This window comes from Paenibacillus sp. MAHUQ-45 (assembly GCF_058133325.1).
In genome coordinates this window covers 19,660-77,330 of sequence record NZ_JBYUPV010000011.1, presented here as the reverse complement: position 1 = coordinate 77,330, position 57,671 = coordinate 19,660, and the positions used below count along the sequence as shown (strand labels likewise).

At 50.5% G+C, this 57,671-nt stretch carries 53 protein-coding genes and 2 riboswitches (1 of these 55 running past the window's edge); of the genes, 25 read left to right on the top strand and 28 right to left on the bottom strand.

Annotated elements, in window-relative coordinates; genetic code table 11:
- The 3 genes from AC3Y23_RS21835 to AC3Y23_RS21825 all read left to right on the top strand — a co-directional run.
- Positions 1-1,462 carry the 3' portion of a LytS/YhcK type 5TM receptor domain-containing protein gene (locus AC3Y23_RS21835; protein WP_379202969.1) on the top strand. The gene continues 203 nt to the left of window position 1, outside the view, so only the last 1,462 of its 1,665 coding nucleotides appear in the window; its start codon lies beyond the left edge, outside the window; it ends in the stop codon at positions 1,460-1,462.
- Positions 1,459-2,190 carry a LytR/AlgR family response regulator transcription factor gene (locus AC3Y23_RS21830; protein WP_379202967.1) on the top strand — a complete coding sequence of 244 codons (732 nt, stop codon included), beginning with the start codon at positions 1,459-1,461 and terminating at the stop codon, positions 2,188-2,190. The genes AC3Y23_RS21835 and AC3Y23_RS21830 overlap by 4 nt, the downstream gene beginning before the upstream one ends.
- Positions 2,191-2,314: 124 nt before the next feature.
- On the top strand, positions 2,315-3,619 hold the full coding sequence (locus AC3Y23_RS21825) for an L-lactate MFS transporter (protein ID WP_379202965.1): 1,305 nt from the start codon (positions 2,315-2,317) through the stop codon (positions 3,617-3,619).
- Between the two features lie 662 nt (positions 3,620-4,281).
- On the opposite strand, the gene AC3Y23_RS21820 is transcribed toward AC3Y23_RS21825, so the two are convergent.
- Positions 4,282-4,641 (bottom strand): MerR family transcriptional regulator, encoded by a 360-nt coding sequence (locus AC3Y23_RS21820; protein ID WP_379202963.1) that lies wholly within the window; start codon positions 4,639-4,641, stop codon positions 4,282-4,284.
- 120 nt (positions 4,642-4,761) lie between these two features.
- Between AC3Y23_RS21820 and AC3Y23_RS21815 the strand changes: the two genes are divergently transcribed.
- Complete coding sequence (locus AC3Y23_RS21815) at positions 4,762-5,400, top strand: nitroreductase family protein (RefSeq protein WP_379202961.1); 639 nt, start codon at positions 4,762-4,764, stop codon at positions 5,398-5,400.
- 228 nt (positions 5,401-5,628) lie between these two features.
- Here the strand turns inward: AC3Y23_RS21815 and odhB are convergent, their stop codons facing one another.
- Together odhB and AC3Y23_RS21805 are read right to left on the bottom strand one after the other, a co-directional pair.
- Positions 5,629-6,942 (bottom strand): 2-oxoglutarate dehydrogenase complex dihydrolipoyllysine-residue succinyltransferase, encoded by a 1,314-nt coding sequence (gene odhB / locus AC3Y23_RS21810; protein ID WP_379202959.1) that lies wholly within the window; start codon positions 6,940-6,942, stop codon positions 5,629-5,631.
- A 52-nt stretch (positions 6,943-6,994) separates the two neighbouring features.
- Complete coding sequence (locus AC3Y23_RS21805; RefSeq protein WP_379202957.1) at positions 6,995-9,868, bottom strand: 2-oxoglutarate dehydrogenase E1 component; 2,874 nt, start codon at positions 9,866-9,868, stop codon at positions 6,995-6,997.
- 520 nt (positions 9,869-10,388) lie between these two features.
- Positions 10,389-10,473: riboswitch (cyclic di-GMP riboswitch) on the top strand.
- 27 nt (positions 10,474-10,500) lie between these two features.
- Between AC3Y23_RS21805 and AC3Y23_RS21800 the strand changes: the two genes are divergently transcribed.
- Positions 10,501-10,653, top strand: coding sequence for an anti-repressor SinI family protein (locus tag AC3Y23_RS21800; protein WP_246316984.1), 153 nt, complete (start codon positions 10,501-10,503; stop codon positions 10,651-10,653).
- 105 nt (positions 10,654-10,758) lie between these two features.
- Here the strand turns inward: AC3Y23_RS21800 and AC3Y23_RS21795 are convergent, their stop codons facing one another.
- From AC3Y23_RS21795 to AC3Y23_RS21755, 9 genes are all read right to left on the bottom strand, one after another.
- Positions 10,759-11,088 (bottom strand): helix-turn-helix domain-containing protein, encoded by a 330-nt coding sequence (locus tag AC3Y23_RS21795; RefSeq protein WP_217622300.1) that lies wholly within the window; start codon positions 11,086-11,088, stop codon positions 10,759-10,761.
- Between the two features lie 181 nt (positions 11,089-11,269).
- Entirely contained in the window at positions 11,270-11,857 is a 588-nt protein-coding gene (locus tag AC3Y23_RS21790) for a TasA family protein (protein ID WP_379202955.1), read from the bottom strand.
- A 71-nt stretch (positions 11,858-11,928) separates the two neighbouring features.
- A complete protein-coding gene (locus AC3Y23_RS21785; protein ID WP_379202952.1) occupies positions 11,929-12,522 on the bottom strand; it encodes a TasA family protein in 594 nt (197 codons plus the stop codon).
- A gap of 91 nt (positions 12,523-12,613) precedes the next feature.
- The gene (gene sipW / locus AC3Y23_RS21780; protein ID WP_379202949.1) at positions 12,614-13,201 is read right to left on the bottom strand and encodes a signal peptidase I SipW; all 588 of its coding nucleotides are present in this window, start codon (positions 13,199-13,201) and stop codon (positions 12,614-12,616) included.
- A gap of 3 nt (positions 13,202-13,204) precedes the next feature.
- Positions 13,205-14,512 carry a hypothetical protein gene (locus AC3Y23_RS21775; RefSeq protein ID WP_379202947.1) on the bottom strand — a complete coding sequence of 436 codons (1,308 nt, stop codon included), beginning with the start codon at positions 14,510-14,512 and terminating at the stop codon, positions 13,205-13,207.
- A 317-nt stretch (positions 14,513-14,829) separates the two neighbouring features.
- The gene (locus AC3Y23_RS21770) at positions 14,830-15,048 is read right to left on the bottom strand and encodes a hypothetical protein (RefSeq protein ID WP_379202945.1); all 219 of its coding nucleotides are present in this window, start codon (positions 15,046-15,048) and stop codon (positions 14,830-14,832) included.
- Positions 15,049-15,315: 267 nt separating this feature from the next.
- The gene (locus tag AC3Y23_RS21765) at positions 15,316-15,882 is read right to left on the bottom strand and encodes a PadR family transcriptional regulator (protein WP_379202943.1); all 567 of its coding nucleotides are present in this window, start codon (positions 15,880-15,882) and stop codon (positions 15,316-15,318) included.
- A gap of 3 nt (positions 15,883-15,885) precedes the next feature.
- Entirely contained in the window at positions 15,886-17,409 is a 1,524-nt protein-coding gene (locus AC3Y23_RS21760) for an MDR family MFS transporter (RefSeq protein ID WP_379202941.1), read from the bottom strand.
- A 197-nt stretch (positions 17,410-17,606) separates the two neighbouring features.
- Positions 17,607-19,403: a bifunctional diguanylate cyclase/phosphohydrolase gene (locus AC3Y23_RS21755; protein ID WP_379203192.1), complete on the bottom strand. Its 1,797-nt coding sequence runs from the start codon at positions 19,401-19,403 to the stop codon at positions 17,607-17,609.
- Positions 19,404-19,827: 424 nt separating this feature from the next.
- Between AC3Y23_RS21755 and AC3Y23_RS21750 the strand changes: the two genes are divergently transcribed.
- The 3 genes from AC3Y23_RS21750 to AC3Y23_RS21740 all read left to right on the top strand — a co-directional run bounded on the left by AC3Y23_RS21750 (position 19,828) and on the right by AC3Y23_RS21740 (position 23,117).
- Positions 19,828-20,106 (top strand): metal-sensitive transcriptional regulator, encoded by a 279-nt coding sequence (locus AC3Y23_RS21750; RefSeq protein ID WP_379203189.1) that lies wholly within the window; start codon positions 19,828-19,830, stop codon positions 20,104-20,106.
- Positions 20,107-20,342: 236 nt separating this feature from the next.
- Positions 20,343-20,543, top strand: a complete 201-nt coding sequence (gene copZ, locus AC3Y23_RS21745; RefSeq protein WP_379202939.1) for a copper chaperone CopZ — start codon at positions 20,343-20,345, stop codon at positions 20,541-20,543.
- A 117-nt stretch (positions 20,544-20,660) separates the two neighbouring features.
- A complete protein-coding gene (locus AC3Y23_RS21740) occupies positions 20,661-23,117 on the top strand; it encodes a heavy metal translocating P-type ATPase (protein WP_379202937.1) in 2,457 nt (818 codons plus the stop codon).
- Positions 23,118-23,263: 146 nt separating this feature from the next.
- Here AC3Y23_RS21740 and AC3Y23_RS21735 read toward each other — a convergent pair whose 3' ends face one another.
- On the bottom strand, positions 23,264-24,220 hold the full coding sequence (locus AC3Y23_RS21735) for a DMT family transporter (RefSeq protein WP_379202935.1): 957 nt from the start codon (positions 24,218-24,220) through the stop codon (positions 23,264-23,266).
- A gap of 249 nt (positions 24,221-24,469) precedes the next feature.
- Here AC3Y23_RS21735 and AC3Y23_RS21730 point away from each other — a divergent pair, with 249 nt between their 5' ends.
- The 6 genes from AC3Y23_RS21730 (at position 24,470) to AC3Y23_RS21705 (ending at position 30,369) form a co-directional block, all read left to right on the top strand.
- Positions 24,470-25,813: an aminotransferase-like domain-containing protein gene (locus AC3Y23_RS21730; protein ID WP_379202933.1), complete on the top strand. Its 1,344-nt coding sequence runs from the start codon at positions 24,470-24,472 to the stop codon at positions 25,811-25,813.
- 105 nt (positions 25,814-25,918) lie between these two features.
- The gene (gene nfsA, locus AC3Y23_RS21725) at positions 25,919-26,671 is read left to right on the top strand and encodes an oxygen-insensitive NADPH nitroreductase (RefSeq protein ID WP_379202931.1); all 753 of its coding nucleotides are present in this window, start codon (positions 25,919-25,921) and stop codon (positions 26,669-26,671) included.
- Positions 26,672-26,966: 295 nt separating this feature from the next.
- Complete coding sequence (locus AC3Y23_RS21720; protein ID WP_379202929.1) at positions 26,967-27,875, top strand: ABC transporter ATP-binding protein; 909 nt, start codon at positions 26,967-26,969, stop codon at positions 27,873-27,875.
- 2 nt (positions 27,876-27,877) lie between these two features.
- Positions 27,878-28,612 (top strand): ABC transporter permease, encoded by a 735-nt coding sequence (locus tag AC3Y23_RS21715; protein WP_379202927.1) that lies wholly within the window; start codon positions 27,878-27,880, stop codon positions 28,610-28,612.
- A gap of 6 nt (positions 28,613-28,618) precedes the next feature.
- The gene (locus tag AC3Y23_RS21710; RefSeq protein WP_379202925.1) at positions 28,619-29,770 is read left to right on the top strand and encodes a sensor histidine kinase; all 1,152 of its coding nucleotides are present in this window, start codon (positions 28,619-28,621) and stop codon (positions 29,768-29,770) included.
- A complete protein-coding gene (locus AC3Y23_RS21705; protein ID WP_379202923.1) occupies positions 29,767-30,369 on the top strand; it encodes a response regulator transcription factor in 603 nt (200 codons plus the stop codon). The genes AC3Y23_RS21710 and AC3Y23_RS21705 overlap by 4 nt, the downstream gene beginning before the upstream one ends.
- Positions 30,370-30,391: 22 nt before the next feature.
- Here the strand turns inward: AC3Y23_RS21705 and AC3Y23_RS21700 are convergent, their stop codons facing one another.
- The 7 genes from AC3Y23_RS21700 to AC3Y23_RS21670 all read right to left on the bottom strand — a co-directional run bounded on the left by AC3Y23_RS21700 (position 30,392) and on the right by AC3Y23_RS21670 (position 37,630).
- Entirely contained in the window at positions 30,392-31,015 is a 624-nt protein-coding gene (locus AC3Y23_RS21700) for a hypothetical protein (RefSeq protein WP_379202921.1), read from the bottom strand.
- A gap of 389 nt (positions 31,016-31,404) precedes the next feature.
- Positions 31,405-32,271, bottom strand: coding sequence for an ABC transporter ATP-binding protein (locus tag AC3Y23_RS21695; RefSeq protein WP_379202919.1), 867 nt, complete (start codon positions 32,269-32,271; stop codon positions 31,405-31,407).
- An 18-nt stretch (positions 32,272-32,289) separates the two neighbouring features.
- On the bottom strand, positions 32,290-33,051 hold the full coding sequence (locus AC3Y23_RS21690) for an ABC transporter permease (protein WP_379202917.1): 762 nt from the start codon (positions 33,049-33,051) through the stop codon (positions 32,290-32,292).
- Positions 33,048-33,341: an MTH1187 family thiamine-binding protein gene (locus tag AC3Y23_RS21685; protein WP_066374901.1), complete on the bottom strand. Its 294-nt coding sequence runs from the start codon at positions 33,339-33,341 to the stop codon at positions 33,048-33,050. The genes AC3Y23_RS21690 and AC3Y23_RS21685 overlap by 4 nt, the downstream gene beginning before the upstream one ends.
- Before the next feature lie 50 nt (positions 33,342-33,391).
- Positions 33,392-34,459 (bottom strand): ABC transporter substrate-binding protein, encoded by a 1,068-nt coding sequence (locus tag AC3Y23_RS21680; protein ID WP_379202915.1) that lies wholly within the window; start codon positions 34,457-34,459, stop codon positions 33,392-33,394.
- A 216-nt stretch (positions 34,460-34,675) separates the two neighbouring features.
- A riboswitch (TPP riboswitch) is annotated at positions 34,676-34,787 on the bottom strand.
- Positions 34,788-34,888: 101 nt separating this feature from the next.
- Positions 34,889-36,340, bottom strand: coding sequence for a hypothetical protein (locus AC3Y23_RS21675; protein WP_379202913.1), 1,452 nt, complete (start codon positions 36,338-36,340; stop codon positions 34,889-34,891).
- Positions 36,341-36,415: 75 nt separating this feature from the next.
- Positions 36,416-37,630: an MFS transporter gene (locus AC3Y23_RS21670; protein ID WP_379202911.1), complete on the bottom strand. Its 1,215-nt coding sequence runs from the start codon at positions 37,628-37,630 to the stop codon at positions 36,416-36,418.
- A gap of 163 nt (positions 37,631-37,793) precedes the next feature.
- Here AC3Y23_RS21670 and AC3Y23_RS21665 point away from each other — a divergent pair, with 163 nt between their 5' ends.
- Together AC3Y23_RS21665 and AC3Y23_RS21660 are read left to right on the top strand one after the other, a co-directional pair.
- Positions 37,794-38,234, top strand: a complete 441-nt coding sequence (locus tag AC3Y23_RS21665; protein ID WP_379202909.1) for a pyridoxamine 5'-phosphate oxidase family protein — start codon at positions 37,794-37,796, stop codon at positions 38,232-38,234.
- 225 nt (positions 38,235-38,459) lie between these two features.
- Positions 38,460-38,825 carry an ArsR/SmtB family transcription factor gene (locus tag AC3Y23_RS21660; RefSeq protein WP_379202907.1) on the top strand — a complete coding sequence of 122 codons (366 nt, stop codon included), beginning with the start codon at positions 38,460-38,462 and terminating at the stop codon, positions 38,823-38,825.
- Between the two features lie 57 nt (positions 38,826-38,882).
- On the opposite strand, the gene AC3Y23_RS21655 is transcribed toward AC3Y23_RS21660, so the two are convergent.
- The 3 genes from AC3Y23_RS21655 to AC3Y23_RS21645 form a co-directional block, all read right to left on the bottom strand.
- Complete coding sequence (locus tag AC3Y23_RS21655; RefSeq protein WP_379202905.1) at positions 38,883-39,644, bottom strand: CPBP family intramembrane glutamic endopeptidase; 762 nt, start codon at positions 39,642-39,644, stop codon at positions 38,883-38,885.
- Entirely contained in the window at positions 39,637-40,173 is a 537-nt protein-coding gene (locus tag AC3Y23_RS21650; RefSeq protein ID WP_379202903.1) for a helix-turn-helix transcriptional regulator, read from the bottom strand. The genes AC3Y23_RS21655 and AC3Y23_RS21650 overlap by 8 nt, the downstream gene beginning before the upstream one ends.
- A 157-nt stretch (positions 40,174-40,330) precedes the next feature.
- On the bottom strand, positions 40,331-41,296 hold the full coding sequence (locus tag AC3Y23_RS21645) for a cation diffusion facilitator family transporter (protein WP_379202901.1): 966 nt from the start codon (positions 41,294-41,296) through the stop codon (positions 40,331-40,333).
- 236 nt (positions 41,297-41,532) lie between these two features.
- Between AC3Y23_RS21645 and AC3Y23_RS21640 the strand changes: the two genes are divergently transcribed.
- Positions 41,533-43,797, top strand: coding sequence for a heavy metal translocating P-type ATPase (locus AC3Y23_RS21640; protein WP_379202899.1), 2,265 nt, complete (start codon positions 41,533-41,535; stop codon positions 43,795-43,797).
- Positions 43,798-43,867: 70 nt separating this feature from the next.
- Here the strand turns inward: AC3Y23_RS21640 and AC3Y23_RS21635 are convergent, their stop codons facing one another.
- The 3 genes from AC3Y23_RS21635 to AC3Y23_RS21625 all read right to left on the bottom strand — a co-directional run bounded on the left by AC3Y23_RS21635 (position 43,868) and on the right by AC3Y23_RS21625 (position 46,084).
- Complete coding sequence (locus tag AC3Y23_RS21635) at positions 43,868-44,830, bottom strand: L-lactate dehydrogenase (protein WP_379202897.1); 963 nt, start codon at positions 44,828-44,830, stop codon at positions 43,868-43,870.
- A gap of 279 nt (positions 44,831-45,109) precedes the next feature.
- A complete protein-coding gene (locus AC3Y23_RS21630; RefSeq protein WP_379202895.1) occupies positions 45,110-45,610 on the bottom strand; it encodes a CcdC family protein in 501 nt (166 codons plus the stop codon).
- Between the two features lie 213 nt (positions 45,611-45,823).
- Positions 45,824-46,084 carry a GlsB/YeaQ/YmgE family stress response membrane protein gene (locus AC3Y23_RS21625; protein ID WP_379202893.1) on the bottom strand — a complete coding sequence of 87 codons (261 nt, stop codon included), beginning with the start codon at positions 46,082-46,084 and terminating at the stop codon, positions 45,824-45,826.
- A 190-nt stretch (positions 46,085-46,274) separates the two neighbouring features.
- Between AC3Y23_RS21625 and AC3Y23_RS21620 the strand changes: the two genes are divergently transcribed.
- Positions 46,275-47,336, top strand: coding sequence for a lactonase family protein (locus AC3Y23_RS21620; RefSeq protein WP_379202891.1), 1,062 nt, complete (start codon positions 46,275-46,277; stop codon positions 47,334-47,336).
- Between the two features lie 99 nt (positions 47,337-47,435).
- Here AC3Y23_RS21620 and AC3Y23_RS21615 read toward each other — a convergent pair whose 3' ends face one another.
- Positions 47,436-49,718, bottom strand: coding sequence for an alpha/beta hydrolase family protein (locus AC3Y23_RS21615; RefSeq protein WP_379202889.1), 2,283 nt, complete (start codon positions 49,716-49,718; stop codon positions 47,436-47,438).
- Positions 49,719-50,068: 350 nt separating this feature from the next.
- Here AC3Y23_RS21615 and AC3Y23_RS21610 point away from each other — a divergent pair, with 350 nt between their 5' ends.
- The 4 genes from AC3Y23_RS21610 (at position 50,069) to AC3Y23_RS21595 (ending at position 53,374) form a co-directional block, all read left to right on the top strand.
- Positions 50,069-51,178, top strand: coding sequence for a sulfate ABC transporter substrate-binding protein (locus AC3Y23_RS21610; protein ID WP_379202887.1), 1,110 nt, complete (start codon positions 50,069-50,071; stop codon positions 51,176-51,178).
- 97 nt (positions 51,179-51,275) lie between these two features.
- The gene (gene cysT / locus AC3Y23_RS21605) at positions 51,276-52,130 is read left to right on the top strand and encodes a sulfate ABC transporter permease subunit CysT (protein ID WP_379202885.1); all 855 of its coding nucleotides are present in this window, start codon (positions 51,276-51,278) and stop codon (positions 52,128-52,130) included.
- Positions 52,131-52,192: 62 nt separating this feature from the next.
- The gene (cysW, locus tag AC3Y23_RS21600; RefSeq protein ID WP_379202883.1) at positions 52,193-53,056 is read left to right on the top strand and encodes a sulfate ABC transporter permease subunit CysW; all 864 of its coding nucleotides are present in this window, start codon (positions 52,193-52,195) and stop codon (positions 53,054-53,056) included.
- Between the two features lie 102 nt (positions 53,057-53,158).
- Positions 53,159-53,374 carry a YezD family protein gene (locus AC3Y23_RS21595; RefSeq protein WP_379202881.1) on the top strand — a complete coding sequence of 72 codons (216 nt, stop codon included), beginning with the start codon at positions 53,159-53,161 and terminating at the stop codon, positions 53,372-53,374.
- Between the two features lie 125 nt (positions 53,375-53,499).
- On the opposite strand, the gene AC3Y23_RS21590 is transcribed toward AC3Y23_RS21595, so the two are convergent.
- Positions 53,500-53,808, bottom strand: a complete 309-nt coding sequence (locus AC3Y23_RS21590) for a hypothetical protein (protein WP_379202879.1) — start codon at positions 53,806-53,808, stop codon at positions 53,500-53,502.
- A gap of 194 nt (positions 53,809-54,002) precedes the next feature.
- Between AC3Y23_RS21590 and AC3Y23_RS21585 the strand changes: the two genes are divergently transcribed.
- The 3 genes from AC3Y23_RS21585 to AC3Y23_RS21575 all read left to right on the top strand — a co-directional run bounded on the left by AC3Y23_RS21585 (position 54,003) and on the right by AC3Y23_RS21575 (position 57,283).
- Complete coding sequence (locus AC3Y23_RS21585; protein ID WP_379202877.1) at positions 54,003-54,416, top strand: GNAT family N-acetyltransferase; 414 nt, start codon at positions 54,003-54,005, stop codon at positions 54,414-54,416.
- 295 nt (positions 54,417-54,711) lie between these two features.
- Positions 54,712-55,344, top strand: a complete 633-nt coding sequence (locus AC3Y23_RS21580; RefSeq protein WP_379202875.1) for an NAD(P)-dependent oxidoreductase — start codon at positions 54,712-54,714, stop codon at positions 55,342-55,344.
- A gap of 301 nt (positions 55,345-55,645) precedes the next feature.
- A complete protein-coding gene (locus AC3Y23_RS21575) occupies positions 55,646-57,283 on the top strand; it encodes an NAD(P)H-hydrate dehydratase (RefSeq protein WP_379202873.1) in 1,638 nt (545 codons plus the stop codon).
- The last annotated feature ends 388 nt before the right edge of the window (positions 57,284-57,671 follow it).

Sequence of the window (57,671 nt, the reverse complement as noted above, 5' to 3'; positions counted from 1 at the left end):
CTCGCTTGTGAATGTGCGGATCATTGCCATTATGGCCGGAGGGATACTGTTTGGTCCATGGGTAGGGCTGATCACCGGGGTGATCTCAGGCGTACACCGTTTTCTAATCGATATCGGCGGGGTAACCTCGGTCCCCTGTCTTATCACGAGCGTGATTGCGGGGGTAGTGTCTGGTGTGATTTACCGTCGCAGCTCTGTTGAACGGCGCTGGATCGCCGGCATTCTTGCCGGGATGGCCTGTGAGGCGCTAACGATGGTGCTTATTCTAGGAATGGCACATCCAACTTCGCTTGGGGTGGACATCGTGTCCAAGATTGCTTTTCCGATGATTATCGGCCAGGTCAGTGTAGGCCTGATCGTAATGCTGGTTCAGAGTGTGGAGGGAGAAAAGGAGCGGATCGCCGCCAAGCAATCCAAGCTTGCACTCGATATCGCCAACAAGACGCTGCCGTATTTTCGCAACATCAATCCCGAATCCTTGCATACCATCTGTCAGATCATCAAGGAGGATATTGGAGCGGACGCTGTAGCCATCACAGATACCAGGCTGATCCGCGCATACGTTGGTATAGGGGAAGAGCATTATGCCGAGACCAGCGAGATTATTAGCGATGAGACCAAGCAGACGCTGTCCAGCGGCGAGATTACGATCCGGAACAATGATACCGACCATACCAACCCCCTGATCAAATCGTTGATTATTATCCCGCTTAAGGAGAAGGGCGAGGTGACGGGGGCGCTCAAAATTTACTACACCAAAGCCCATAAGATTACGTATTCCCTTCAGGCTATGGCGGTGGGGCTGTCGCAGATGATTTCTACACTGATGGAAGTATCGCGGGTGGAGGGCATCAAGGAGATGGCGAACAAGGCGGAGCTGAAGGCATTACAGACAAGCATCAACCCCCACTTTCTGTTCAATGCGCTGAATGCGATCATTTCCTCGATTCGGATCAATCCAGATAAAGCACGGGAGCTGATTGTGAATCTGTCCGGGTATATGCGGTATAATCTGGAGCTGACGGATGAAATCATTGATATTAACAAGGAGCTGCAGCAGGTTCAGCAATATGTGGAGATTGAAAAAGCGCGCTTCGGCAGCCGTCTAACGGTGCTTTATGATATCGATGATGAGGTGGAGGTACGCATCCCCAGCCTCATTATTCAGCCGCTTGTGGAGAATGCCATTGTACACGGGATTTTGAAGGAAAAAGGGAAGGGTACCGTGACCATTTCGGTAAAAGATCAGGGTGATACGGTGCGAATCGGTATCCGCGACACTGGAGTTGGCATTTCTGAAGAGACGATCGAGAAAGTCTACAGCGGCGATATGCCGGAGAACAAGATCGGACTATACAATGTACACCAGCGGGTGAAGCTGATCTATGGGAACGGACTGACGATTCACCGACTGGACAAAGGAACGGACATCTATTTTGATGTCAAAAAGGAGAGCCGATGAGAGCGATAATTGTAGAGGATGAGGAGCTGGCCAGACAAGAGCTGGCCTTCTTGATTGAGGCCCACAGCGGAATCGAGATTGCTGCCCAATTTGAGGACGGGCTGGATGCGCTAAAATATTTGCAGAGCCAGGAGGCAGATGTGCTTTTTCTGGATATCAACATTCCTTCCATCGACGGGGTGCTGCTCGCACAGAATATCAGCAAGTTCTCGGTGAAACCCTATATTGTGTTCATCACTGCGTACAAAGAGCATGCCGCTGAGGCGTTCGAGATAGAGGCGTTCGATTATATTCTGAAGCCGTACAGCGAGGTGCGGATCAAAGCGATGCTGCACAAGCTAGAGACAGCCTATGCCGCTCGTGGTCGGCAGGACGAAGAGGGTGAACGTAATCCGCTCAGCGATAAGGTGAATTTATGGAAAAACGAGAAGATCATCGTGGTGGATGCGGACGATATTTATTACGCATCAGCACAGGAGAAGACCACCAGTGTGATGACCAAAAGCGAAGAGTATAGTATGGCGCTCAGCATCAGTGATTTTCATGCCCGGCTGCCGCAGGACAGATTTTTCCGATGCCACCGTTCCTACTTAGTTAATTTGTCGAAGATCAAGGAAATCATTCCTTGGTTCAACAATACGTATCTGCTGCGTCTGCGTGATCTGGAGTTTGAAGTGCCGGTTAGCCGCAGTCGGGTCAAGGAATTCAGGCAGATTATGCGATTGTAAGCGCATTTCATTCCTCATTTCAGTCATCTCATTCCGTATTTCCCTCAAGCGGTGTTGCTTTCGCTACAATGAAGAGGCAATAGAGACTCTTGCAGCGACCAACGAGAGAAAGAAGGAAATGGCTATGACTACAACTACGGATAGTAAAAGTGCCAAACGATGGCTTATTGTACTAGGTACCGTCATAATGCAAATGGGTCTGGGTACGATCTATACCTGGAGCTTGTTCAACGCACAACTGGTCTCCAAATTCGGATGGGAGCTAAGCTCCGTCGCAATAACTTTTTCCATTACCAGCTTCGCGCTGGCTTTCGCAACGCTGTTCGCGGGTAAGCTGCAGGACCGGTTCGGTCTCCGTAGACTAACTGGAACCGCAGGGATCGTGCTAGGACTGGGGCTAATGCTCAGTTCACAGGCCAGTTCTCTCCCGATGTTCTATCTACTGGCAGGATTGATTGTCGGCTATGCGGACGGAACGGCTTATATTACTTCGTTATCTAACCTGATCAAATGGTTTCCCAAAAATAAAGGCTTAATCTCCGGCGTATCTGTTGGTGCTTATGGGACAGGAAGCCTGGTATTCAAATATATTAATGGCAGTCTGATCGATTCGGTGGGTGTATCTAACGCATTCCTTTATTGGGGAATGATGGTGATGGTGATGGTCGTTATTGGTTCGCTTCTGGTTAGAGAAGCTGCGGCGCCAGTCGCTGTGCCAGTTGCTAAGCAGCCTTCATCTGGTGGGGCTCCTGCGAGAACGCGGACAGGTGCAACTGCAACCGCCTCCGGTATTTCCACCGCTGCCAAGGACTATACCGTTAAAGAAATGCTTCGCACCAAAGAAGCGTATCTGCTGTTCATCGTTTTTTTCACCGCTTGTATGAGCGGCCTGTACCTGATAGGCATTGTTAAGGATATCGGCGTGAAGCTGGCTGGACTTGATGTGCAGACGGCAGCCAATGCGGTGGCGATGATCGCGATTTTTAACACAAGCGGACGTCTGATCCTTGGGGCATTATCTGATAAAATGAGCCGCTTGAAGCTGGTGGGTGCATCACTCGTAGTAACCGCTGTGGCGATGCTGACGCTTAGCTTGGCTGATCTGAGCTTTGGTCTGTTCTTCGCCTGTGTGGCGGCAATTGCCTTCTGCTTCGGCGGTAACATTACGGTATTCCCGGCTATTGTCGGTGATTTCTTCGGTCTGAAGAATCACAGCAAGAACTATGGCATCGTCTATCAGGGCTTCGGTATCGGTGCTTTATCAGGATCATTTATTGCCGCTTTACTGGGTGGATTCAAGCCTACCTTTATCGTGATTGGTCTCTTGTGTCTGCTGGCTTCGATCATTGCGATCTCCCTGAAGCCGCCAGTGCAGAAAGAGAAAACAGAAAAGGGATTGAGTCTGAAACCTTACGGGGGGACAGCTTAACCATATATAGATTGTGATGTTGGCCTAAATAAAGAGACAGACAGAGCAAAAGGTAACACCTAAGTAGAGGATGGTTAGTTCATTATGTGGGCTAATCTCCTCTATTTTTGCTTTGCGTTCACTTGATCGCCTATGCTGCTACAGTTGCCATCCCGCCATGTTCCTTCAAGTAACGTTTCTTTTTCCAAAGTCGACTCAGCGTTTAAATAGCGGCATTTTTGTACCTTATATTGATGATTTTAGCGTGAAAAAGGGAATTAAGAGCATTATTGCACCTTATTTTCCTACATATCCCTAAAAAGTTGATATACCTGAAGAATTAACATACAAAAATGCCCTTAATGAATGTTCCCGCTTCGTTGCCGCCGAATTAAGGTACAAAAATGCTCTTATTTATATATTCGTGAGGCTGGTTCTGCTGACGATGGACAAGTTATTGCACATGCTTGGGGGAAAGCACTGTCAGGGAGTGGGTTAGCCCCTATTGATCTTCCCATTGATCTTCATACCCCCTATGGTTATGGAGCCGCGCAGGCTTCCCTTCACTAAAGCTAAGCGGAATGTTAGTTGAATAAATAACTATATAAAGTGAACTTAAGAATAACACCTTACTGATTGATGATATCCGTATATTCACAGGGCATTCTCCAGTCAGTTTAGTTCTAACATTTTGTTTGGAAATTCGCTTTTCCTTCTAAGACTGTATGCAAGAATTTTTTCGATTTTTTCAATCGTTTCTGGACATCTTCAATTTCTTTAATTTTTTGTTCAACAACCTGCTTCTTTACCTCGTATGATAAATTAAGCTCTTGGCTGACTAACAGACTTATTTCCTCTATGGAAAAGCCTACGGATAAAAGTGCCTTTACATCTTCCAGGAACTCAACAATCTCCTTAGAATAAATACGATAATTATTGGCATCTCTTTGCAGAAAGATGTCCGGAATTAGATTTTTACGTTCATAGAATCTCAACGTTGAGATAGGCAGACCCGTTAATTTCGAAACCTCATTTATTTTCATAATCTATGACCTCTTTTACTTGTTGCTATAAACTTAGGTTTATAGTTCATAATGCGAATATGATAACGAACGACATACACAATGTCAAAAAACTACCGTTATCAAGAGGAGAGAAATTCTATGTTTAATAATACTCTAAATAATGATTTCGCCAGTATTGTCAAGGAACGCCGTTCTGTTCGTAATTATGACGAGAACTTTAAAATATCGAAAGAAGAGCTTAGTGAAATAATTGCGGAAGCCAGCCTGGCCCCGTCCTCTGCAAATATGCAGCCTTGGCGTGTAGTTGTGGTGGATACTCCGGAAGGAAAAGAAAAACTAAGACCGCTTGTGCGTTTCAACACTTTGCAAAATGATACTTCATCAGCCATGCTGCTGATTTTTGGCGACACCGAAAGCTATTTAAATGTTGAAGAAATTTACAACACAGCTGTGGAACAAGGAAAAATGCCAGCAGAAGTACGTGATAGCCAGGTTCAAACGATCCTGTCGATGTATCCAACTTTACCGAAAGAATTGAAAATCGAAGTGGCAAAAATCGATAGCAGCCTGTTTGCTATGCAGTTAATGTTAGTCGCTCGTGCACATGGGTATGATACGAATCCAATGGCAGGCTTTGAAGTTGATCAGGTAGCCAAAGCATTTGATTTAGATGAAGAACGCTATGCGCCAGTAATGATTATCTCCATAGGCAAAGCGAAGGAAGCAGGATATGAATCCGTGCGGTTAAGCTCTGACAAGATTACATTTTGGAGATAAGCATTTGTATTAACGAGAGGCGATCATTCAATAAAAAATAGCGGTAGTCTAGTACTTTATATCGTCCATGACTGCCGAATTTACTTCCATTGGGAAGGTTAAGGTACAGAAGCTAAGCAAGACCGATAAGTATGGTCGTAAAAAAAGGAGGTCCCTGGAGCAACGCTCCGGGAATCTCCTTTTTGATTGATATGTTTGCTTCCTCATGGCCAACCTGGATGAAGGCAATTAGCCTTCCAACAGCAGCGCTTCCGGATCTTCCAGCAGTTCCTTGACTTTGACCAGGAAGCTTACGGCTTCGGAGCCGTCGACGATCCGGTGGTCATAGGACAGGGCGATATACATCATCGGCCGATTGACAGTAGTCTCTTCGTCCAGTGCAATCGGGCGCAGTTGGATTTTGTGCATACCCAGGATACCTACCTGTGGGGTATTAAGGATCGGTGTAGAGAGCAGTGAGCCGAACACTCCGCCGTTAGTTATCGTGAATGTGCCGCCTTGCAGCTCAGCCAGGCTAAGCGTGTTGGCCCGTGCTTTAGCGGCCAGCGCACCGATTTCCCGCTCGATCTGCGGGAAGCTCAGCCGGTCCGCATCGCGGACGACCGGTACGACCAGACCTTCCTTGGCCGCAACGGCAATGCCGATATCATAGTATTTCTTCAGCAGCAGATCCTCGCCGTCGATCTCGGCGTTAAGCATTGGATAGGCCTTCAAGGCGCCGATCACGGCCTTGGTGAAGAAGGACATGAAGCCGAGCCCGACATCATGCTTCTCTTTGAAGTTATCCTTGCGGCGTTTGCGGATATCGAGAATCGCCGTCATGTCCACCTCGTTGAAGGTGGTCAGCATCGCCGCTGTCTGCTGCGCTTCCACCAGACGGCTGGCAATAGTCAGCCGTCTGCGCGACATGCGCTTGCGCTCAGTCGCTTTGCCGTCCTCCGGGTGCGGCGCTTTGCCCAGCGCCGCAAGCGGCTTCGCCGCCTCCGGCTTGCCTTGCGGCGCCGGAGCAGCTGGCGCAGCAGCACTCGCTGCGCCATGGTCCTGTACATCGGCCTGGCCAATCCGGCCGATTGGGTCACGGGCGCTAACCTCGCCAAGGGCGATGCCGCGCTCCCGTGCCAGCTTGCGCGCGCCCGGCGTAGCCAGGGCCGCGGAGCTGTCGCCCGCGCCCACAGCTACGGGCGCGGGACTTGTAGCGGGTGCAGGCGCTACCGCTACTGCCTGAGGCGCGGCGGCGTTGCTGCCGCCTGCCGCTTCCTGTGCGGCCACGGTGTTACTGCCGTTCGCCGCTTTTGGCGTGCCGGCTGCTGCCGCGCCGATAATGCCGATGGCTTCGCCAACGGCTACGTTCTCGCCGGCTTGCCGCAGGATGGAGGAGATGACCCCATCCTCCTCTGCACTAATCTCAAGATTGACTTTGTCCGTCTCCAGCTCTGCCAGTACATCTCCCTGGCCGACAGTATCGCCCTCTTTAACCAGCCATTTGTAGATCGTTCCTTCGGAAATGGATTCGCCTAGATCAGGTACTTTAATTTCAGACACAGGCCGCTACCTCCCCAAACTTTATAGTTTACGCTATAGTGACACCGTCCTCTTAGGAGGACGGTACAGCCGTTTGTACTTGCGAATTCAATTTCAGGGCTTCCGTAACAATTCTACGTTGCTCGTAGGTGTGAACATCTGCATATCCGCTTGCCGGGCTGGAACGCTCCGGACGGCCGATATATTTAACCTTGGTATTCTCGGGAGCGATGGCCCGTAAACGAGGCTCAGTGAAGCTCCAGGAGCCCATGTTCTTCGGTTCTTCCTGTACCCAAACGATTTCCTCCAAAGAACGGAAGGTGCTCAGATGAGCAGCCAGTTCCTGTTCTGGGAACGGGTAGAGCTGCTCCAGCCGCAAGATATGCAGCCAGGACCATTCCTTGCCCTTTGCAGTAGCAGCTTCCAGCTCGGCTTGCAGGTCAATAGCGACCTTGCCGCTGCAAACCACGAGCCGTTTCACTTCAGCCGGGTTTTGGCCGAGCAGCGGCTCAGGCAGTACAGCCTGGAACTGCCCTGAAACCAGTTCGGTTCCGGCAGAGGTGCTGCGCGCGTTGCGGATCAGGCTCTTCGGCGCCATGACGACGAGTGGACGGGCATCTGCTTTGCCGCACAGAGAAGCCTGACGGCGCAGCAGGTGGAAATACTGGGACGCAGTGGTCAGGTTCGCCACCGTCCAATTTTCTTCCGCTGACAGCTGGAGGAAACGCTCCAATCTAGCGCTGGAGTGCTCCGGTCCCTGACCTTCGTAGCCGTGTGGAAGCAGCATAGCTAGGTTGCTGCGCTGTGTCCATTTTGCCCGGCCGGCTGAGATGAACTGGTCGATGATGACCTGCCCGGCATTGGCGAAGTCGCCGTACTGGGCTTCCCAGATCACGAAAGTCTCAGGTGCAAATACGTTGTAGCCATACTCGAAGCCAAGCACCGAAGCTTCAGACAACGGGCTGTTGTACACGCCAAAGGAGGCGTGAGTTTCGCTCAATTGATGCAGCGGAGAGAACAACTCTCCGGTCTCGCTGTCATGCAGGACGAGGTGACGGTGCGCGAAGGTACCGCGCTGTGCATCTTGGCCGCTCAAGCGAATCGGAGTCCCGTCTCTAAGAATGGTCGCGAAGGCCAGAGTTTCTGCCAGTGCCCAGTCCACCTTCTCGCCTTCGTTCAGCGCGTCTTTGCGCCGCTGCAGAATCCGCTGCAACTTAGGATAGACTGTGAATCCGTCAGGAACGCTAAGCAACTCGCGGTTGATCTGTTGGAGCGTAGCAAGAGAGACGGCAGTCAATTTGCTAGGGACAGTCTCTGTCTTCACGGGAACGGAAGTCTTGCTGTCCGCGCTCTTATTTTTGCCTTCTTTCATATTATCATAAGCCTGCTGCAAGATGCTCTCTGCATCGGCATTCATTTGCTTCACATCTTCATCTGTGACGACCTTCTCCTGACGGAGGCGTTCGGCATAGATTCTGTGAACTGTCGGGTGATTGCGGACCTTGCTGTAGACGATCGGCTGGGTTGTTTCCGGATCATCCATCTCATTATGGCCGTGGCGGCGGTAACCGATCAGATCAATGACAAAATCCTTCTTGTACTTATTGCGATAAGCGCTAGCCAGACGAACAGCTGCTACACAGGCTTCCGGGTCATCAGCATTAACATGGATGATAGGGATCTCATAGCCTTTGGCCAGGTCACTGGCATAATGCGTCGACCGAGAGTCCTCGCTTTCGGTCGTGAAGCCGATTCGATTGTTGACGATGATATGAATTGTACCGCCATTCGTATAACCGTCCAGCTTGCCGATATTCAGTGTCTCGGCCACAATGCCTTCACCTGGGAAGGCGGCATCTCCGTGCATCAGCACAGCGATTGCCTTGTTCGTGTCGAGCTTCGGCAGGCCTGGTGTGCTGCGCTCTTCTTGAGCGGCACGGGCGAAGCCTTCTACGACAGGATTAACAAACTCCAGGTGGCTCGGGTTGTTCGCCAGTGTCAGCCTAGTGCGGACGGTTTCGCCTTCACGTACGGCGCGATCAGCACCCAGATGGTACTTTACGTCTCCGGTCCAGCCGTAGTTAATACCCATGGAGCCTTCCGAAGGGAACAGTTCCTTGTTCGGTGAATGATGGAACTCGGAGAAAATGATATCGTACGGCTTGCCCAGGATATGAGCCAGTACGTTCAGACGCCCGCGGTGGGCCATACCCATCAGGATATGCTCGGCACCTTCATGCGCGGCAGCGCGTACGATTTCGTCCAGCATTGGTACCAGGGCATCATTGCCCTCCAGACTGAAACGCTTTTGGCCTACGAAAGTCTTGTGCAGGAAGGTCTCAAACTGCTCCACTTGAATTAGCCGATTCAGCAAATCCTTGCGTTCGGCGGTATTCAATGGCGCAGGTGAGTTAACGGACTCCGCCTGGCTGTTCAACCAGCGAAGTTCCTGTTCATCATGCACATGACCAAATTCGTAGGCTATAGTTTGTGTATAGGCTTGGCGCATCCGGTGAACGGCGTCCCAAGCGGTTTGAATATTATCCGGGACATTCTCCCAAATTAGTGAAGCAGGGAGGGCCATGAGGTCCTCTCGCGTCAATTCATACGTTTCATGATTCAGCCATTTTGTCATAGGATTGTGATCCCGCTCCAGCGGGTCAATATTGGCGGCCAAATGGCCATATATACGAATGTTAGCGATTAGCTTAGAGGCTTTGACAGCCTTGCGAAGCCAAACTGCATCTCCCGAGACGATAGGCTGCGGAGCTGGTTCAGCATCCGGCGCCAGGGGAGGCGGGCCATAAACAGTAAAAAGTTCACGGTAATTATTTTCAACTGAGGAGGGGTCTTTCACAAACTGCTCATACTTCTCCTGAATGTAGCCCAGATTGGGGCCATAATATTTGCTCCAAACAGATTCATTGTAGGGCTCTTTGGCTGCCATGAATACATCCTCCTAACGGATGAACTCCAAACGCGGGGCGCTGGTATGGGCCTTGTTCGGAGCTGTGATGGTTGCGTTTTCATTTCCTTACTATTGTGCTACTTTCGGTGGCCTTAATCAATTCATACTTTCGTCCAATCCAATCGCAAAACGGTATGGTTCAGCCTGGTCATTGATGCCATAGCGCCATAAATAGATTACATCAACAAGTGTAACTATTAAAATAATTCGATAGTCCTCGTTTTTTTTATAAAACCTGATTACAATGCTCGGATATGGGTTAATGGTTCTATAATTAGTCTATTTTGGGTTAGTAGAATTATTAATAAGTTCAAAATTGTGCATTGGGTACAGGTGGTTTCAACTTGGACAGGTATTAGTCAAAAAGAGCTAAACTTTTTACATTTCTCACCTTAGAAATTCCCAGAAAACGACACACTTTTCCGATTCTTTCTTGTATAATGTTATTGCAGTATGGTTTTTAATAATAATTTCTAGCCAGATCCTTTCATGTAAAGGGTCCAGTAAAGGGTAAACCTGTTGAAAGGCAGGGGCACAAAGTCTCGGGTCTAAGGTAGAAATACTACGACGGCCGGACTGCCTGGGGACGCGAAATCTTAGGAGGAGATTTTTTGGATAAGTCCAACCAGGGGAACAACGGAGAACTGCAGACAGTTGATCTGGATTTAGAATGGGTATATTTGCTGCTGAGTGCCAAGAAGGCGGGCATCAAGGCGGAGGAGATTCGCCGTTTCTTTAATGAGAAGGCTTTGAAGGCTATTTAGCAGCTTGAATCATAACAGATACATATAGAGAAGGGCACAGCATATGCTGTGCCCTTCTCTATATGATGGGGCCCCAAGCTATTGAAGCGCTCAGGGCCGAAATCTTTAATCCTTTTGTTCAAGACGCCATTTTTGATAATCTAGAAATTCCTTGAACTCCCGCTTGCTGATGCCGGAGCTCATTGCCTCTTGCACGAGCCGGAACCATTCCGAATCCAGCGGCGTCTCTTCAGTGTCGGAGAGGTCTCCATATAGCAACACGTGAATAGATACTTGTAGTGCGTCGGCAATTTTTTCAATGAATTGGATAGAGGGGTTGGACTGAATATTTCTCTCAACATTACTCAGGTACGACTTGGCCACATCCGCCTTGTCCGCAAGTTCGGATAAGGATAAGCCCTTCTCGACCCGGAGTTCATGGATGCGCCCTCCCATATTATCAGGCACGATGACAACGCCCCTCCGTACTTTTTGTATAAGTATAACAAATTTCCTTGAAACGGACAAAGACACATTGCTGTTCAGAGGAGAAAAGAGGAGGGGATTGGAGCAAAAACCGGCATGTCTTAGCCCGGTGAAGGGTGTAAGAGATGCCGGTAGTTTTTAGGAATCAGACTTATTTTAATTCTCCGGCGCCTTGCTTGGCGTTGAAGGTCAACTTCACGTCCAGTTTGTCACCTTGGAAGATGTTTTGATCCTGGCCGTTCTCAACGAACTCAAAGGCTAATTTGAGCGTCTTGGATTGGGCTGCGGAGATGCCGCCTGGGAAGGCATTGGCTACCAAATCGTAGCCTGGATTGCTCTGCAAATCCTTGAGTGTTGCTTCGGCAACGACATGGCCAGCAATTGAGCCGCTAGTATAGCTGCTGTCAAGGAGCTTTACTTTAAAGTGAGCACCCAGATCCTGTCCGGCGTTGTTGCTGTTAGTATCAGTTACGATATACGTAGTAACCAGCTTCAGTTCTTTAATGTCGAGCGAGCCGCTATTCTGCAGAGTGAAGTTGCGGACAGCGATGTCACCTGGCTTCAGATTGCTCAGGTTCACATTTTGCTCAGGATTAGTATTCAGATCCAGCGTACCAGCGGCGAAAGTTGCTGTGCTTTCCGCTGTATCGCTGAAGTAAGCGAAGGTGCCGCCCCCGATTAAAGACAATCCCAAAGCCGCCGTTGCTACGCCAAGACCCAATGTTTTTTTGATACCCATGAATAAATTCCTCCTCTTATATGGTTAATAAAATGGTAGACAAAATAGTTAATGCGTTGAGATCGAACGGCTTACTTGTATTCGCCAGCGCCTTGTTTAGCCTCGAAGGTCCACTTCAATTTCAGGCTGTCTCCCTGGTAGTAGTTCTGAGGCTGGAGGTTGTCGACAAAGGCAAACTGAACAGACAGCTTATCCAGAGTTCCTGCCTTGATCCCTGATTTTTCGCCGAAAACTGAACCAAGGATGCCTGCTTTTACAAGGTCAGGCGAAAGGTTTTCCAGCTCAGACAGTTTTTTAATCAGAACCGGAGAAGTGATCTTGTCTTTATTAACCAGGAAGGTGACCACGATGTCATCTTTCAAGTTATGGGTTCCATTGTCATTGTTCACGTCTATAACTTCAGTTGCCGTTTTCAGCAGCACTTGGGAAATATCAAGTGAGCCGCTATTCTTCAGCTTGAAGTCTCTGGTGATGATATCACCTGGCTTGAGATTGTTGAGGTCCACGATCACAGAGGGATCAGAATCCAAGCTCAATGTTCCGTTGTTAAAAGAAGCTGTACTTTGCGCGGTATCGCTGAAATATGCGAAGGTTCCCCCGCCGACCAAAGTCAATCCAAGCGCTGCTGAGACAACGCCCAGCCCCAGTGTTTTTTTAATATTCATTCTTTCATCCCTCTCTCGATCTTTTTAGTTTCTGACTTTACGTCATGTATATTGTTGCTCCACGTTTCGTAAACGGGAGTTTACAATCCTATTAATGTAAGGTGTCCGGCAGTGACTCAGCAGGGGCAGGCACATTATTCTTCTTTTCCAGAGCGGTGATAGCTTTCCAGGTACTGTATAACGCGTACAACAGGAGCAGGAGACCTGGTACGATCATTAGCAGCACGCTACCTGCCTTGGAAACTGCGAAGTTCATGGCATAACCAACATAAGGAACGGTAAAGCCGGTATACTCTCCGATCACGTTGGTCGAACTGACCGGGGACATGTCGGCAGCGTTATTGTTGTCGCCCTTGGTTGTATAGCTGGCCTCGCCAATGGCGCTGTTCATGCTGACATCGACGATACGGTGGGTGATCAGAATGTTCTCTGGATTCATGAAGGTAATGACATCGCCTTTCTGGAAGCGGGTCATATCACCACCGGGTTTGAGCGCAATGATGGAGCCGGTATGGATGCCCGGTTCCATGGAACCGGATAGGACCGTCTTGATTTGATAACCGAAGAAGGTAGGCTCTCCGCCTGAGGCCTTGGAGACTACAACTGCTGCGACTACCACCAGGAACACGATAAGCATCAGGGTGGTTATCGTATTGCCAATGATTTTTTTGATAAGCATTTCTTAATCGCCGCCTTTAATGGAATCTGATTCTGGAGAAGCAGAGGGTGCTGGAGTTGCCGAAGGAATTGAATTCGTTACTGGCAAAGTTGTAGCTGAAGGCGACGGCTCTGCGGACGGCTGTACGTTCGGTGTTTCCTCAGGTGTGGAGATAGGGGCAGGCTCTCCGCTCGGGGAGTCTGCGGGCTCAGCAGTAGCTGTTGGTATTGGAGAGGCCGATGCCGCTGGTTCGTCCGTTCCGTTGTTCTTGCCATCAGGATCGGGGTTGCCGGCCGGAGGTGTTTCTGGCTTAGGTGCACCTTTATCCGGCTTGCCTGCTTTTTCCTTGGCTTTCTCAGCAGCTTCTTCCTGCTTTTTCTTCTCCTCTGCTTGCCGTTCTTCTTCCTCCTTGCGGGCTTGTTCCAGCAGCTTGGCTTTTGCCTCGGCGATCTGCTCTTGCTGTCCTTTCAGAGTGTCAATCTCGCTGGCGAGGGAACGCTTAGCCTCGTTCATCTCTGTATTCATCTGTTCATAGCTAGACTGTAACTCCGTGGAGACTTCTGTTTGGGGTGTGTAGGCTCTGGCGAAGAATGTCAGGATGGGCTCCTGGGTCAGGAAGGCCGGAATGTTTGGTTCCAGCAGGGATGTAACAGGACTCTCCGGAGGAAGTGAACCTCCGAGTTCATGAATTGAGACGAGATAATTTAGAATTCCGGTCAAGGTGGTTACAAGAGATTCGGACAGTACGTTGCTTTGACTAAGGCTGCTTTGGAACTCCTCGAAGAATTGGGCATCGCGGATTTCCAGACAGTTGGGTTCTAAGTTGATCATATACCCTCCGATCTGGGACAAAATTCGGGCAGAGCTTGCAACCTCTTGCATAATCTCTAGCCAGACCCCTGCATTGAAGCTAAGCTGGCTATCAAGCGCACCAATCTCACCGGTAGCCGCTGTAATCTGCTGCGCGGTCTCCTGCGCGGCATGGTCCAGCTCTTCCAGCGACAAGCCTTCGACCGCTGCGGAGCTTCCCAAAGCTAGCGTGACAGAGTGGCTGTTCAGTGAAGCTGTGAGTTCGTTAATCCTTTTAATGTGGTCGCCCAATTCCTGCAGCAGCTTCTCGATCTGGCCGGGGAATACTTTGCACAGCTCTATTGTGGTGTTCTGCTGCTTCGAAGTGTTGAATTCACCATAAGTGCTGCCGATCTGATTGGACGTATAAAGGAAAAGAACCGATATGGCCATGCCTGATTGCAGCATTCGCAGACCGATATGCTTACGTTTTCTTTTTCGTTGGCGAGCTGATCTAGGATACAGAGGAATACCTCCTCTCATTTCTTACCGGGATGCCGGTTCGCTATATTTGTTCTTTATTAAGAACGATGTGATAACCAAATCATACACGGGCACTAGGAAAAAGAAAACCGCTAATTTCATTGATTTGTGCTTTATAAAGAACTAAAAATGCTTATTATCTCTTATATACTCTGTATATCGCTAGTTTTCTAATAAAATTCGTAATAAAGAACGATATTGTGTGCCTGATTATGAAAAAAACCGGACCACATTTAATGTGGTCCGGTTCGTTACGTTTTGATCATTAGAGTAGGGGGACTAAGAGGGGGATAGAGAATGTTCCCTCCTTTTTGTGATTAAAAACCTGTATTGTATTTCTCCTCACTGGAAGAGCGGTGTTTGGTGTTGTCCTTGTCTTCCTTCTCTTCGTGCCTCTCCAGATTCAGATCTTCCATCGGAATTGCGTCAACGGTTGCTTCACTTTCGTACATCTCGAACAGGCTTTCCTGATCTGTAGGGTACTGTTCGGGATTATCAAGGCTGGTGCCTCCGAACGGTTTCTTGGGATTGCTCATAACATGTTCCCTCCCTTGCCTAATAATGATGAAGCTGGTTATTTCTTAAGGGTTATGACGACAGTGTGCCCGTGATCTTACTAATCCATAACCATTCTAGACCCGACAGATTTGTTTCTACCCGTATCCTTGTTAGTAGCATTCAGCTTACCGACGGTCATCACCCTTTAATGTGCAATTTTGAGCTGGTCCAAAAAGTAATATCTGATTAGATAAAATACCATTAAATCCTTGGCATTGGTTAATGCATACAAAAAACAGAGGCCCTCAGGCCTCTGTATCCAGTGATGTTCCGATATCGCATAGTTTGTTGGCCAGCACATCCTCATAAAGACGCTTAAGCCACTTTAGTTCGGTAAGACAATGCTCGTACCGTCCATACATTACATGCAGCACAGATCGGGGCACGAGGGGGATATGCTCTTCATAAATCTGATAGGTCAGATTGACATCATGTTCTGCCTTCAGAACACGTTCGTTCAGCAGTTCTGCAAGCTTTTCCTGGTCTACATAGCGGGAGAAGGCGAGTGGAATATATAGTGGATGGAAGACAGGATCATTCTTCTTGATCTGCTGCAGGATGAGCTGCTCGAATATATTCTTGCCCTTGTCAGTAATGCTATAGATCGTCTTGTCAGGTCTGTCCTTGCTGCTTATCACTTCTACCGCTTCAATGAGCCCATCTTGCGACATCTTGTCGACAGCATAATAGAGTGACCCCATCTGCAGCTTCATAATCTGGTCCATTCGGCGATCCTTCATCACCAGTGTGATTTCATACGGGTGCATGTTCCGTTCCAGGAGCAGGCCGAGAACTGCAAGTTTAATGGACATGGCTTACCTCTTGGAGGGGGACGTCTGTGCCGATTTACCTGGAATCAACAGACGGTCACCTGGCGGCATCAGCAGCACGAAGACCAAAGCGAGTACTGCAGGGACCAAGGCCCACAGGAAGGTATCCGCAATGGATGTGGAGAGTGCAGATGATATTTTCTCCAGAACTGGTGCTGGAATCTTGGCTCTGGCTTCCGGAGTCAAAGCGGCACGTGGATCACCGAACGCCGCGGTTTGGCCACCGGCACCAAAGGCTTCAGTTAAGCTATTCGTAAAGCTGTTACGCTGAATAATCCCAAAGATCGTAATCCCGAGCGTCATCCCGAGCGAACGCATAAATGTGTTGGTGGAAGTAGCAGAACCGCGTTCACGCATCCCGAAGTTATGGATGGAGGCCATGCTCAGAACCGAGAAGGAGAAGCCGACGCCGAAGCCAGTCAAGGCCATAAATACATTGAGCAGCAGGCGAGAAGTGTCCGGTGACAAAGTGGTCAGCGTGAACACCCCGGCAACGAAGCAGATCGCTGACAGTATCATAATGTTGCGGAAGCTTGTCTTGCTTGCGAGTAGACCACCTGACTGGCTTCCTAGAACGGAACCAATCATCATCGGCATCAGAATTAGCCCGGAATTGGTTGCTGAACCGCCAAATACGCCTTGGACGAAGATCGGAATATAGATGGTTGCCACAATAAAGGCCGAACCATAGAAGAAGGCGGTAATGCTGCTTGTTGCGAACAATCTTTTACCAAACATGGCGAACGAGATGACTGGCTCTGCAGCTACACGTTCGATGAGAATGAATGCGATTAGGAGAACAGCAAAGCCTGCGAACAACCCGAGGATTACGGAGGAGTCCCACGCATATTGATTGCCGCCCAGTTCCAGGGCGAACATGAGGCAGATGATGGCTGCAACCAGTGTGAAGGCTCCGCCCCAGTCAATACGCTGCTTGGAATGGGTAACAGATTCTTTGTAAGACAATGCAATCAGGAAGATGGCGACAATGCCCAGTGGAAGGTTGATGTAGAACACCCATTGCCAGCCTACATAATCAGTGATGTACGCTCCCAGTAACGGGCCTAGTACACTGGAGATACCGAAAACGGCCCCGAACAGGCCGGTGAGCTTGCCTCTTTTCTCAGGCGGGAAAATGTCAAAAACAATCGTGAAGGCGATCGGCATCAGCGCCCCGCCACCGATTCCTTGAACCGCGCGGTAAAGGCTAAGCTGGGTAATCGTAGTCGCCGTTCCACACAGCGCCGAGCCTACCAGGAAGACAATGAGTCCGAACATGAAAAATCGTTTGCGGCCATACATATCGGAGAGCTTGCCGAAGATCGGGGTACCAGCCATGACCATAACCATGTAAGCAGAGGTGACCCATACGATTTTATCCAGCCCGCCCAAGTCGGCAACGATGGTGCCCATCGCCGAAGCTACTATGGTATTGTCCATTGCAGACATCAATATACCGAGCAGCAGGCCTACAACTACAAGTTTAAGATTACTTTCTTTCGAATGCATGCGTACAGGCTCCTTTTTATTATAGTGTTCAACATCAGAAAATCAGGAAACATGGATATTATATTCAAATTTGAATAGGGTGGCAATATGCAAATTTCTTTTATAGTTATTCTGGGCACTGTCTGAAAAATGTAGTCAAAGAAAAAGAGCACCGGAAGCGATGCTCTTCAATAGATACTGAATATAAGTCTATGAGCTTAGGATGTACCTTGTAACGCCTGCTCTGAACCCACGTCTTCTGTTGGGAATGCTCTGGATTCGATATAGTTGATGAAGAACTCTGTCAACTGCGGATCGAACTGGCTTCCCGCGCAGGCTCTTAGCTCCACGATGGCTTCTGTTATGGATTTTGTAGGCTGGTAAGGTCGTTCGGTAGTCATGGCGTCAAAAGAGTCGATGATGGTCAGCATCCGGCACAGGCGGGGAATTTCCTCACCTTTGAATCCGTAGGGGTATCCTTGTCCATCATACCTTTCATGATGCAGCTCGATGTAGGGCGCCAGATCCTTGAATTTTTCATTGGTCATCGCCATTCGTTTGCCCCAAGTGACATGCCATTTCACCATTTCCCATTCTTCAGGCGCCAGCTTGTCCTGCTTGTTGAGGATGCCCCATGGAATCTCCAGTTTCCCGATATCATGAATCAGCGCACCCAGGGTAAACTGACGTTTGGTGAGATTGTCCAGATTGAGCATTCCGCTGATGTCCAGGGCATATTGAAACACTCGCTTGGAGTGCTTGAAGGTCTCCAAATCTTTGTACATGAACAGGTTCAGCTGCTGCTCAATGTCCCGCACGTCCTGGCTGAAATCAATCTCGCGTTCCAATGGCGATTGGTTGCCATAAATATGGACCATATTCTTGCCCTGCTTCTTGGCATAATACAAAGCCTGATCCGCGTGTTCGACAAGTTCTGATTTCTCATGCACATCTGGTCTGTAGCCAGCGATGCCTGCCGAGAAGGAGAGACAACCTTGCGGGAAAATTTCTACCCCTTCGAAAGGGGAACGGTTCAGTGTCCTACGCAGCCGTTCGATGAACTGCTTGGCTTGAACTGTATCATGCGCAGGCAGGAGCAGTGTGAATTCCTCGCCGCCATAACGGGAAACGATAATCTCCGTCCCCTTGGACTCTTTTTTCAGCAGCTCTGCGAGGAAGACAATTAGCCCGTCGCCTTTCAAATGACCGAAATGATCATTGTATTTCTTGAAGTCATCAATGTCGATCATGGCCAGGGAAAGCGCAGAGCCGTCGGCCTTGGACTTGCGCATGGCTTCTTCCAGCGCCGTCTCGAAATAGCTGTGGTTAAACAATCCAGTGCGCTGATCCCGGTTGGCACGTTCCTCAATGCTGCGGTACATCGCGAACAATTGTTTGAATGAATAGGAGAGCAGCACGCTTAGACATAGAAATAGTGCCAGTCCGACAAATTCGTTGTGGGACACCAGAATAGTTAATACAAGTGAAAGCACCAGCGTGCTAAGATACGCCAGAAGGGTATCTCTGAGCATCCCTTTGAGCGTATCGTACAAATTTTCGTGGAAGACGACGTAATAATAGAGTCCAATCAAGAACGTGTTTAGGATAAAATATACAGCCATGCTTCCGGCATAGGCGTACAGGTGATGGCTCAGCAGAGGACCTTCAGCCCCGCCAAGTGCGGTGAAAATTAGTGAAGATGTACAAATCATGATGGAATAGACTGCAAAATTATTGAGAGGCTTCCACCAAACCTTATTCCGCTCCAGGAAGAAAGAAATAAGAGAAGAGAGCAACAGTACCGTTAATGAAAATGAAGGGCCGAACAGAAAGATGCAGGCCAGGTACACCGAAGAATCCAGGGATAAACCATTGCCCTGTGGAGGAAGCTGAAAAGTGAACACGGTCAGAATGACTGCGGCTGTCGACATGGCGCATATCCATACCCAGTCCGAAGCAGCGTAATGCAGAAAGGCACCCCTATTATAGATGGCAAAGAGACCAAACCCAGCCATGCAAACGATTAGTGCATACAACTGGCCTATATTTCGCCTGAAAAAGTTTAATGTACGGTTGAGCAATATAAGCCCTCCTCTCGTGCAATGTCATGATGTTCCATTATTTTAAGGGAAAGTACCCAAATTTCCTAGGGTCGAGGATACAAAGAATTTATCTGGAAAAACAAGGGTATAATTCTAATTGAATTCGCTTCCATACCCTGAATTCCTGCTATTTTATAACAAAAAACAATTATTTTTACTCATTTTCAGCATCATTAAATCAAAGAAAAGTATGGTGATGTGACTTTTTTGATAGTCTTGACATACCCATGGGGGGTATATTATAGTGGATTCAAGGAGGCTGATGCATGTGTCTGTTAATGAAAAAGAACGGGCAGGGCATTCCTGCAGCGATGAATGCGGGACTTCCGATTCTGGTGTGCGTAAGAGTCATCACTCTTCCGATTTCAAGAGCCTGCTGACCACAAGACTCAACCGAATTGAGGGCCAGGTTCGCGGAATCAAGGGAATGATTGACCGAGATACCTATTGTGATGATGTCCTTAATCAACTGGCTGCGGTTCAATCGGCACTGGGCGGTGTTGGACGGCTGCTGCTCGAAGGCCATATGAAGAGCTGCATTATCGAACGTATCGAAGCTGGTGAGCATGAGGTCATCGACGAGTTGCTGGTGACTGTGAATAAATTAATGAAATAATTGGCCCAATTAAAAATTAGAGGTTAACTATACGCGGGCATTAGAGCGAAGGGTCGGAGGGATTCTGTAGAAACGATAGTGTTCGCCTTTAAATCCTGATTTCAACCTATAACTCTTTTTACCATCTAGAAATCGGGATTTAACAGCGATCGGAAGAACCCTCCGAGCCCGTAGCGCCCTCATTTAGCGCAACCACCGATTTTGATTTTGAGCCAAAAAATTAGGGAGGAATTATCATGTCAAATGCTGTACTTAACGTTGAAGGAATGTCTTGCGGTCACTGTGTGAGTTCTGTAGAGAAGGCTGTATCGAATCTTGGTGCTTCTGCGAAGGTAGATCTGTCAGCCAAGACAGTAGCCGTTGATTTCGATGAGAACAAGGTTAGCCTCAGCGCCATTAAAGAAGCTATCGAAGATCAAGGGTATGATGTAGTTTAACTTGAAGCACAGTAATAAGGCTTGGAGCAGTACGGACCTTCTTGGTTCCCGAGGCGCCAACGCCTTTTCTTTTGAAGATTATTATACCCCTTGGGGGTATGTGAAGAGGTGGAGAAGATGGGAAACACTGCAGCGGTACCGGAGGAGAAGCAGACGACTCTGCAAATTACAGGCATGACTTGTTCGGCTTGCGCAGCTCGGATTGAGAAAGGGTTGTCCAAAATGGAGGGCGTCTCCCGTGCGAATGTGAACCTGGCACTGGAGCAAGCGACAGTGGGCTTCGATCCGAAGGTGGCCGGACTGCCTGAGATCGAAGCGAAGATTCGTGCACTGGGCTATGATACCGTAAAAGAATCTGCCGATTTTGATATCTCGGGCATGACCTGTGCAGCTTGTTCGGCACGTATAGAGAAGGTGCTGGGGAAAATGCCGGGGATTGCTTCGGTGAATGTGAATCTGGCACTGGAAACCGCGCATGTCGAATACACACCAGGCGATATCGGGACCCGAGAGATCATGGAGAAGGTCAGCAGCATCGGATATAAAGCTACGCTTAAGCAGGATCGCAAAGACAATGTTGATCGGCGGGGAGCGGAGATTAAGCATAAGCGGAACAAATGGATCATCTCCGCTATTCTGTCCTTGCCGCTGTTATGGGCAATGGCTGGACATTTTTCCTTTACCACCTGGATCCCTACTCCTGATCTGTTCATGAATCCTTGGTTCCAATTGGTATTGGCTACTCCAGTTCAGTTCATTATCGGCTGGCAGTTCTACGTCGGCGCTTATAAGGCGCTGCGCAATGGCAGTGCCAATATGGACGTGCTAGTCGCACTAGGGACCTCGGCTGCTTATTTCTATAGCTTATACCTGACAATTGATTCGCTTAACATGTCGGGCATGGATCATACGGTAGAGATGTATTATGAGACGAGTGCGATTCTGATCACGTTGATTCTGGTCGGCAAATGGTTCGAGGCGCTGGCCAAGGGCCGCTCATCGGATGCTATTAAGAGTCTTATGGGCTTGCAGGCGAAGACCGCGCTCGTTATTCGGGACGGAGCCGAGATCAGCATCCCTGTGGATGAGGTAGTTCCTGGCGACATCGTATTGGTTAAACCGGGAACAAAAGTACCTGTGGACGGCGAGGTCGTAGAAGGTTTGTCATCAGTGGACGAATCTATGCTGACTGGCGAGAGCATCCCGGTGGAAAAGAAGCCCGGGGATACTGTAATTGGCGCAACGCTGAACAAGAACGGAATGCTGCGGGTGAAAGCCAGCCGAGTAGGACGGGACACTGCGCTTGCACAGATTATCCGAGTCGTGGAAGAGGCGCAGGGTTCCAAGGCGCCGATCCAGCGGATCGCTGATGTCATTTCCGGTATCTTCGTACCGATTGTGGTCGGGATTGCGGTCTTGACCTTCCTGATCTGGTATTTCGGTGTTGCTCCCGGCCAGTTCTCGGAAGCGCTGGAGAAAGCGATCGCGGTGCTGGTTATTGCCTGTCCGTGTGCCTTGGGGCTGGCAACACCAACGTCAATCATGGCGGGCTCGGGCCGGGCAGCGGAACTGGGCATTCTGTTCAAGGGCGGTGAGCATCTGGAAGCCGCACAAGGCATTCAGGTCGTTGTCCTCGATAAGACAGGGACTGTAACTAACGGCAAACCTGTGCTGACCGATGTTATTATCGCTGAAAGTGCTGCAGGGAATGACAAGGCAGCAGCCGAGAATGAGCTGCTTTCGTTGACCGCCGCTGCGGAAAAGCTGTCCGAGCATCCGCTTGCGGAGGCGATTGTCGCCGGAGCGGTGGACAGAGGACTGACCCTGCCGGAAGCAGGACAGTTCAATAACATACCTGGCCGGGGTATATCGGCTGTGGTGAATGCCCAAGCGGTGAAGGTTGGTACACGCCGCATGATGGAAGAAGAAGGCCTGGATATTACGGCCTGGACGGCGCTGATGACAGGACTGGAGCAGGAAGGGAAGACAGCGATGCTGGTAGCTGTCGAGAAGGCAGTGGTCGGGGTCGTCGCTGTGGCCGACACGATCAAAGACACTTCACGGGCAGCTGTAGCTGCACTGCACAAGATGGGTATCGAGGTTGTCATGATTACAGGTGACAACAAGATCACTGCCGAGGCCATTGCGAAGCAGGCCGGGATCACTAAGGTGCTAGCCGAGGTCCTGCCGGAGGGCAAGGCCGAGGAGGTTCGCAAGCTGCAGGCGGGCGGAACCAAGGTGGCGATGGTCGGCGACGGCATCAACGATGCGCCGGCGCTGGCGACCGCCGACACAGGCATGGCGGTCGGCACCGGGACAGACGTGGCGATGGAAGCCGCGGACATCACACTGATGCGCGGCGATCTGAAGAGCATCCCGGATGCGATTGAGATGAGCCGCAAGACGATGCGGAACATCAAGCAGAATCTGTTCTGGGCGCTGGCCTACAATACGATCGGGATTCCAATCGCGGCCCTAGGCTTCCTAGCCCCATGGCTCGCGGGAGCGGCGATGGCTTTCAGCTCTGTATCTGTTGTGCTGAACGCACTGCGGTTGCAGCGGGTGAAGTTGTAAGGCAATATAGAGTTGATTTCTGTCGACAGGAGCGTCATAAAATCTGTAGACAGAATTAATAAAAAGTCGCAGGTGCCGTATTAGGCAGCTGCGACTTTTTTTAATATCAGGACAGGAAGACACGATGACTTTCTCTTAGATAAGGGTCATAATTTTGCTGATTTAGACATCGGCATATTAACAGGAATTGCGGCAGCTTTTTTCCGGCCCAGACGGTTCGTGCCAATAACCCCTGCGATGATCAGAGCTGAGCCAATCAAGTGGTACATCGTGATTTCTTCACCCAGAAAGATCGCCCCAGCCGCAAGCGATACAATTGTGGAGAGATTGGCGAACACGCTCATGAGGGAAGCTTCGATTTTGGACAAGATATAGTTAGAGGATAATGTAGTGACGAGTGAGGCAATGACGCCCAAATAAAGTGCCGATAAGATAAACGTATCGCTGCTCAGCGGTTTGAAGAACTGGCCCATTGTTCCGTTGCTGATATGCTCGGTTACCGAAATAATCAGGAAAGTGGCGAAGCCGATTCCCATCATCAAGTAGCTGATTTCAGCAGGGCTGAAATGCTTGGTGAGTGAACGGGCCATCACGCTGTATCCGGCAAAAGCCACACAGGTCAGGAACAGCAGCACAATTCCGGTCATATTGGACAGATTAATGCTGCTGCCTTTCATCACAAAGATGAACACCACACCGAATACGGACAGGAAAATACATAACTTTTGCAGGAGCGTCGTTGTTTCTTTCAAGAAGATCGAAGCGATAATCATCGTAACTACCGGTGTAAAAGCATAGAGAATCCCTCCTTCGGCCGAGGTGGCGTGCTGGAGTCCGAATACTTGAAGCGTGAAGAACCCGAGCGGATACATGGTTGCCAGCAGTAGTGCCTTGAAAATAGGCTTGCCACGGTAGGAGATTTTGACCCAGCCGAAGGCGACCGGGATCGACATCACCAGGAAAGAAGCGGCGAAGCGGAAGGTCAGTGTATCGAGCGGTCCGGCGTGGCCGAGTGCTACTTTGGTAAACAAAAATGAGAATCCGATGATAGCCGCATTGAGTACGGCGAGAATATATGCCAGTTTGAGACCTTTTGGCTGCATGGTTGCATCTCCCTTTCTATAGCAAGGCGGAGAGTGAATCCGCCTCTGTTTGTTACTTTAAAATTAAAAGAATTTATGTCGCCCTACAATGTCTGTTTTTCATAACTGTACCGATACAGATGCAAGATTCGTTTATAATGAATGGAGAAGAATGGTGTTAGCATGAACGTATGCTTGGTGCGGGAATCTATAGGATAAAATATTGGATTCTACTTTTTGTGCGAGACGAAGGTTGTATAGGAGGGCATTATGAAAAAGTATCATTCCGTCTTAGCGGATATGGAAAACCAAATTCGGGAGGGGAAATATAGCCCTGGACAAAAGCTGCCCTCCGTGCGAAGTGCCGCAGCATTCTACGAGTGCAGTATTAGCACTGTTTTAAGGGCATATGGAGAGCTCGAAAGAAAACACACAGTATATTCCATTCCGCAAAGCGGATATTACATAGTGGAGAAACCTGAGGACCAGGGGCCTTCGACTGGCCATGAGACTCTGGATTTTGCCTCCGCTTCGCCCGATCTGAACGTATTTCCGTATTTGGATTTTCAGCATTGTCTCAACAAAGCAATTGATATCTACAAATACCACCTGTTCACTTACAGTGATATTTTGGGATGGGGGACGCTGCGTCATACCTTGGTATCCCATTTGGCTGAATATCAGGTGTTTGCCAAAGCAGAGCGGATCATTATCACCTCGGGCATCCAGCAGGCGCTCGAAATTCTGGCCAAGATGCCATTTCCAGGCTGGGGGACACAAATTCTCGTCGAACAGCCAGGCTACGACATCTATCTGCGTTATTTGGAGGGCGAGGGTCTGCCCGTCAGTGGAATCGCTCGTTCGGCAGCAGGCATTGATCTGCAGGAGCTGGAGGAGAAATTCAAGAGCGGGAACATCAAATTTTTCTATACAATGCCTAGGTATCAGAATCCGCTTGGAACCTCCTATAGCGCAGAGGAACGGAGAGCCATCGCCAGCTTGGCCGCCAGATACGATGTCTATATCGTTGAGGATGACTACATGGCCGATCTGGGTACGGAGCGGCGTTTTGATCCCATTTATGCGTATGATCAGACTTCACACGTTATTTATTTAAAAAGCTTTTCGAAGATTATCTTCCCTGGTCTCAGACTGGGTGCGGTAGTGTTACCAGAAGCTCTGCTGGAGGCCTTTCGTTCGCATAAAGGTTATACGGACACCTCCCTATTGTCTCAGGCGGCACTTGAGATCTACATCAAGAATGGGATGTATGAGCATCACAAGCACAAAATAAAGGACCTGTACGGGGAGAGAATGGACGCGCTGTATGCGGCACTTGAACGGCACAACACAGAGGGCTTGATTGAGGTGTCTCCCGGTAGTTCCGGTGTCTATGTGCAGTTTAAACTGCCGGGAACGCTGAACCTGGACCGCCTGCTTAAACGTCTGAAAGAGAGGAAGATCAGCGTTGTGTCCGGAAGGGGATTCTATCTAACCGACTATCAGGAGCGGGAGAAATTTATACGGATCAGCATTTCACGCGCCCGGTTGGAGCAGATCGACGAGGGCATTCAGGTGATTGTTCAGGAGGTAAAGCGCACGGGCAGGTGGTAGACCAACTAGTCTGTACATTTTTATTTGTATGCTCATGTATGTTATTAATATAGAGACAGGCTTGCAAGAGAAGCCAATTCCGGGATAAAGAGAGGCGAATGAGTAATGAAACCGAATAATGAAACTCTGGAGCTGTTGAACCGACATGCCTCGGTTCGTCAGTATAAGGATACCCCTGTCAGCGAAGATCAGCTTGCAGCTATCATTGGTGCAGCTCAGATGGCTTCCACTTCCAGCAACGTTCAGGCGTACAGCGTTATCGCAGTGACCGACCCTGCATTAAAAAGCCAGCTTGCTGCATTAGCCGGTAATCAGGTCTATATCGAGCAGTCCCCTGTCTTTCTGGTCTGGTGTGCAGACCTGTATCGCCTTCGGGAAGCGTCCACGCCACATCTGGCCGGCAGCCCCTCCTATGAGGACACCACGGAGAATCTGATCGTCGCTACAGTCGATGTGGCCCTCGCTGCGCAAAATGCAGCTGTAGCAGCAGAGTCGCTGGGGCTGGGCATCGTCTACATTGGCGGTGTCCGCACTAAGATTGCAGAGGTGTCGGAGCTGCTGGGGCTTCCAGAATTGGTCTACCCTGTATTCGGTATGTGCGTTGGTTATCCGGCAGCAAGGGCAGGGCTGCGTCCGCGTCTGTCGCTTCAGGCTGTGCTACATCGCAACGGCTATGATGCTAAGGCAACTGTGGAGCAGGTTAAGGCTTATGACGAAGAAAGTCGGGTATACATGCGTGAACGGACCGGCGGTGCGAATGACACACCTTGGTCTGCAATGATGGCAAAACGATTATCGGAGCCGGCTCGTCTGCAGTTGAAGGACTTTTTACAGGCAAAAGGCTTCCTGCGTAGATAATTCTGGGTACATCTATCAGAAATATATAGAGCAATTAGAGGAAATCCCCCGGGAGCTTAGGCTTCAATCGGGGGATTTTTTAATGGGAATTTCCTTATATCTATAACGAATGGAAAATGATATTATCCAAATAAATGCAATTATGTATGTTTATTTTGGCCGAAAGATTCTTTCGATCAACAGGTGACAATTGTCAACTTAAAGCAGTGACACTCCATACTAATGTCATCTCCTTTTTGACATTAGTATTAGATGCATGAAGAAGAACTCAACGGATTATGGGAGGGAATAGGGCATGGAGACAGTAATTGCAATGAAAGGCGTCAGCAAAGTATTCAAGGAGAAAAAGGCGGTAGATAACATTAGCTTTAACATAAACAAAGGTTCGATTACCGCCATTCTGGGGCCGAATGGAGCAGGCAAGACCACAGCCATCCTGATGATGCTGGGTCTGCTGGAGCCGACTGAAGGCTCTGTAACCATCTTTGGACTGCATCCCAAAGACAAGGCGGTGCGTGAGAAGACGGGTTCCATGCTGCAGGAGGTCAGTGTCATGGACCGTTTGAAGGTCAAGGAGATCATCAACCTGATCTCCAGTTACTATGAGCGCCCCATGGATCAGAAGCTACTGGTGGAAGCAACGGGTCTTGTCCCGGCAGATCTAAACCGGTATGCCGAGAAGCTATCGGGTGGCCAGAAGCGCAGTCTCGGCTTTGCGCTCGCACTTGCTGGAGATCCTGATCTGCTGTTCTTTGATGAGCCGACGGTCGGGCTGGATATTACCGCCCGGCGGCGGTTCTGGGAGAAGGTGCGGGGACTGGCAGCTCAGGGCAAGACAATTCTGTTCACTACGCACTATCTGCCGGAAGCGGAGGATATCGCCGACCGTATTCTCCTTTTTAACCGGGGAATCCTCGCGGCAGACGGCAGTCCGGACGAGATCAAGGCGAGAATCGTGAAGCGCTCGCTGTCCTTTTTGCAACCGACTGGTGGACCGGATCTTCAGCAGCAGTTGCTGGCTCTCCCTTCCATAGACGGCTGTTACTATAAGGACGGGCGAATCTTCGTGACTACAGAAGACACGGATGACGCGTTGCGGGATATTTTTACGGCTGGTCTGCCGGTGAAGGATGTACGCATTGACCAGGGACGGCTGGATGAAGCCTTTGAACAGCTTACAATGAACCAAGAGGGGGCGATCTAACGATGAGAAGTCTAACGATGCAGTGCAAAGCAGAAATGCTGCGAATTGTGCGCAATCCCTACTATGTATTTTGGTCGTTATTCATGCCGATCATGTTCTATTTTATTTTCACTCGGGTCGTAAACACGAGCGACAGCGATCCGACCTGGGCAGCACATTATCTCATGTCGATGGCGGCCTTCAGCGTGATGGGATCAGCGATTATGACGCTTGGCATTCGTCTTGTGCAGGAACGCTCGCAGGGGTGGACGACTTTTATCCGTATTACTCCGCTACCGGGATACGTGTACTTTTTGGGCAAAATGTTCGGTCAGACGATGATGCATCTCTTCTCGATCATCTGCATTTTTGCAGCAGGCTATCTCATAAATGGGGTCTCGCTGTCTATGGAGCAGTGGCTGCTAAGCGGATTGTGGCTACTGGTCGGCTCCTTGCCTTTCCTCGCAATGGGTACGCTGGTGGGTTCGATGAAACGGGTGGATACAGCCAGTGGTGTCAGTAACGCCGTCTATATGGCCCTTGCTATAACCGGTGGTATGTGGATGCCGCTGGAGGTTTTGCCGCGCCTGATGCAGAAAATCGGAGTTTGGCTGCCTTCTTACAACTATGGAAATGGTGCCTGGCAGATCGTGCAGGGTTCGCATCCGGAATGGAGTAATATCCTGATTTTGCTCGGTTATCTCGCCGTATTCATGATACTATCGGTGTATATTCGTAAAAAACAGGAAGCGGTGTAAAAAACGATGAAGCAGTGGCAGTTCCGGCTATTTCCCAAAAAGCACGGCATCTTCCCGTTTATTTGGGTGGTTTATATGATCCTGCCGATTTTGAACATGCAAGAATATACCGGAATCAAACTGGCGGTAGGATATGCCATGATGGGGTTGTTCGCAGTAACTTATCGCCAGTTGTACTGGGCCCAAGGCCGTGCATTTACCGCTTGGTTGGCCGTGCAAATGCTGATTATTTTACTGCTCTCGCTTCTTTACAACCCCCAAAACGTTTATCTCGGTTTCTTCACAGCCAATTTTGTCAGCTGGTATAGCGATAATCGGAAATTCAATATCATCTATGCCATCTTTGTGGTGCAGGAATTATTCCTTGTGGCTTGGGGACTCAGGGAAATGGAAAGTACGGATTCATTGTTTCTGCTTCCATTCATTATAATCATGCTGATTTCGCCTTTTGGGATACGTTCTATGTTCCGCCGCCGTCATCTGGAGAAGGAGCTGGACGAGGCCAACGAGGTCATTAAAGAGCTTGTTAAGCGCGAAGAACGCATGCGTATTGCCCGTGACTTGCATGATACGCTTGGTCATACGCTTTCGCTGATTACCCTGAAGAGTCAGTTGGTTGAGAAGCTCGTATCCAAGGATACGCAGCGCGCAGAGGCTGAAGCGCGGGAGATTCAGCGCACCTCCCGTGCTGCGCTTAGGCAGGTGCGGGAACTGGTCTCCGAGATGCGGGCCATCACAGTGGCCGAGGAGTTAACCGAGGCCGGAGAGATGCTGCGCACAGCAGAGATTGCCCTGGAGATTGAGGGGGATGTTTCCCTTGGGGAAGTATCCGACCTCAATCAGAACATACTCAGCCTCTGTATCAAAGAGGCGGTTACCAACATTGTGCGGCATAGCGGGGCCAGTAAATGTGTTATTAGCACTGTGAAGAGTGATGGACAAGTGAGAATCATCATCCGGGACAACGGGCATGGATTGCAGTCTCAGGTTAGCTCAGATGCTGGATTCAGAGAGGGCAACGGCCTGAAGGGAATGCATGAACGCCTGTCCCTGATTGACGGCTCACTGACCATCAGTGCCGACGGGAGTAAGGGTACAGTATTGACCGTAATGATTCCCCTGGTGGTCAAAGAACGAAAGGATGGGGAGACCGCATGATAACAATCTTAATTGCAGAGGATCAGCGCCTGCTGCGCGGCGCCATGGCTTCCTTGCTAGACCTGGAAGATGATATCGAGGTGGTTGGAGAGGCGGGGGACGGTGCTGAGGCGCTGGCCCAGATCGAGAAGCTTCAGCCGGATGTCTGTCTGATGGATATTGAAATGCCACGAATGAGTGGGTTAGAAGTTGCTGAATTACTGAAGAAGAAGGGCTCGCGAACCCGTGTCATCATCCTGACAACCTTTGCCCGGCCTGGTTATTTCGAACGGGGGGTGAAGGCGGATATACAAGGCTATCTGCTCAAGGACGAGCCTGTCGAGAAGATCGCAGGTGCGATTCGCCAAGTCATGCAAGGCCATAAGGAAGTATCCCCGGAGTTGGTCTTCGGAAGCTTGCGGGAGGAGAATCCGCTGACCGCAAGAGAGCGTGAGATCCTTAAGCTGGCGGGAGAAGGCCAGACAGCGGGTGAGATCGCAGCTACACTGCATCTTTCTTATGGCACAGTCCGCAATTATATTTCCGAGATTCTGAACAAGCTTGAAGTGAAAAGTCGGATTGAAGCGGTAAGAATTGCTGAGGAGAAGGGCTGGATTTAAGGAGCGGCCTCTTTAGCTTAAGTCACGCTTTCTTCAATGAAAACAGAATATAGATCGTATCAATTGCCTGGGACTCTTCCAAAACCCACGAGGTTTGGGCTAAAATTCGCTGCAACCCCTCCAGCCCAAGGTATTGGATTTGCACGCCAATAAACTCTGTAAATCCCAGGTATCCCGGATTTATATGCAACCGGTCGAAAATTAATGAACCGGTGACCCGGGCGTCCGCCGGGGAGTTGATATAGAAATGGTTTAAATTATTAATGATATCCGAATCCGAACCGTACTCAAAAAGACCGCCCTCCGATGAACAGAGCTGAATCCACTCGGAGCGCTCCAAACTCATCTTTTGTAAAGCCTCCGGTTGGCTCCAGTCATAATGAATAGTATTAAGGGTAATGTCTATGTTATGGAAACGTTCCCCCGGCTGCTTCAAAACTTCAATGCACCGTTTTGCGAAACTGGGGCCGTAGCTATCGATATCTAGAATGTTGATTTCAATCTTCCGTCTCTTGAGTAATTCCGGGTCAGATTCCTGGATTAGAATCAGTGTGTTGATGCTGTCGGTAGCGGCCCCTCCAGCAATATTGAAGAAACAAAGGTTCCGTTCAGGGAATTGCTCCAGCTGGGGCAGCAAAATTTTCAACTGGTGCCGGCAAAGATCTCTCAGTCTGATCCGAAGTCCCATGAAGGAGGTTTGCTTCACCGCCTACTTGTCCCGGAGCCCTAATTTTACCCCCCGGCTTAAACCTGGGCCGAGTTTGTACAGCAAAGTATGCACGCCGCTAAGATAGGAATTGTCTACATTCGACATTTTCACAAAGATCTTTTGAATAAAGCTAGGCATCTTCTTTAATGATTCATACTCATAGTTTTCAACTCCACCTCTCATTATCACTTTTCGTAAATTAATTCATTTAACAAATAAAGCTCAGGAGAATTAGAATACTCTCCTGAGCTTTATCGTATCATTTTCTGTTAAAAAATTACATATCATTCCGTTGATTAGAGCGTTACTTGAGCGCTTCTGCAGAGTTAGGATTGCTGCGCTCGGCTCTTGGCCTGCTCCTCACGCATCCACTGCGACAGCTGACGCTTCAGAGCAAGGAATTCTGGCGTATCCCCAATCTCCTCGCGGCGCGGGCGCGGGAACGGCACATCTACCGTGTGCAGAACCTGACCCGGGCGGCCCGAGAACACATAGATACGATTCGAGAGGAGCAGCGCCTCTTCAATGTTGTGGGTGATGAACAGCACGGAGCGGCGGTTTTCCTCCCACAGCTCCAGCAGCCAGCGCTGCATTTCGCTGCGGGTCAGTGCATCCAGCGCACTGAATGGCTCATCCAGGAGCATCAGCTCCTGCGGTGCCAGCAGCGCCCGGAGGAATGCCACGCGCTGCTGCATCCCGCCTGACAGCATATGCGGGTAAGCCCGTTCGAAGCCGGCGAGGCCGACTTTGGCCAACCACTGACGAGCTTCTTCGCGGCTACCGTCCCGTTTAGCGCCCTTGATCTCTTGGGACAAGAGGACATTATCCTCGATGGTCCGCCAAGGAAAGAGAGCTGGCTGCTGTGGCATATAGCTGATCTCCCCGCGCTGGCCGGTAACGATGGCTCCGTTCATGCTCACCGTTCCACTGTCCGGCTGCTCCAGGCCGCCGATGATATGGAACAGCGTGCTTTTGCCGCAGCCGGAAGGGCCGAGAATGGTCACGAATTCTTGTTGCTCCACCTTTAGTGAGACATTGTTTAGTACAGGAGTAGAGCGGCGGCGCTGGGTGAAGGTCTTGGAGACGGCACTGACTTCGAGAGCAGGTGGCAATCCGTGCAGTCCTGTAGCGACAGTCCTAGCCTCGTTTTTCACCGGCTCCTGCGGTGCAGGTGTATGTGTAAGTTGAGACATTTCGGAAATCCCTCCTTTCTAGGGGTTGCGGCGCGGCTTCCAGCGCACCAGCCATTTTTCCAGCAGAGCGATAATGGCGAAGAGCACCAGGCTCAGCAAGACAACAATGACGATGGCGACGAACATTCGGTCGGTGCGGTAGGCTGATTTTTGCAGCTGCATATAATACCCGATCCCCTTGTCGGCGCCGATCCATTCGGCAACCACGGCTCCCATGACAGCATAAGTAGCGGAGATTTTAACCCCCGAGAACATCGCAGGCAGAGAATGAGGCAACTCCAGCTTGGTGAAAATCTGCCATTTGCTTGCCCCAGCCATTTTCATATAATTCAACATCACCCGATCGCTCTGTGACAGTCCGCCCATGGCGGCCACGGCGACAGGGAAGAAACAGACCAGCGTAATCAGCACCATCTTTGGCAGCAAGCCGAATCCGAACCAGATGACAAGCAAGGGTCCCAAGGCGATGGATGGGACGTTCTGGCTCAGGATCAATAGCGGATAAAAGGCTCGTTTCGCCCACGGCAGCAGGTGCAGCAGCAGCGCTACCACAAGGCCCACACCAGTACCAATGGGAAAGCCGATCAGCGTCAGCTTCAGTGTAGCCAGCGTATGCTCCCAGATGCCGGCGGGATTGCCTGCGAATTCATGCCCGATATCGCGGGGACTAGGCAGAATCCATTTTTCAATATCAAAGAAAGATACGGATAGCTGCCATACTGTCAAAAAGAAGATGACCGCCACAAAGGGCGGCCATATCTGCTTCCAGGACGATCTCACGGCCGGTATTTCTCCGTCAGTTTGTCCATGCTGATTCCGTTCGGATTGTGGGCGATTTTGATCTGGGAGATAACGCTCGGGCTGCCGGCTTGGACTAGTGCTTCATGCATCTCGCGCACGACTTCTAGCAGGTCATTTAGTTCGCCTTCCATCGTCGTTTCGAGCGGGTTCACTTGATGCTTCACACCAGACTTCTGAATAACCTCGATAGCTTTATCCACATAAGGGATGGAATCCTCATTGTTAGGAGTTTTAGGAATAACCTGAATGCTGAGTAGTGTGTTAGCCAATATAATCAATCCTTTCTTAATCTATTATGGTTGAATATGAATACACTTATTTACTGTGCTGCCGGGAGATAATCATTCGTAAACGCTTTGCTGGTATCTACTGGTTTCTCGAGCAGCTTAAGGCCATACATCCAGTCGGCATAGTTTTTCCAGACCTCGGCCTTTTGTTCACCCCAGCGCGGCGCATCATCCTGATATTTTGGACTGAGCCATTTCTGACTGGCCATCACAAGTTTCGGATCGAGGTCAGGGACGGCTTTGATCAGAATATTCGCGGCATCCTCTGGATGATCGATGGCGTATTTGTAGCCTTTGGAGGTCGCTTTAACGAAGGCTTTGACGATCTCGGGATGCTCGGTGATCTCTTTCTCGCTGGTGGTCAGCACAGGTGTGTAATAATCGAGCTGTGGCGCGTAATCCTTTACATAGAGCATGTCGATTGGTTCCCCGCGCAGTTCAGCTTGAATACCGGTCCAGGCATAGAAAATCCAGGCGAAATCAATATCCCGCTTCACAGCTGTAAAAAAGTCGGCTTCGCCCATATTGATGATCTTTACCTTTTTCACATCGGCGCCTTCCGGGTCCATGATAGCTTTGAGTGCTGCTTCTTCCACCGGGGAACCCCAGCCTCCATATGTTTTTCCTTCAAAATCCTTCGGAGAGGTAATGCCCTTGCTCTTCGGAGCCGCAAAACCAGACGTATTATGCTGAATGATGGCGGCAAGCGAGACCAGCGGTACGCCCTGTAGGCGGGCCAAAGTCAGGCCTTCCTGATACCCGATACCAAAAGCGGCTTCACCGGAAGTGACCATCGTGTCTGCACCGGCTGCGCCAGGCTGCACAATTTCAACATCCAGTCCCTCTTCCTTGTAGTACCCAAGATCTCTTGCGACATATAACCCCGTATGGTTCGTGTTCGGTGTCCAGTCGAGCGCGATCTTGATTTTGGTCAGTTCTTGCGGCGTGCCTGACTCCCCGGCGGTCTGAGTGGCGCCAGTGTTTGTCTTGTCTGCTTCCTTGTTGCTTCCGGCAGAGTTGCCGTTATTGCTACCGCATCCGGCAACCGCGATAACGAGCAAACAGGTCAGGCTCAGCATAAGCAGTTTCTTGACTCCCATTTTTTCTATCTCTCCTTTGATGGTACCGGTCCTCAGCAGTATGACTGCGTCAATTCCGGCGAATTTCCCGTCTTCACATCGTCACCCGCTACCTAAAATGCAGGCAGCGCGATTCAATTCCCCATGAAATGCATTAATCGGAAATATACCATAAAAAAAGCGTCCCGAAGATGAACGGGACGCGGCTTTGCGCAAGGATGGCATTGGCCCTAAAGCGGCCATGCTCAATTACGGTTCCTACGCTGGCATTATCCAGATCAGGTATAAGGGTCAGTATCTTGAGGGATACACTCTCAGCCGGCCAATTCCAGCCCCCCTGGTGCTATGAAGTTAACGGGTGATGCTACTTGCTTACGGTGTAATTATAGACGCCCATCTTTTCGTTGTCCAGCAGCTTTGTTGTTCATTTGGCAGCTTAAGGCGCTTCGACTACCCCTGATATTTAATTTTTTTCCGGCGGCGGGCCGTGATGCTGTTCCAGATCTCCCGTACAGTCAGGACAATGCTGATCACAATACCGCTGAAGGTTAATGCTAGCGCGAAATACTGGAAGAGGGAATATTCCATCATTTTGCCCCATTGAATACTGCCCTCCAGATCGTCAATCACCTGATTCATTCCGTATATCCCGCTTACCACAGTGAAGACGGTCAGAATCATCAGCAGCATATCTCGCCGTTTCGACTGGAACTGCACCTGATACTGAAACAGATCATTCAGTGTCTGCTTCACCTCGTCGAACAGCGCATCGTTGCCATAAACTTTGCGGAGCTGGATGAAAATCTCCCGACCCTGCGACCCCGAGATCAGCTCCAGAAAATAGAATTTGGCTGAGAACTTATTGATGTAGAAGATCAGATCCTCAATATCATCATTATCCCGATTGATGCGCAGCCGGGAGTGCATATTGGCAAGTTTCAGCAGGACGATCTTGTGGAACATATTAAGTAGCAGGCCATAATAATATTCCCCGTACATTTGATTGGCAAGCGGTACGGCGAGTGAGCGTTCAGCCCGGCTGATGCAGCAGAAGGTCTGTTCATTGGTTATATAATACGTTTGGGGACCCCAACGGTTATAAGTATGCTCTTGACAGTATTGTTCGATGTATCCAGGATCGCTGGCACTGATGTAGGGGCGATTGGCCGCATCCAGCCCATCAAGCTGGGAGGCGCGAAAGCGTATGTTCAAAGGGATATCATCGGTATCTCCATCCGGTTCCAGACCATAAAAGGCTTGTACCAGCATACGTTCATCTACAAAAAAAGGCAGCGTCTCAAAATAAGCCCCGTTCAGCTCGGATTGGTCTAAGAACGGCTTCAGCCCATCCGCCAGACCATTAAAGATAAAATCCTCGACTTGACGGAAGGACCGTTCTCCGCTGTGAATAACCATCAGTTCATCCTGTACACTGACGTTCTCAAGGGTACGGAAACGGTCGGCAAATTCCAAGGCGATGCTAAAGGGGAGCTTTTCTTCCTCAATCTGCACCCGCAGGGTTACAAAACCGGTCTGAAACGGGCAAATGAACAGATCTGTGGAGAGTACCCGGAAGGCTACGTTCAGTTGTGACATTTCCATTCGGCAGGTCAAATTATTCACGCGTGAAAAGCGTCGGAAAGAATCCTTATCATCATCCTGTGGGAACAGAACATGGGCTGCGAAAGGCAGATAGGTGCGCTCCATCTTTTCGTGGGAGACACGGTATCCATTGCCATAATAAGCGTCTTCCAGTTCTTTTTTATCGAGAGAAAAAGAAGTATATCCGCTCTTCTCCAGTTCGGAAATCAGTCGTGCAGACGCCCCTTGCTTGATGGAGAAGGGGAAAATAAACTGGAGCAGTGCGGTATGTAGTAGGGGTTCGGCAGATAGCATATCCATCATGAGTACCACCTTATGTACAGGATATCAACACAATCTACATTACCCCAAAAAGCAAATTATGATTACCCGGCCTTAATGGCCGGGTGTTGTCTGTGCGGAATCCTGTCCGGGACGTATTCTCCAGGCAGCAAGGCTGAGCAGGAAGAGAACACTAGCCAATGCTGCAAGCAGTCCGGCCGTTTGCGTCACTTGTAGGTGATCCATCGACCAGCCGGTAAGTAGTGGCAGAAGTGCTCCGCCAATCCCGCCGGAGGCGATCATAATACTTGGTGTGGATTCCTCGGTACCCGGCATTAATTTGCTGGAGAAGACCAAGGCGATGGAGAAAAGACCGGACATGAACAAGCCCAGCAGAATGATAATGGCAAAGGCAACAAGACGATGTTCCGTGAATGGAAACAGGGCCAGCAGCAACACGGTCATCAGGCAGCTGCCCAGAACATAGACACGGTAAGATATTTTCTCGGCGAGTACCCCAGCGAACAATCGTCCTATCGACATCGCTAGCCAGAAGCAGGTAACGGTCAGGGCTGCCCCCGATTCAGACATGCCCAGCTTGGCAATGAAGATGGCGGGCATGAAATTTACCAGGCTCATTTCCGTACCCACATAGGTAAAGAAGAAAACAATGAATATTCCGAGTATGAACCATTGCTTTCCCTTGTAGGGAAAGCGCGGCGTATGATTGTCTGAAGCCTCGTTCGTCACCGAACGGCGCGGAGCACGGTCATCCAGTAAGGATTGCAGCTTGCCGAATCGGCCCTTGCTCCAGAAGATTAGGGAGATCAGGGAGAAGGCAGCTACAATCAGGAAGCTTAGTTTCCACCAGCCGGCGACGATAAGTCCGCTGGAGATTAAGGGCATAAGCAATGCGCCGACACCGAATAGAACTTCAAGCCGACTCATGGCAACAGCGGTACCTTCTGTGACTGCAGCAATAATGACCGTGCCAATGACGGCTTCAACCATGCCAAAGCCAAAGCCTGCGACAACAGCAATGAAATACATCCAGCCCCATGGCGGCAGGAAGGTGTAGGCGATCTCGGCTACTAGCAACAGTCCAGTGGCAATGAGAATACCACCGCGCTTGCCAAAGCGGCGATTCAGGAAGGGAGAAGCCAGCACACCGACCAGGAAGCCGGCAAATTGGGCGAAGATCAGTTGTCCACCAGCACTGTAGCTCTGGTCATAATGCTCCAAGAGAACGGGAAGAATAGAGCCCAGTACCACATGGGCCAAGCCGATTACAAAGTAGGAGAGACAGCCAAGCCAAATCAATTTTTTCACGTTGAAATACTCCTTAACAAGTTAAATTTATGGACCTTGTCGGATTCAATGTGCTCAGGACGGGTACACTATCTTAAGTACAATGATTATCATAAGTCTAATTGGGAAATGTGGATATATAAACTTATATTTACACTTGCCAAGGAAGGAGATGTCTTGAGTAATGAATTCCCACGACCTGGAACAGAGCATCATCAAGGCACTGGATGACAACAAGTTTGGCTCTTTCGGAACCGTGGAAGACGGGAACAAACCGAAGGTGCGTTACATGGCAGTCTTTCACGATGGACTTAACATTTATTTGGCAACGGATCGCAAGACCCATAAGGTAGATGAGCTGAAGGGAAACCGGAATGCTTTTCTGCTGCTCGGTTATGAAACCGGTGGAGGCAAGGATATACTGGAGATTGAAGCGACTGTAGACATTACAAAGGACGAGACCCTCCGTTCTAGGGTTTGGAATAAGGATCTGGAGCCTTGGTTCAAGGGTCCGGAAGATCCGGACTATGTCATTCTGGAGCTTACCCCGTCACGTATCGAATATATAGGCAAGAACAAAGAGCATGGCGTCTGGGAGAGACAGCTTGCAGGCAGCGTAAAATAATCCTATATCAGGCGAACAAACAGCAAGCTTCCTATAACGGAGCCTGCTGTTTGTCATTCTCTGTTTATGGTGAAAAAATCATGGAATCTTCCGCTGGAGCGATTAATGCTCACTGCCTGCGGTAGCTGGCGCTTCCATGGACAGCAGATCATCTTTTTCTTATAATAGATGAAAGTGATCGGATGATCCGGTGAATCGACAGATACTGTGGAGGAGGGCGAAGTCATGGAACCAGCGGCAATTGAAGATTGCGACAATACATGCCACGGTTCAGAGTTGGAACCGGAAGACGTGTCCTTGATTCTGCCTGACCGGGAAATAACAGACAAGATGGCCGAGATGTTCAAAGCACTGGGTGACCCGACAAGGGTACGTCTCATCTATGCTCTGTCACAGCGCGAGCTGTGTGTGCATGACCTGTCCGACATTCTGGATATGGGCCAGTCTGCCGTATCCCATCAGCTGCGGTACTTGCGGAACCTGCGAATTGTGAAGCGCCGCAAGGAAGGCAAGACGGTGTTTTATTCGTTGAACGATGCGCATGTGGAGCAGATCTTCCTGCAGACGCATGAGCATATCAGGCATGAATAACTATTAATGTATACAGCAATAGACCGCCTATGGCGGTCTATTTTCATGTGTGGATCTTTAACCGGCGTGATTCAGTCCTGAAGGCACCGGAGTTCTTTTTAAAGAAATAGCAATCCATATGGCATAAGCGGCAAGTACGGCCAGGATAAGAAGATCGTAGCCGATGAAGGCATCGGTGTTATCATTGCCGACAAACTGAATCAGGTTATGTAGGAAGTGGAACAGAATCAGCGGAATAATATTGTTGTTCTTCACCATCAGTAGGGCCAGCACTGTGCCTATAAGTAGGGCATACACGATCTGAAGCAGCGTCTGGGTGAGATTCTGACCAGAAAGAGCATTAAGAATGTGGGTGATCGAGAACAGAATGCTGGAAGTCACTACAGCAGTTTTCACGCTCTTGGTGAGCAGCGTCTTCAAGATCAAGCCTCGGTAAATGCTCTCCTCCACGAATCCCACGAGCAGGGTGAAGAAGAGATAGAACAATACATCGGAGAGTTCGATTCCGCGGAAGCCTTTAAGCATATTGATGATAAGGATCAGCAGCAGAGGGGCATAATAAATCCAGTTCGTTGCAGGAATGCTACCTAGCGGGCGGAAGCCCATGTAGCTCCACTTGTGTCTAATCGTAAAATAAGCGATCAAAACGAGTGCGATAGGAACAAAAGCAATAAGCACAGGGGCAGTGTAACTAAGCTGTTTGATAGTAGCGTAGGTTCCGGCAGCCATCATGGCCAGCAGCAGCAACCCTTCAATAATAATAACGGTCCATATAGGACGTCTCTGTGAAAAAGAAGCTTTAACCTTCTGATTAGACATCGTGTAACGCCTTCCTCTCCATGATATCTTTCAACCACTGCTTCTCCATTTGAAAATGATTCAATCCATAAGCCAGCACAGACACTCGATAATAGTAATCCTCGGGGTTAGGCAGTTCATCTAGCTCTCCGGCGACAATAGTTTTCACGGCCTCAAGCGTTCGGATCTCTTGCTCCATCTTGGAGAGATATTCATTCATCCTTTGCTGGCGGACTGCCTCATCCAGATAGTCGTAGAAGAAAATACGGGTTAGCTGCTCGTTTCGTGATGCCGCCTGCAACGGCCCGCTTAGCCATTCCAGAAAAGCTTCCTTTCCGGCAGGCAATAGTGTGTACAGCTTCTTGTTCTTGGTGCTCCCAGTCTCAATCATGGAGACCCTCCCCTTATCGGTCAACCGTTTGAGTGCAGGGTAGAGACTGCCGTAACTAGCCTTGTAAAAAATCCCTACGGAGCTGTCAATGGTCTTCTTCAAATCATATCCGCTCATGGCCCCTTCCATTAACATGCCTAATAGTACGTGCTCTAACATGGGACACCTCAATTTATATCTAAACGATATATCTATTTGATATATTAATCATTACATTTTTTTGTAAAAAAGTCAAACATTTTTTGCGTGCTAAAAATGCCCCGGCCATAATGGTGGCAGGGGCGCTAATAGTGGGACCAGAGCTGCATGCGAGATCTTACACCTTTAACTTTCCGTGTTGCAATGGGGAAGTCTCGATCTGGATGGTAACGTGACTGATATTATATGTATCCTCGATCAGCGTAATTGCTTGTTTCAATATTGCTTGAGCGTCCCAGTCATCTTCAATCCGTAGGTGGCCGCTTAGGGCATTAAGTCCTGAGGTAATGGTCCAGATATGGAGGTCGTGAACATCAACAACGCCGCTAATTTGCAGGAGGGATTGTTTGACCTGATCGCTATTCACCGCAGTCGGCGTGCCCTCCATAAGGATGTGGAACGAATGTCTCAGCACACCCCAGGCACTTTTAAGTATCAGAAGAGCTACCAGCACACTGATGACAGGGTCAGCTGCATACCAAGAGAATAACTGCATGACCACTCCGGCAACAATCGCCCCGATTGAACCAAGGGCATCACCGATAATATGAAGATAGGCACTGCGCACATTGAGGTTATCCTTAACATCGCCTGTGCGCATCAAAACCCAGGCGCTCACCAGGTTGGCAAACAAGCCGATGGCGGCGATGATTATCATAGAGCCGCTAGCGACTACGGGCGGTTCGAACAAGCGGTGCCAGGCCTCCCGGATCACGAATCCGGCAATCACGAATAGCATGACACCGTTGAACAGTGCGGTCATGACCTCAAAGCGATAGAAGCCGTAGGAATTTTTGGAGGAGGCCGGTTTAACGGCAAATAGCATAGCTACGAGGCTTAAGGCCAGCGAGGCAATATCGCTGAGCATATGACCTGCGTCGGAGAGGAGGGCAAGGCTGTGAGTGAAGAGCCCGCCGAAGAACTCTACGAACATGATCCCCGAGGTAATGATGAGGGCAATCAAGAGCCCTTTTTTATTATTAGGTGCGTGTGAATGTCCATGATGATCATGAGTATGATCGTGATGGGAATGTCCAGGATTTTCATGAGAATGTTTGCCTGAGTGTGTAGGATGATGATTCATGGAAAGACCTCTTTTCAGAATAACATATGAATGACTGCTCATATGTTAGTGATAATTGCTTGAACAAGGGATTACAAGATGTTTTGAACAAAGTGGGGACATTTCGTTATTCTCAGAAAGGAGGAGGGAAATTATGCATACGCACATTGACACTCCAAGATTGGAAGGCATATAATGTGGTTAAGTCAACATATGAACAAATACTCATATATGATTATCTAAGGGAGATGAGTAGTTTGAATACGACTCAGGCAACGATAAAACGCCAGTGGGAGCTGGAAGGGCTGGACTGCGCAAACTGCGCAATGAAAATCGAAGATAAAGTGGGCAAGATCGAGGGTGTGACTTCTTGCTCCGTGAATTTCGTGACAAAGACGCTGACTATGGTTACCGATGAGAACCATGCAGAAGCGGCCGGAGTAGAAGCGGCGCGGACTGTCACGGCACTAGAACCCCATGTGAAGCTAAGAGAGAAGCTGGCTGGAGGTAGAGCGGTCTCGCAGGCTAAATCTGGTCATGGTCATGGGCATTCACATGATGGGAAGGGACATACACATGATCATGGAACCGGTCATCATCATGGACATGAACATGGGCACACCCATGGCGATGAGGATGGCCACGGGCATACGCATTCGCACGGAGAAGGAGACACTCGCCGTATCTTGACCCGCCTAGCAGGCGGAGGGATTCTTGCAGCGGCAGGTATGCTGCTGCCGGTGAACGGAGTTGTCGAGCTGCTGATTTTCCTCGCCGCATACTTTATTGTCGGTGGCGAGGTGGTGCTTCAGGCAGCCAAGAATATCATCAGAGGTCAAGTATTTGACGAGAACTTCCTGATGGCACTGGCGACTATCGGCGCATTTGCGATTGGGGAGTACCCGGAAGGGGTCGCCGTAATGCTCTTCTATCAGGTTGGGGAGCTGTTTCAGGGCCTGGCTGTGAATCGTTCACGCAGATCGATTACGGCGCTGATGGATATTCGCCCCGAGTTCGCCGAGCTTAAAGTCGACGGCGGGACAAGACGTGTCTCGCCAGAAGAAGTGGCAATTGGCGACATTATTCTCGTCAAGCCTGGTGAGAAGGTACCGCTGGACGGGACCATTCTTGAAGGCAGCGCGATGATGGATACCTCGGCATTGACCGGTGAATCGGTCCCACGCTCTGCGGGGCCGGGCAGTAAGGTCTTGAGCGGGTTTATTAACCGCAACGGGGTAATTACCGTGGAAGTTACGCAGACATTTGGAGAGTCAGCGGTCTCCAAGATTCTGGAGTTGGTGCAGAATGCGACCTCCAACAAAGCCAAGACAGAGAATTTTATTACCAAGTTCGCTCGTGGCTATACACCTGTAGTAGTGATTACAGCGCTGCTGCTGGCTGTTGTTCCTCCGCTTCTGATCAGTGGAGCAACCTTCTCGGACTGGATCTACCGGGCATTGGTCTTCCTCGTTATCTCTTGTCCTTGTGCGCTGGTCGTGTCGATCCCGCTGGGCTTCTTCGGAGGTATCGGTGCCGCTTCCCGGAGTGGCATTCTCGTGAAGGGCAGCAATTACCTGGAGGCACTCAATGATGTTAAAGTCGTTGTCTTCGACAAGACAGGTACGCTGACTAAGGGACAGTTCAAGGTCACTGGCATATACCCAGCAGAAGGCAGAACTAAAGACGAACTGCTACGTACGGCCGCCTATGCGGAGAGCCATTCGAACCACCCGATTGCGGAATCCATTCGGGCCGCTTACGCTGATGAAATCGCCAAAGAGGCCATCGCGGATTATAACGAAATCTCCGGTCACGGCATCTCCGTGAATGTGGACGGCAAGGCCGTGCTAGCCGGGAATGCCCGCCTGATGGAACGGGAGGGCATTGCTTATCAGGTGCCGGAGCAGAATGGCACGATCGTGCATATCGCGACTGGCAAGCAGTATGACGGTTACCTCGTCATTGCGGACGAGGTGAAGGAGGATTCAGCGCAGGCTATCTCGGCGTTGAAGGGACTCGGTATTCGCAAGACGGTCATGCTGACCGGCGATGCCGCTTCTGTTGCGGAAGCTGTAGGCCAGGAACTCGGCGTAGACGAGATTCATGCCGAGCTGCTGCCGCAGCATAAGGTTGAGGCTATTGAGCGGCTGGAGCGTGAGAAGAGCGGACGGGAGAAGATTATTTTTGTCGGGGATGGGATCAACGACACTCCTGTATTGGCCAGATCAGATGTTGGTATCGCAATGGGCGGACTGGGTTCCGATGCTGCAATCGAAGCTGCGGACATTGTCATCATGACCGATGAGCCTTCGAAGATTGCTACCGCCATCGGCGTGGCCAAGCGGACACGGAGAATCGTCTGGCAGAACATTGGGTTCGCATTAGGGATCAAGGCGATCTTCCTTCTGCTCGGTGCATTTGGAATCGCAACGATGTGGGAAGCGGTCTTCTCCGATGTTGGTGTCACCGTTCTGGCTGTACTTAACAGTGTTCGCGCACTGAAAGTTGAGCAGCAAGGTTAAATTTATTATAAAACCTCCAGTATTTGCACATTTATGTGTGCTGACAGACTGGAGGTTTTTTGATTTGTTCTTATTCAGGTTTGGGGAGGCTGAGACTGCTGATCCCGGAACGCACAATTTCACAAGAAGCGGCGAATTTAACGGACTCCTCGTCATTCAAGTTCAGCTCCAGCAACTCATGGATACCACTGCGCCCTATAATGGCAGGTACACCTGCGCACACATCCTCTTGCCCGTATTCTCCTTCCAGAATTGCCGAGACAGCAATGATTTTGTTCTCATCGTTCAGGATAGCCCGGGTAATGTAGGCGAGAGCACTGCCAATCCCAAAATGCGTTGATCCCTTACGGGTGAAGATTTCCCAGCCGGCATCCTTCGTCTTGCGGGCAATATCGTCCAGGTCGAGGTGACTGAATCGTTCGCGGTGTTGCTCCATAATGTGCAGAATAGGTTTGCCGCCGATAGTTACATGGGACCAGGCAACGAACTGGGATTCGCCATGCTCGCCTAATGCGTATCCGCTCACGCTGCGAGGGTCGATGGAAAAAACATCGGACAGCAGCGTCTTGAGCCGGGAGGAATCGATCGAGGTACCTGTGCCGATGACCCGGTGCCGGGGGAGTCCGGACATTTTCCATACCATATAAGTAACGATATCGACCGGATTCGCTGCGATGACGAAGATACCGTCGAAGCCACCAGCCATAATCCCGGTCACAATTTCTTCAGTTATCACCGCTGCAGCGTCAAGTACATCCAGCCTGGTCTGGCCTGGCTGCGGGTTGGCGCCCGCCGTGAGAATGACAACGTCCACACCGGCACAGTCACTATAGGTTCCAGCATATACTTTGGTTCGGGTACCCGTGAAATCCATGCAGTGGGAGAGATCCAGCGCCTGAGCCATGGCCCGGTCGTAGGTCCGGTCGATCATCATGATCTCATCGCAGATGGATTGGTTGACCATGGAGTAGGCACAACTGGAGCCCACCATTCCGGAGCCGACAATCGCTACTTTTCTTGTTTTACTCTTCAATTTGTAAATCCCCGCTCTCTCAAAAAAGTCTGCGATTTGCTGCTTTAATTATTCATGCGCATAGCTTTATTTTAGCCGATTATCCAGGAAGTTACCTGACATACTGTGAAAAAAACGGAGGAAGCATGTTCCTATTCACCTCAGGTTGTACATGATATTAGCGGGGCTTTCGTGTGGACAGAAACCATAGAATGGTCTGCATTAAAAAGAGCATCCATCAAACCGCTAGGCTTGCTGAATGCTCTGTCATGGGATAGTGCTGATGCCTTCGGACTAGAATCAGGACTGTGGAATTCTTGTCTCTGGTGGCACGATCACATTGTAGCGCTTATACATGAACAGTCTCCAGTGAACAATCATGCCGAAGGCGAGGATGAAGAACAGTCCCCCGGATTGTGGTACTGAGACATATCGGTTAATGAACTCGTGCAGCAGTGTGCGAACCAGTAACAGGCCGAGCAGAATAAATGCGAAGCTCTTGGAGCGCTGGGCAAATACCTGTCCGTCCCGCTGCTCGAAGCTGGTTGTATGGATAAGCGGGTAGGCAAAGATAAACCAGCCGACCAAAAAAGCGATAGCTGCCCACCATAGCGGGAACCTTACCTCGGGGACGATGAACATGGCAAAGCCAGTTGACATGCCGAGGGGGGGAATCCATATTTTGCGAATGGTAACCGGGCGGGCGCTGGCCTTCAGCCGAATAAAGATCACCATCAATGCCATGATAACGGCCCCCACGGTGGAACCGATATGCAGTAGCGAGGGGTTGATGCTACCCATAATTCACGACCTCTCTGTGATTTGAGTCACTTGTGCTTTCATTATAACAGAAAAATGATGGCAAAACATTGAAGCTTCCGCGATGCTCCCGACACGATACCCCTTAGCATGACGGGCTGCAAGCTCAAAAAAAGCCTACCGGACCCAGGTTCCGGCAAGCCTTCTATTCATCACTCTCAATGAGTATCTATTATAAGTTCCAAAATGCACAGTTTATGAGCGGCTGCGGCCTCCGGTGGAGCGCACGATCAGACTTACAATGAAGATCAGTACGATGGCACCAATCAGGGACGGAAAAACATAGAAATCACTAACCTTGAGTCCCCAGTTTCCCAGCAGCATGCCACCTAGCCATGAGCCGAGAATCCCGGCAATAATATTGCCGATTACGCCTCCTGGAATATCTCTGCCCATAATCAGGCCTGCCAGCCACCCGATAATTCCGCCAACAATCAACATCCATAGAAAACTCATTATGCTTCAGCTCCTTTGTGATGTACTGTACGATGGTAACTATTAACCTGTTACTGATTGTTTTAACCAGTTGTGAAGAAGTGGTTAACGCCTTTGCTTTTCCCTGAATTCTATAGTTTCAGTCTGATGTAATGCCCTGGCAAACATGCTATAGTGGAAAAAAATGATAATCGATAAAGGAGTCGCTGCCATGGAACGCTCTGATGAAGTGTTATTTTATGTTGGTACGTACAGTCCCGAGATTGAACAGGGCATTCGTCTGTGCACCTTGAACCGTAGCACTGGGGGCATGAGAATTCTGGAGGGAACGAGCGGTATCGAGAATCCTTCATACCTGGCGGTGAATCGCGCCGGGAGTGTCTTGTATGCGGTCAGCGAGAAGGATGAGGGAGAGGTTCAGGCATTCGCTATTGATCCTGAATCGAAAGCGCTGTCACCACTGGGCAGCATCCACAAGACGGCAGGCGGCGCGCCGTGTTATGTGTCTATCAGTCCGCAGGAAGATCAGCTCTTCGTGTCCAATTACTCGGGGGGCAATGTCAATGTGTTTCCTATAAATGAAGACGGCTCGATTCTGGAAATGTTGGCTCAGGTCCGGCATACTGGCTCTGGATCACGTGTGGACCGGCAGGAAGCTCCGCACCCGCACTCGGTCATTCCAGACAGCACCGGTGACCGTCTCTTTGTCTGTGACCTTGGTCTGGATCAGGTTGTTATCTATCGCAAGGAGGCGGACAAGCTGGTCAAGCAAGCTGCGGTTGATCTGCCGCCGGGCTCCGGACCGCGCCATCTGACACTTCACCCCTCCGGAAAATGGGCTTACCTGATCAACGAGCTGAACAATACGGTCACGGTGTTCACGAAGGATGAACAGCACGGTGAACTCACTGTCTTGCAGCATGTCAGTACACTGCCTGAGTCCTATATTGCTGGCAGCGACGATTCAGGGGCCGACATTCATATTGCTCCGTGCGGTCGTTACCTGTATGCTTCCAACCGGGGGCATGACAGTATTGCGCTATTCCTTATTGACGCCCTCACAGGCCTTCTGGAGCCTGCCGACTGGCAGAGTACCGGCGGACGGACTCCGCGAAATTTTGCTATTCTTGGCGGGAAGCTACTGGCAGCCAATCAGAACAGTGGTACGATTGTCTCGTTCCATATCGACGGGGATAACGGGCGATTGATTCCTACAGGCAATGAACTAGAAATTCCAGCTCCAGTCTGTATTAAGACGCTTGAACTTGAGTAGAAGCCCTATTTAGTAAAAATAAATACAGGCCATTCCAAGTCCAACCGGGTTACCGGATGGCAGGAATGGCCTGTTCGTAATGATATAAGAGCAGTTTACTTAACGTACATTTTCGGTGCTTGCGCCATAGAATCCGATGTCGTCCAGCATAATTTTGTCGCCTTTTTCTTCAAGATAGAATGTAATTTCGGTCAGGTTCTCCGGTTCCAGAGCGGGCTCTACCTCCTGGAATCGCTCAAAGGGCAGTTCGTAGGTTTGGAAGACGGCCTCCGTAGGATCTCCGTATTTGCCATCGCTAACGCGTTCTTCCAGCCAGGGAAGCAATGTGAACTGAGTGTGCGGCAGCGGCAATACTTCCATAACTTCAGACAATGGCAGGCGCGCCGAGGTATCGTTGCTGTCTGTCAGTTCTACCTCCACCTCCGGTGCTAACGCACTTTCCTCATTCTCCTCTTCATCGTCGTCGGCATTGCGGTTGGCGAGGGAGAAGGAGAGGCCTTCCGCTTCCGTCAACTCAAGGGAGGCAGCGGCTTCTTCCTTCCATTTGATCCGGTAGTAGGCTTCTTCCCCCTTCCCGGCGGTACGTTTCAAAACAACACCATAGGTGGTTTTGCTCTTGTCTTCCCGGTCCTTGGCAAGCTCTTCGGTCCAGGTCATGCCTTCGGCAGAGGCGGTTCCGATGCCTGCGGTATATTTGTTGCGATCCTCGTCAAAGTTGACAAGGGTACGATAGTCTCCGCCCTGGAAACGGCTATAATACGCAGTGTCCGGCAGCCATTGCAGTCCGCTCCGGTAATCGCGGAACAGCCCCCGGTATTCATTCTTGCCGAGCAGTGTCGTCTCCAGAAAAGCTGATACGTACACCTTGGTAATCTGCCGCTGTTCGGCGCCTTCCATGATTAGACTGCGGTCCAGGAACAGCCCCGCAGGCAGCGACTGATCGCGCAGCCCCCAATCGCTGTTGAACTGGCTGTGATTGGCGTCGGCGATGTAAAGCGAGCTCTTGAAGGACGCTGAGCCTTTGGAGTAGGAGGAGCGGATGTATTGCCGATCCCCGTAAAAGTCATGCACATCGCCATCGCGTGCGCCCTGTAGTGTCAGATAGCTGATATCCTTCAGTTTGGCCTGCTGTCCGTCAATAGCTTTATCGGTAGGCGCGAGGGCAACGACGGCAGAGATCTGGAAGCGGTCCGTTACTGTTTTCCATACAGGATCGTTCTTGAACCAACGCCCCGAATCGGCGGCCATTGCTACGGCCTGTCCACCCCGACTGTGGCCTAGCAGAGCCGTTTTGCTGAAATCAATTTTTCCATAGAAAGGATTGCCGGGCTGATCCGAGAATGCTGCGAGTTGTTCCATGTGCTTAAGGATCAACCAGGCACGGACCGTAAAGTCATTGTCGGGAATCCCCGTCCAGGCTGAATAGTTAAGGAAGTTCTCGTCCAGTGAGACGGCGATAAATCCCCGGCTGGCCAGCAGTTCCCCCAGGTAGGCGTAGCCCCCATCAGAATAATCCTCCATCATATGATTGCCGTGAACGATCAACACCAACGGATGTGAACCTTCTCCCTCGGGCATCCAGACCCGGCCGTTCAGCGGCAGGGCACTATAGTCAAAACCCCAGAATAGGCTGCGCAGCTTCGGCCAGCCCTTCTTGATATATGCAGATGCGTCGACTGAGGAAGATATGAGTGGTGCCTCGCTGCCAAACTCCTTGCGGTGCAGATCATTGCCGCTGGCGTAAGTGAAGGAGTCATAAGCGTAAGGACCAGGCTCCGCAGGATTGGCGGCGGTCAGTGGTGGGATAATGCTGCCCCCAGCGGCAGTTGCCTCGGGACTGCCGGGTTGATTCTGTCCTCCACCAGCCAAAGCCAGCTGTGATAACAGAAGTGCTGATGCCAGAAGCACTCCGGCAGCTACCCGCTTGTTCCGCAGCAGTCCCAGAGCGATGCCACCGAGGGCGCTAAGCCCGGTACACAGCACGGTTATGACCGTAGAGGCGATCCAGTCCATATTAGTGCCGTTTAGGACAAGCCATACAATTACTAAATCTGAGAGCAGACAGCCTGCGAATAACCGCGGGATGCGCAGACCCGTTATTGCAATCAGTAAGGCTGCCAGATGTCCTGCCGCGGCCAGTACGATTGTCCCCACCACAGCGGCAAAGATAATGTCGGCCGGGATGCCGAAGCCGGTTGGCATTCCCAGGATGGATACTGTGAAAGCCAAAAAGCTGAGCGTCCACAGTCCAGCCAGTGCGGTTCTCCATAGCGTTGTATCATAACGATAGGTTTCCCTGATTCTTTGTGTGATTACAGCAGAAATTCGCTTGTGCAGCCGCGGCTTTTGCGGCACAGGCACAAGTTCTAAATCCATTCCCATGACAGTGTCCTCCGAAAATTGCAGTGAGATCCTGTTGCTCCCTCATTTTATCTTATAAATTGCAGTAATGACATTACTTTAAAGAAAAAAAGGTTTGACAGGCTAGGAGGGTTTAAGTATTATATCAATCATAACCTACTAATTAGGTAGGAATAATGAATAAAGTTCTTACCGTACAGACGGAGGAGCGCTTATTACAGCTCGCAGACACGTGTCTTTGGGACCGGTTTGACCTGCCATTTTAGGCCTTCCTCCGTCATTTTTTCATGCCTGAATCTACCATGTAAGTCAGAGGAGTCATCGGAAAGAGAAACATGAACTCATCACAACAATATGGGGGGATGGTTAGAATGAAAAAGAGGATCAAGAAGGGACTTTTAACGGGCTTTACACTGTTGTTGGCGGTGGGCCTTACGGCTTGCGGAAATAATACAAATTCGGCGGGAAATCCACCGGCCGAGGCTACCAATTCAGGGAGCAACACAGCAGCAACGGCTGAACCGACTAAAGCTCCTACCAAAGATCCGGTAGAACTACTCAACGTTTCCTACGATCCAACACGCGAACTTTATGAGAATTATAATAAGGCCTTCTCGGCCTACTGGGAAAAAGAACACGGTCAGAAAGTAACGATCAAGCAGTCCCATGGCGGTTCCGGCAAACAAAGCCGTGCGGTGCTGGATGGATTGGAAGCGGACGTGGTGACACTTGCGCTGGGCTATGATATTGACGCCTTGCAGGATGCGGGCCTGATCCACGAGGGTTGGCAGAGCAATTTCGACCACAACAGTTCTCCGTACACCTCAACGATCGTGTTTCTGGTGCGCAAGGGCAACCCGAAAGGCATTCAGGATTGGCCGGATCTTTTGAAGGAAGGGGTAGAGGTGATTACGCCGAACCCGAAGACTTCAGGCGGTGCGCGCTGGAACTACCTGGCGGCTTGGGGATATGCGCTGGACCACAATAATAACGATGAAGCCAAGGCAGAGGAATTTGTAAAAGAGCTGTTCAAGCATGTGCCCGTGCTCGATACCGGTGCGCGCGGAGCGACCACAACGTTCGTTGAGCGTGGGATCGGCGACGTGTTGCTGGCCTGGGAGAATGAAGCCTACCTTTCTGTGAAGGAACTCGGTCCTGATAAATTCGACATCATCAATCCGTCCGAGAGCATTCTGGCTGAGCCGCCGGTAGCTGTCGTAGATAAAGTGGTCGATAAGAGAGGGACCCGTGAGGTCGCCGAAGCCTACCTGAAGTATCTTTACACTGAAGAAGGGCAGAAGATCGCTGCGGAGAACTACTACCGTCCAACGCTGGAAAGCGTGAAGGAAGAGTACAAGGATAAATTCCCGGCAATCAAGCTGTTCACATTAGCAGATAAGTTCGGAACATGGAAGGAAACACAGGAGAAGCATTTCAATGACGGTGGAATCTTCGACAAGATTTATGTACCGGGTAAGTAAAATCCTGTTTGGTTCAGAAGAGATACCAGCAAGTATGTTGTAAGTAGTCTTGAGCTGATCGGTACAAGAGCCGAAGGCGAGAAAGGATGAACAGGGGATGAGTGTCACCGCAACTACCACTGCTGTCGCAACAACCGCGCGGAGGAAGGTTCTGCCCGGCTTCGGGCTGACTATGGGCTATACTGTGCTGTATTTGAGTCTTGTCGTGTTATTGCCGCTGTCGGCGTTGCTCTTTAATTCGACAGGCTTGAGCTGGGCTAAATTCTGGGATGTAGCTACAGATGCACGTGTGCTGGCATCCTATCGTGTCAGTCTGTCAACGGCCGCTGCGGCGGCTTTGGCTGATGCATTTCTGGGGCTGCTGCTGGCTTGGGTCCTGGTGCGGTATGAGTTTCCAGGCAAAAGGCTGTTCGACGCTCTGATCGATCTTCCGTTCGCGCTGCCGACAGCGGTAGCGGGTGTCTCGCTTACCGCTTTGTATGCCAATAAAGGCTGGATTGGTTCTTGGCTGGAGCCACTGGGGCTGAAGGTGGCCTTCACCCCGCTCGGCATTACATTGGCATTAATGTTCATTGGCATCCCGTTCGTCGTCCGCACAGTTCAGCCTGTACTTGAGGAACTGGATCGTGATATGGAGGAGGCGTCCGCTACATTAGGGGCTGGCCGCTGGCGCACCTTCCGCAAGATCGTGCTGCCAGAGCTGTTCCCGCCGCTTTTGACCGGCTTCTCCCTGGCTTTTGCCAGAGGCATTGGCGAGTTCGGATCGGTCGTCTTCATTTCTGGCAATATGCCGATGAGAACCGAGATTGCGCCGCTGCTCATCATGTCCAAGTTGGAACAGTTTGACTACGCCGGAGCCACTGCCGTGGCGCTGCTCCTGTTGTTGATCTCTTTCCTGATGCTGCTGGTGATTAACACCTTACAGCGCTGGGCGCGCAAAACGTCCCGGTAACAGATGATCTTCTGGGAAATGATAAGGCCTGCTTTGTAAAAACGTTGTAAGGAGGAATACCGATGGCGGGCACTGTCCCACTGTATGCTCCCCAATCGCGAAAAAGCGTCTCTTCACCGGCTACACAGGAATCTACGGTCGTAAAGTGGCTTCTGATTACCGCTGCCGGGCTGGTGCTGTTCTGGCTGATTGTGTTGCCGCTGATTGTCGTGCTGACCGAATCGCTGAAAAAAGGAGTGGATGTTTATCTGGCTGCCTTGACCGATCCGGATGCACGTTCCGCCCTGCGGCTGACTCTACTGGTCGCATTGATTACGGTTCCGTTGAATACTATATTCGGTATTGCGGCAGCTTGGGCGGTCACCAAATTCAGGTTCCGTGGCAAGGGCTTCCTTATCACCTTGATTGACCTGCCATTTGCGGTCTCCCCGGTCATTGGCGGGCTCATCTTCATTCTGGTATTCGGGGCTCACGGCTGGTTCGGTCCATGGCTGAGCGCGCATGATATCAAGATTGTTTTTGCTATACCAGGCATCATTCTGGCCACATTGTTCGTGACCTTTCCTTTTGTAGCCCGGGAACTGATTCCCTTGATGGAGGATCAGGGAACGCAGGAAGAGGAAGCGGCCATTACTTTGGGCGCCAAGGGCTGGCAGATTTTCCTCCGAGTCACGCTACCCAACATTAAGTGGGGCTTGCTGTACGGTATTATTCTCTGTAATGCGCGGGCCATGGGAGAGTTCGGAGCAGTGTCTGTCGTGTCAGGACATATTCGCGGAGAGACGAATACGCTGCCGCTTCATGTCGAAATTTTGTATAACGAATATCAATTTTCGGCATCCTTTGCGGTTGCCTCGCTGCTCCTGTTATTGGCTTTGGTAACAATGATTCTCAAGAGTTGGCTGGCGCGCAAAAATGCTCATTGACGTGCTTTTATATCCGTGCTAAGTTAATTCGTAGTATACAAATTGGTAATAAAGGATTTGAAATGAACATCTCCCCGGATATGGGGGAAGGGAGGCTGGGGAATGGCTAAACCACTGAAGGTGGATGAGGTATGGCTGGAACGTATAGCGGGGCTTTTGGATGATATGGAATTTGGTTCGTTGCAAATCGTCGTACATGAAGGACAGATTGTGCAAATGGAGCGTACGGAACGCAAGCGTTTTGAGAATGGTAATGCACGCTATAATGGTGAGACCGTTAGCCGGCGTACCGATACCCGTCCAGCGAGACGAGGGTAGGTCATTCGCTGTCGCTGCTGAATGATGACCGTCCTTTGCATCCACTATAACCGGAGATATGAAATGGCCCGTTTCCCAACAGAGGGAGCGGGCCATTTCTGCGATCATGGAGTTGACTTTATTGTTTAGTAGCGGCGTGTTCGCTGTGAAACTATAACGCTCTCAACGAACAGACAGATGGCAGTGATACCGTGCATGATCCAGCCGACTACAGGAATCAGGGCTACGACAGAGGTAATAACACCGAGAGCGTTGCCGACGAATGGCCCCCGTTCTTTCATCATCACGATAACCGTAACTGCATGCAGTAGAAAAGCGATGCCCAGCGGAGTCCAGCCGTTCGCTACAACGAATATGCCGCCCACAAATGGGATCGCGAGAAATGCTTCATAGAGGAAGGTTACCCATTTCAAAAGCTTTGCCAGGGAAGACATTAGACTTCACCAACCTTATATAAAAGTATTGTTAAAATAGTCCTTCGAAATAGGTTACGCAGCAAGCGCCAGATTGTTTCAAATGATGGATAGTGTACTCTTGTTGTGGACAGCTTAGTCGTATATAGTGGGTAACAGAAATGCTGTGCAGGAAACATGTGTTTTTTATTCGGAAACTAGAAGGGGGAGAGGATATGGAGATCCAGGGCAAGCTGGTTATCCGCCATGCGCCACCTTCGGTCGAGCAGTATTTGGCGCTACGGGTTCAAGCAGGGCTTAGTCCAATGAGTGAGGAAGGGGCGGCCATCGGGTTGCCGCGGTCCATCTTTGCGGTTACGCTATTTGAGGACGATGTATTGATTGGTATGGGACGGGTCATCGGAGACGGCGGATGCTTCTTCCAGGTGACCGATATCGCTGTGCAGCCTTCTCATCAAGGACAGGGACTGGGTAAAATCATCATGCGCGAGATCAGGGAGTTCCTGGATACACTGCCTGACAAATCTTATACCAGCCTTATTGCTGACGGAGAAGCGTCGCGGCTGTATGCTCAGTTCGGGTTTGCACCTGTCGCTCCCAAATCACAGGGGATGGCCTTCAAGCGCTGAGCTGCGAGGTGTCTAAGTAACCCTATTAGCGGATCATTGACAGGCCGCGGTATAGTGGACTGGTCAGAGCCTGGTGCGCGTCTAAGTAATTCTATTAGCGGATCATTGACAGGCCGCGGTATAGTGGACTGGTCAGAGCCTGGTGCACGTCTAAGTAATTCTATTAGCGGATCATTGAACAGGCCCCCTTATCCAGGGGGTTTTCGTATGCCTGCTGTTGTCCCCAGGGAATCCGAAATTCTATATACGTGTAGTTATGGCATCATCTTTATCAAAGAGAGAGAGGAACAAGAAAATGGATATAGTGGTATTGGCAGCATCAGGAACGATCGGAAAGGCAATTGTAGAGGAAGCGTTGAAAAGAAAACATCAGGTGACGGCGGCGATGCGTCATCCCGAGAGCTTTGCTTTTGAGCATGAGCGCCTAAAGCTTGTGGCTGTGGATCTTCTGGACCCTGTATCTGTAGCGTCTGCGGTGCGAGGGCATGAGGTTGCCATCAGTGCGTATGGGCCAAAGGCTGGCGAGGAGAACGAGTTGCTCGCGGCAGCCGCTTCGTTGGTAGAGGGTTTGCAGGCAGCGGATATGGATCGCCTGGTGATTGTGGGCGGTGCAGGCAGTCTGAAGACGGAATCCGGCGAATGGCTGATGGATACGCCAGAATTCCCGGAACATGTACGGCCGTTGGCTGCAGCCCATGCGGATGCCTATGAAATCTATAGAGGCTCAGATCTGGACTACACCTATGTGAGTCCTGCGGCTTCGATACAACCTGGACGTCGTACGGGGATGTTCCGCATCGGTCTTGACCGGTTGGTCGTCGACGAGAACGGGCAAAGTGCGATCAGTGTGGAGGATTTTGCTGTAGCCATTATTGATGAGGTAGAGGAAGGAAACTTCAGCCGCGAAAGATTCACGGTGGCTTACTAGAATACGTTTTGTACAGCAATGCTATGAGTATTCCGTACAGCTAGAAGCGATGTAATCGGAGAAATCTAGTGGCAACAATGACCGGAAGCCCAAACATTACCGTTGTGACGCTGATCCTTGTTAATAGCTTGAATCAATTTCATAATGCGGATTTCTAACCGGACTAGGTTCATTATCTAGGTATACCTAAACCATGTACAACTAGATATCGATGATTAGACGCTCACTTATGAATTTATGAAATTGATTTGTTTAAGTTCAATATATTCAGGCACCGGGTACAGTAGAAAGGGGCGGAGCAATGTATCTTGTAACTGCAGAGCAAATGAGAGAGCTGGATCGTATCACGATTGACAAGCTGGGTATCCCGGCGGTTGCATTGATGGAGAATGCAGGACGTGCTATTGCCGAGGAGATCATTGAGCTGTGCCGTAAGCGGAACGGCGGCGTTGCTGGCGGGGGCAGTTGGCGTACTGTTGACAACGGGACTGGTCAAGGCGTGACCGGTTTTGACGTCAGCGGAGATCGTGCGCTGACCTTGGATACTGCCGCCGCTGAACACTGGCTTGTTCTAGTCGGCAAAGGCAATAATGGCGGCGACGGACTGGTCGCCGCCAGGTATCTCCGCGAGGCGGGCATTGCCGTCACGCTGGTGTATGCCATGCCGCCGGAGTCGCTGACCGGCGAGGCCGCCCTGCAGCGCGATGCCGCTGCAGCTCTGGGCTTGTCCGCCGCCGTCTACGGCCAGGACCGCCTGGACTTTGCCGCATGCAGCGGCATCCTGGATGCGCTGCTCGGCACTGGCGCCGTTGGCGCGCCTCGCGGCGCCTACGCGGAGCTGATTGCCGCCGCTAACGCCAGCGGCAAACCGATTGTGTCCGCGGACATCCCGAGCGGGCTGAACGCGGACACGGGGGAGACGCATGCGCCGTGCGTGCATGCGTCAGTGACAGTCTGCCTCGCGTTTCTCAAGCGAGGCCTGCTGCAGTACCCCGGCGCGGGGGCTGCGGGGACTGTGGTGGTTCGCGCCATCGGCATCCCCGTGTCTCTGGCGCGCGAAGTTGGCCTGCAGAGCTACTGGCTGACGCCGGAGGTGCTGCAGGCGGGGCTAGGCGTGAATGTGTCACGCCAGCGTTCACCCGAAGGGCACAAGGGCACCTACGGCCATGTACTGGTGGCCGGTGGCACGCTGCGCATGAGCGGTGCAGGTCTATTGGCGGCTCGGGCAGCGCTGCGGGCAGGCAGTGGTCTGGTAACCTGGGCGCTGCCACAAAAGCTGATGCCTGCCGTTATTGGCGCCGCACCGGAGCTGATGCTGGCTGAAGTCGGCGGGGATGAGCAGGGCAACTGGAACGCCGGAACGGCTGCGGAATTACTCCGATTGAGTGCTGAACGGGATGTAACAGCCGTTGGGCCTGGCCTTGGGCGCTTTCAAGGAGATACCGGCTGGCTCCGGACCATATGGGAAGGAACAGAAGGGCCGCTGGTCATCGACGCTGATGCTCTGAATATTCTGGCTGAGGCGGATTACAGTCTTTGGGCTAGCCGCCGGGGACCAGTTGTTCTGACACCCCATCCCGGGGAGATGGCCCGGCTGGCCGGTATTTCCACCGCTGAAGTGCAGCGTGACCGGATTGGGCTCGCGGAAAGCTACGCCCGGGAGCACGGCGTGATCCTCGTGCTTAAAGGGGCACATACCGTGATTGCCAGCCCGGACGGGGAGATCTATGTCAACACCACAGGACATCCCGGTATGGGGACTGGCGGTGCGGGTGATGTGCTGACCGGCATCATCGCCGGCTTGCTGGCCCAAGGACTGAATGCCATACAGGCTGCGGCGTTTGGTGTCTATTTGCATGGCCTGGCTGGAGAACGCGCAGCAGGTCTGCGAAGTCATCCGGCGTCATTGATTGCCGGAGATATCATTGAGGCACTGTGAAGAGGGCCGAAAAGACTGAGTTCACCGAATGCTGGATCGAATGCTGGATCAAGCGATAGAAGCATATTGCTGGAACGCTGTAACACTAAGGAGTCTAGATACGGAGTAGCTGGAAGCTATAACTTACTGAGCTAACTATATAAGACGAACTTAGGATTTGAATTCAAGGTTCGAGCTCAGGAGTCGAACTCGAGATTCGGACTTAAGGTTCAAACTCAAGATTCGGACTTAAGGTTCAAACTCAAGATTCGGACTTAAGGTTCGAACTCAAGATTCGGACTTAAGGTTCGAACTCAAGATTCGGACTTAAGGTTCGAACTCAAGATTCGGACTTAAGGTTCGAACTCAAGATTCGGACTTAAGGTTCGAACTCAAGATTCGGACTTAA

Coding starts and splice junctions, on each gene's coding strand:
- AC3Y23_RS21830 (WP_379202967.1), top strand. CDS start 1,459: ATGAGAGCGATAATTGTAGAGGATGAGGAGCTGGCCAGACAAGAGCTG.
- AC3Y23_RS21825 (WP_379202965.1), top strand. CDS start 2,315: ATGACTACAACTACGGATAGTAAAAGTGCCAAACGATGGCTTATTGTA.
- AC3Y23_RS21820 (WP_379202963.1), bottom strand. CDS start 4,641: ATGAAAATAAATGAGGTTTCGAAATTAACGGGTCTGCCTATCTCAACG.
- AC3Y23_RS21815 (WP_379202961.1), top strand. CDS start 4,762: ATGTTTAATAATACTCTAAATAATGATTTCGCCAGTATTGTCAAGGAA.
- AC3Y23_RS21805 (WP_379202957.1), bottom strand. CDS start 9,868: ATGGCAGCCAAAGAGCCCTACAATGAATCTGTTTGGAGCAAATATTAT.
- AC3Y23_RS21795 (WP_217622300.1), bottom strand. CDS start 11,088: ATGGGAGGGCGCATCCATGAACTCCGGGTCGAGAAGGGCTTATCCTTA.
- AC3Y23_RS21790 (WP_379202955.1), bottom strand. CDS start 11,857: ATGGGTATCAAAAAAACATTGGGTCTTGGCGTAGCAACGGCGGCTTTG.
- AC3Y23_RS21785 (WP_379202952.1), bottom strand. CDS start 12,522: ATGAATATTAAAAAAACACTGGGGCTGGGCGTTGTCTCAGCAGCGCTT.
- sipW (WP_379202949.1), bottom strand. CDS start 13,201: ATGCTTATCAAAAAAATCATTGGCAATACGATAACCACCCTGATGCTT.
- AC3Y23_RS21775 (WP_379202947.1), bottom strand. CDS start 14,512: ATGAGAGGAGGTATTCCTCTGTATCCTAGATCAGCTCGCCAACGAAAA.
- AC3Y23_RS21770 (WP_379202945.1), bottom strand. CDS start 15,048: ATGAGCAATCCCAAGAAACCGTTCGGAGGCACCAGCCTTGATAATCCC.
- AC3Y23_RS21765 (WP_379202943.1), bottom strand. CDS start 15,882: ATGTCCATTAAACTTGCAGTTCTCGGCCTGCTCCTGGAACGGAACATG.
- AC3Y23_RS21760 (WP_379202941.1), bottom strand. CDS start 17,409: ATGCATTCGAAAGAAAGTAATCTTAAACTTGTAGTTGTAGGCCTGCTG.
- AC3Y23_RS21755 (WP_379203192.1), bottom strand. CDS start 19,403: ATGGCTGGGTTTGGTCTCTTTGCCATCTATAATAGGGGTGCCTTTCTG.
- copZ (WP_379202939.1), top strand. CDS start 20,343: ATGTCAAATGCTGTACTTAACGTTGAAGGAATGTCTTGCGGTCACTGT.
- AC3Y23_RS21740 (WP_379202937.1), top strand. CDS start 20,661: ATGGGAAACACTGCAGCGGTACCGGAGGAGAAGCAGACGACTCTGCAA.
- AC3Y23_RS21735 (WP_379202935.1), bottom strand. CDS start 24,220: ATGCAGCCAAAAGGTCTCAAACTGGCATATATTCTCGCCGTACTCAAT.
- AC3Y23_RS21730 (WP_379202933.1), top strand. CDS start 24,470: ATGAAAAAGTATCATTCCGTCTTAGCGGATATGGAAAACCAAATTCGG.
- nfsA (WP_379202931.1), top strand. CDS start 25,919: ATGAAACCGAATAATGAAACTCTGGAGCTGTTGAACCGACATGCCTCG.
- AC3Y23_RS21720 (WP_379202929.1), top strand. CDS start 26,967: ATGGAGACAGTAATTGCAATGAAAGGCGTCAGCAAAGTATTCAAGGAG.
- AC3Y23_RS21715 (WP_379202927.1), top strand. CDS start 27,878: ATGAGAAGTCTAACGATGCAGTGCAAAGCAGAAATGCTGCGAATTGTG.
- AC3Y23_RS21710 (WP_379202925.1), top strand. CDS start 28,619: ATGAAGCAGTGGCAGTTCCGGCTATTTCCCAAAAAGCACGGCATCTTC.
- AC3Y23_RS21705 (WP_379202923.1), top strand. CDS start 29,767: ATGATAACAATCTTAATTGCAGAGGATCAGCGCCTGCTGCGCGGCGCC.
- AC3Y23_RS21695 (WP_379202919.1), bottom strand. CDS start 32,271: ATGTCTCAACTTACACATACACCTGCACCGCAGGAGCCGGTGAAAAAC.
- AC3Y23_RS21680 (WP_379202915.1), bottom strand. CDS start 34,459: ATGGGAGTCAAGAAACTGCTTATGCTGAGCCTGACCTGTTTGCTCGTT.
- AC3Y23_RS21675 (WP_379202913.1), bottom strand. CDS start 36,340: ATGGATATGCTATCTGCCGAACCCCTACTACATACCGCACTGCTCCAG.
- AC3Y23_RS21665 (WP_379202909.1), top strand. CDS start 37,794: ATGAATTCCCACGACCTGGAACAGAGCATCATCAAGGCACTGGATGAC.
- AC3Y23_RS21660 (WP_379202907.1), top strand. CDS start 38,460: ATGGAACCAGCGGCAATTGAAGATTGCGACAATACATGCCACGGTTCA.
- AC3Y23_RS21655 (WP_379202905.1), bottom strand. CDS start 39,644: ATGTCTAATCAGAAGGTTAAAGCTTCTTTTTCACAGAGACGTCCTATA.
- AC3Y23_RS21650 (WP_379202903.1), bottom strand. CDS start 40,173: ATGTTAGAGCACGTACTATTAGGCATGTTAATGGAAGGGGCCATGAGC.
- AC3Y23_RS21645 (WP_379202901.1), bottom strand. CDS start 41,296: ATGAATCATCATCCTACACACTCAGGCAAACATTCTCATGAAAATCCT.
- AC3Y23_RS21630 (WP_379202895.1), bottom strand. CDS start 45,610: ATGGGTAGCATCAACCCCTCGCTACTGCATATCGGTTCCACCGTGGGG.
- AC3Y23_RS21625 (WP_379202893.1), bottom strand. CDS start 46,084: ATGAGTTTTCTATGGATGTTGATTGTTGGCGGAATTATCGGGTGGCTG.
- AC3Y23_RS21620 (WP_379202891.1), top strand. CDS start 46,275: ATGGAACGCTCTGATGAAGTGTTATTTTATGTTGGTACGTACAGTCCC.
- AC3Y23_RS21615 (WP_379202889.1), bottom strand. CDS start 49,718: ATGGGAATGGATTTAGAACTTGTGCCTGTGCCGCAAAAGCCGCGGCTG.
- AC3Y23_RS21610 (WP_379202887.1), top strand. CDS start 50,069: ATGAAAAAGAGGATCAAGAAGGGACTTTTAACGGGCTTTACACTGTTG.
- cysT (WP_379202885.1), top strand. CDS start 51,276: ATGAGTGTCACCGCAACTACCACTGCTGTCGCAACAACCGCGCGGAGG.
- cysW (WP_379202883.1), top strand. CDS start 52,193: ATGGCGGGCACTGTCCCACTGTATGCTCCCCAATCGCGAAAAAGCGTC.
- AC3Y23_RS21595 (WP_379202881.1), top strand. CDS start 53,159: ATGGCTAAACCACTGAAGGTGGATGAGGTATGGCTGGAACGTATAGCG.
- AC3Y23_RS21590 (WP_379202879.1), bottom strand. CDS start 53,808: ATGTCTTCCCTGGCAAAGCTTTTGAAATGGGTAACCTTCCTCTATGAA.
- AC3Y23_RS21585 (WP_379202877.1), top strand. CDS start 54,003: ATGGAGATCCAGGGCAAGCTGGTTATCCGCCATGCGCCACCTTCGGTC.
- AC3Y23_RS21580 (WP_379202875.1), top strand. CDS start 54,712: ATGGATATAGTGGTATTGGCAGCATCAGGAACGATCGGAAAGGCAATT.
- AC3Y23_RS21575 (WP_379202873.1), top strand. CDS start 55,646: ATGTATCTTGTAACTGCAGAGCAAATGAGAGAGCTGGATCGTATCACG.